48 protein-coding genes and 8 pseudogenes (2 of these 56 running past the window's edge) are annotated in these 57,671 nt (G+C 32.3%); 36 read left to right on the plus strand and 20 right to left on the minus strand.

Going from position 1 to position 57,671, the window contains the following annotated elements; genetic code table 11:
• Positions 1–2,980: the 5' portion of a hypothetical protein gene (locus tag P5P87_RS19185; protein ID WP_278020289.1), read on the minus strand. 455 nt of this gene lie to the left of the window's left edge; the window shows 2,980 of its 3,435 coding nt (coding positions 1–2,980); it begins with the start codon at positions 2,978–2,980; the stop codon falls past the left edge of the window.
• Positions 2,981–3,078: 98 nt separating this feature from the next.
• Positions 3,079–3,306, minus strand: coding sequence for a hypothetical protein (locus tag P5P87_RS19190; protein WP_198855454.1), 228 nt, complete (start codon positions 3,304–3,306; stop codon positions 3,079–3,081).
• Between the two features lie 92 nt (positions 3,307–3,398).
• On the opposite strand from P5P87_RS19190, the gene P5P87_RS19195 reads away from it, so the two are divergent.
• The gene (locus P5P87_RS19195; RefSeq protein ID WP_278020290.1) at positions 3,399–4,457 is read left to right on the plus strand and encodes a helix-turn-helix domain-containing protein; all 1,059 of its coding nucleotides are present in this window, start codon (positions 3,399–3,401) and stop codon (positions 4,455–4,457) included.
• Between the two features lie 116 nt (positions 4,458–4,573).
• Positions 4,574–6,850: a TonB-dependent receptor domain-containing protein gene (locus tag P5P87_RS19200; RefSeq protein WP_278020291.1), complete on the plus strand. Its 2,277-nt coding sequence runs from the start codon at positions 4,574–4,576 to the stop codon at positions 6,848–6,850.
• A gap of 296 nt (positions 6,851–7,146) precedes the next feature.
• On the opposite strand, the gene P5P87_RS19205 is transcribed toward P5P87_RS19200, so the two are convergent.
• The 5 genes from P5P87_RS19205 to P5P87_RS19225 form a co-directional block, all read right to left on the minus strand.
• Positions 7,147–9,309, minus strand: coding sequence for a peptidase domain-containing ABC transporter (locus P5P87_RS19205; RefSeq protein ID WP_278020292.1), 2,163 nt, complete (start codon positions 9,307–9,309; stop codon positions 7,147–7,149).
• Positions 9,310–9,831 carry a TlpA family protein disulfide reductase gene (locus P5P87_RS19210; protein ID WP_278020293.1) on the minus strand — a complete coding sequence of 174 codons (522 nt, stop codon included), beginning with the start codon at positions 9,829–9,831 and terminating at the stop codon, positions 9,310–9,312.
• A 1-nt stretch (position 9,832) separates the two neighbouring features.
• On the minus strand, positions 9,833–10,462 hold the full coding sequence (locus P5P87_RS19215; RefSeq protein WP_278020294.1) for a hypothetical protein: 630 nt from the start codon (positions 10,460–10,462) through the stop codon (positions 9,833–9,835).
• Between the two features lie 86 nt (positions 10,463–10,548).
• A complete protein-coding gene (locus tag P5P87_RS19220) occupies positions 10,549–10,881 on the minus strand; it encodes a hypothetical protein (protein ID WP_278020295.1) in 333 nt (110 codons plus the stop codon).
• The gene (locus tag P5P87_RS19225; RefSeq protein ID WP_278020296.1) at positions 10,874–11,098 is read right to left on the minus strand and encodes a hypothetical protein; all 225 of its coding nucleotides are present in this window, start codon (positions 11,096–11,098) and stop codon (positions 10,874–10,876) included. Before P5P87_RS19225 ends, P5P87_RS19220 begins: the two co-directional genes overlap by 8 nt.
• 160 nt (positions 11,099–11,258) lie before the next feature.
• Here P5P87_RS19225 and P5P87_RS19230 point away from each other — a divergent pair, with 160 nt between their 5' ends.
• Positions 11,259–11,612, plus strand: coding sequence for a helix-turn-helix transcriptional regulator (locus P5P87_RS19230; protein ID WP_278020297.1), 354 nt, complete (start codon positions 11,259–11,261; stop codon positions 11,610–11,612).
• A 71-nt stretch (positions 11,613–11,683) separates the two neighbouring features.
• Here the strand turns inward: P5P87_RS19230 and P5P87_RS19235 are convergent, their stop codons facing one another.
• Both P5P87_RS19235 and P5P87_RS19240 read right to left on the minus strand, forming a co-directional pair.
• Positions 11,684–12,943, minus strand: a complete 1,260-nt coding sequence (locus P5P87_RS19235; RefSeq protein WP_198855459.1) for an aspartate kinase — start codon at positions 12,941–12,943, stop codon at positions 11,684–11,686.
• A gap of 141 nt (positions 12,944–13,084) precedes the next feature.
• A complete protein-coding gene (locus tag P5P87_RS19240) occupies positions 13,085–13,573 on the minus strand; it encodes a GNAT family N-acetyltransferase (RefSeq protein WP_278020298.1) in 489 nt (162 codons plus the stop codon).
• A gap of 208 nt (positions 13,574–13,781) precedes the next feature.
• Between P5P87_RS19240 and fbp the strand changes: the two genes are divergently transcribed.
• From fbp to P5P87_RS19260, 4 genes are all read left to right on the plus strand, one after another.
• Entirely contained in the window at positions 13,782–14,753 is a 972-nt protein-coding gene (gene fbp / locus P5P87_RS19245) for a class 1 fructose-bisphosphatase (RefSeq protein ID WP_278020299.1), read from the plus strand.
• Between the two features lie 31 nt (positions 14,754–14,784).
• The gene (locus P5P87_RS19250) at positions 14,785–15,051 is read left to right on the plus strand and encodes a hypothetical protein (RefSeq protein WP_278020300.1); all 267 of its coding nucleotides are present in this window, start codon (positions 14,785–14,787) and stop codon (positions 15,049–15,051) included.
• Entirely contained in the window at positions 15,011–15,289 is a 279-nt protein-coding gene (locus P5P87_RS19255; RefSeq protein WP_278020301.1) for a hypothetical protein, read from the plus strand. Before P5P87_RS19250 ends, P5P87_RS19255 begins: the two co-directional genes overlap by 41 nt.
• 259 nt (positions 15,290–15,548) lie before the next feature.
• A complete protein-coding gene (locus P5P87_RS19260) occupies positions 15,549–15,965 on the plus strand; it encodes a hypothetical protein (protein WP_278020302.1) in 417 nt (138 codons plus the stop codon).
• Positions 15,966–16,039: 74 nt separating this feature from the next.
• On the opposite strand, the gene P5P87_RS19265 is transcribed toward P5P87_RS19260, so the two are convergent.
• Positions 16,040–16,471, minus strand: coding sequence for a TerB family tellurite resistance protein (locus P5P87_RS19265; RefSeq protein ID WP_278020303.1), 432 nt, complete (start codon positions 16,469–16,471; stop codon positions 16,040–16,042).
• Between the two features lie 168 nt (positions 16,472–16,639).
• On the opposite strand from P5P87_RS19265, the pseudogene P5P87_RS19270 reads away from it, so the two are divergent.
• From P5P87_RS19270 to P5P87_RS19295, 6 genes and pseudogenes are all read left to right on the plus strand, one after another.
• Positions 16,640–17,234 (plus strand): annotated as a pseudogene (locus P5P87_RS19270) (HupE/UreJ family protein).
• Positions 17,235–17,239: 5 nt separating this feature from the next.
• Positions 17,240–17,673, plus strand: a pseudogene (locus P5P87_RS19275) (deoxycytidylate deaminase).
• The gene (locus P5P87_RS19280; RefSeq protein WP_198855466.1) at positions 17,673–19,250 is read left to right on the plus strand and encodes a S41 family peptidase; all 1,578 of its coding nucleotides are present in this window, start codon (positions 17,673–17,675) and stop codon (positions 19,248–19,250) included. Before P5P87_RS19275 ends, P5P87_RS19280 begins: the two are co-directional and overlap by 1 nt.
• A gap of 17 nt (positions 19,251–19,267) precedes the next feature.
• Entirely contained in the window at positions 19,268–19,633 is a 366-nt protein-coding gene (locus P5P87_RS19285) for a nuclear transport factor 2 family protein (protein WP_198855467.1), read from the plus strand.
• 130 nt (positions 19,634–19,763) lie between these two features.
• Entirely contained in the window at positions 19,764–20,081 is a 318-nt protein-coding gene (locus P5P87_RS19290; protein ID WP_278020304.1) for a hypothetical protein, read from the plus strand.
• Between the two features lie 414 nt (positions 20,082–20,495).
• Positions 20,496–20,732: a hypothetical protein gene (locus tag P5P87_RS19295; protein ID WP_278020305.1), complete on the plus strand. Its 237-nt coding sequence runs from the start codon at positions 20,496–20,498 to the stop codon at positions 20,730–20,732.
• A gap of 5 nt (positions 20,733–20,737) precedes the next feature.
• Here P5P87_RS19295 and P5P87_RS19300 read toward each other — a convergent pair whose 3' ends face one another.
• From P5P87_RS19300 to P5P87_RS19310, 3 genes and pseudogenes are all read right to left on the minus strand, one after another.
• Positions 20,738–21,343 (minus strand): FAD-dependent oxidoreductase, encoded by a 606-nt coding sequence (locus P5P87_RS19300; RefSeq protein ID WP_278022816.1) that lies wholly within the window; start codon positions 21,341–21,343, stop codon positions 20,738–20,740.
• Position 21,344: 1 nt separating this feature from the next.
• On the minus strand, positions 21,345–21,548 hold the full coding sequence (locus P5P87_RS19305; protein WP_095928256.1) for a hypothetical protein: 204 nt from the start codon (positions 21,546–21,548) through the stop codon (positions 21,345–21,347).
• Positions 21,549–21,654: 106 nt separating this feature from the next.
• Positions 21,655–22,234 (minus strand): annotated as a pseudogene (locus tag P5P87_RS19310) (MarC family protein).
• Between the two features lie 321 nt (positions 22,235–22,555).
• Here P5P87_RS19310 and P5P87_RS19315 point away from each other — a divergent pair.
• The 22 genes and pseudogenes from P5P87_RS19315 to P5P87_RS19420 all read left to right on the plus strand — a co-directional run bounded on the left by P5P87_RS19315 (position 22,556) and on the right by P5P87_RS19420 (position 46,982).
• Positions 22,556–23,125 (plus strand): DUF3109 family protein, encoded by a 570-nt coding sequence (locus P5P87_RS19315; protein WP_278020306.1) that lies wholly within the window; start codon positions 22,556–22,558, stop codon positions 23,123–23,125.
• Positions 23,126–23,463: 338 nt separating this feature from the next.
• Positions 23,464–24,441, plus strand: coding sequence for a ribonucleotide-diphosphate reductase subunit beta (locus P5P87_RS19320; RefSeq protein ID WP_198855471.1), 978 nt, complete (start codon positions 23,464–23,466; stop codon positions 24,439–24,441).
• 262 nt (positions 24,442–24,703) lie between these two features.
• Positions 24,704–27,098 (plus strand): annotated as a pseudogene (locus tag P5P87_RS19325) (ribonucleoside-diphosphate reductase subunit alpha).
• 508 nt (positions 27,099–27,606) lie between these two features.
• The gene (locus P5P87_RS19330) at positions 27,607–28,446 is read left to right on the plus strand and encodes a prephenate dehydratase (RefSeq protein ID WP_278020307.1); all 840 of its coding nucleotides are present in this window, start codon (positions 27,607–27,609) and stop codon (positions 28,444–28,446) included.
• A gap of 83 nt (positions 28,447–28,529) precedes the next feature.
• Positions 28,530–29,675 (plus strand): pyridoxal phosphate-dependent aminotransferase, encoded by a 1,146-nt coding sequence (locus tag P5P87_RS19335; protein ID WP_111376515.1) that lies wholly within the window; start codon positions 28,530–28,532, stop codon positions 29,673–29,675.
• A 43-nt stretch (positions 29,676–29,718) separates the two neighbouring features.
• Positions 29,719–30,579, plus strand: coding sequence for a prephenate dehydrogenase (locus P5P87_RS19340; RefSeq protein ID WP_198855474.1), 861 nt, complete (start codon positions 29,719–29,721; stop codon positions 30,577–30,579).
• A gap of 12 nt (positions 30,580–30,591) precedes the next feature.
• On the plus strand, positions 30,592–31,674 hold the full coding sequence (locus P5P87_RS19345) for a bifunctional 3-deoxy-7-phosphoheptulonate synthase/chorismate mutase type II (RefSeq protein WP_091494827.1): 1,083 nt from the start codon (positions 30,592–30,594) through the stop codon (positions 31,672–31,674).
• 254 nt (positions 31,675–31,928) lie between these two features.
• Positions 31,929–32,907: pseudogene (gene rsgA, locus P5P87_RS19350) on the plus strand (ribosome small subunit-dependent GTPase A).
• 122 nt (positions 32,908–33,029) lie between these two features.
• On the plus strand, positions 33,030–33,482 hold the full coding sequence (gene dtd / locus P5P87_RS19355; protein WP_278020308.1) for a D-aminoacyl-tRNA deacylase: 453 nt from the start codon (positions 33,030–33,032) through the stop codon (positions 33,480–33,482).
• 55 nt (positions 33,483–33,537) lie between these two features.
• Positions 33,538–35,454: a DUF3857 domain-containing protein gene (locus tag P5P87_RS19360; protein WP_422854101.1), complete on the plus strand. Its 1,917-nt coding sequence runs from the start codon at positions 33,538–33,540 to the stop codon at positions 35,452–35,454.
• 33 nt (positions 35,455–35,487) lie between these two features.
• On the plus strand, positions 35,488–37,500 hold the full coding sequence (locus P5P87_RS19365; protein ID WP_278020310.1) for a DUF3857 domain-containing protein: 2,013 nt from the start codon (positions 35,488–35,490) through the stop codon (positions 37,498–37,500).
• 49 nt (positions 37,501–37,549) lie between these two features.
• Positions 37,550–38,089 (plus strand): DUF3857 domain-containing protein, encoded by a 540-nt coding sequence (locus P5P87_RS19370; RefSeq protein WP_278020311.1) that lies wholly within the window; start codon positions 37,550–37,552, stop codon positions 38,087–38,089.
• A gap of 71 nt (positions 38,090–38,160) precedes the next feature.
• Positions 38,161–38,550: a hypothetical protein gene (locus tag P5P87_RS19375; protein ID WP_278020312.1), complete on the plus strand. Its 390-nt coding sequence runs from the start codon at positions 38,161–38,163 to the stop codon at positions 38,548–38,550.
• Between the two features lie 79 nt (positions 38,551–38,629).
• A complete protein-coding gene (locus P5P87_RS19380; RefSeq protein WP_278020313.1) occupies positions 38,630–39,139 on the plus strand; it encodes a hypothetical protein in 510 nt (169 codons plus the stop codon).
• A 95-nt stretch (positions 39,140–39,234) separates the two neighbouring features.
• Positions 39,235–39,417, plus strand: a complete 183-nt coding sequence (locus P5P87_RS19385; RefSeq protein ID WP_278020314.1) for a hypothetical protein — start codon at positions 39,235–39,237, stop codon at positions 39,415–39,417.
• A gap of 2 nt (positions 39,418–39,419) precedes the next feature.
• Positions 39,420–41,408 (plus strand): DUF3857 domain-containing protein, encoded by a 1,989-nt coding sequence (locus tag P5P87_RS19390; protein ID WP_278020315.1) that lies wholly within the window; start codon positions 39,420–39,422, stop codon positions 41,406–41,408.
• Positions 41,409–41,411: 3 nt separating this feature from the next.
• Positions 41,412–41,738, plus strand: a complete 327-nt coding sequence (locus P5P87_RS19395) for a nucleotide pyrophosphohydrolase (protein WP_012022600.1) — start codon at positions 41,412–41,414, stop codon at positions 41,736–41,738.
• Between the two features lie 134 nt (positions 41,739–41,872).
• Positions 41,873–43,103: pseudogene (locus P5P87_RS19400) on the plus strand (3-phosphoshikimate 1-carboxyvinyltransferase).
• Between the two features lie 399 nt (positions 43,104–43,502).
• Positions 43,503–44,552 carry a tRNA preQ1(34) S-adenosylmethionine ribosyltransferase-isomerase QueA gene (gene queA, locus P5P87_RS19405; RefSeq protein ID WP_198855482.1) on the plus strand — a complete coding sequence of 350 codons (1,050 nt, stop codon included), beginning with the start codon at positions 43,503–43,505 and terminating at the stop codon, positions 44,550–44,552.
• 310 nt (positions 44,553–44,862) lie between these two features.
• Positions 44,863–46,137 (plus strand): kynureninase, encoded by a 1,275-nt coding sequence (kynU, locus tag P5P87_RS19410; RefSeq protein WP_278020316.1) that lies wholly within the window; start codon positions 44,863–44,865, stop codon positions 46,135–46,137.
• A 409-nt stretch (positions 46,138–46,546) separates the two neighbouring features.
• Positions 46,547–46,801, plus strand: coding sequence for a hypothetical protein (locus P5P87_RS19415; RefSeq protein WP_278020317.1), 255 nt, complete (start codon positions 46,547–46,549; stop codon positions 46,799–46,801).
• Positions 46,773–46,982, plus strand: a complete 210-nt coding sequence (locus P5P87_RS19420) for a YMGG-like glycine zipper-containing protein (protein WP_278020318.1) — start codon at positions 46,773–46,775, stop codon at positions 46,980–46,982. The genes P5P87_RS19415 and P5P87_RS19420 overlap by 29 nt, the downstream gene beginning before the upstream one ends.
• 57 nt (positions 46,983–47,039) lie before the next feature.
• Here P5P87_RS19420 and P5P87_RS19425 read toward each other — a convergent pair.
• From P5P87_RS19425 to P5P87_RS19435, 3 genes and pseudogenes are all read right to left on the minus strand, one after another.
• Positions 47,040–48,837 (minus strand): annotated as a pseudogene (locus P5P87_RS19425) (hypothetical protein).
• A gap of 412 nt (positions 48,838–49,249) precedes the next feature.
• Positions 49,250–49,981: a hypothetical protein gene (locus tag P5P87_RS19430; protein ID WP_278020319.1), complete on the minus strand. Its 732-nt coding sequence runs from the start codon at positions 49,979–49,981 to the stop codon at positions 49,250–49,252.
• Between the two features lie 86 nt (positions 49,982–50,067).
• Positions 50,068–50,592, minus strand: a complete 525-nt coding sequence (locus P5P87_RS19435) for a hypothetical protein (RefSeq protein ID WP_278020320.1) — start codon at positions 50,590–50,592, stop codon at positions 50,068–50,070.
• 109 nt (positions 50,593–50,701) lie between these two features.
• Between P5P87_RS19435 and P5P87_RS19440 the strand changes: the two genes are divergently transcribed.
• The gene (locus tag P5P87_RS19440) at positions 50,702–53,092 is read left to right on the plus strand and encodes a penicillin acylase family protein (protein WP_278020321.1); all 2,391 of its coding nucleotides are present in this window, start codon (positions 50,702–50,704) and stop codon (positions 53,090–53,092) included.
• Positions 53,093–53,217: 125 nt separating this feature from the next.
• Here the strand turns inward: P5P87_RS19440 and P5P87_RS19445 are convergent, their stop codons facing one another.
• From P5P87_RS19445 to P5P87_RS19465, 4 genes and pseudogenes are all read right to left on the minus strand, one after another.
• The gene (locus tag P5P87_RS19445; protein WP_278020322.1) at positions 53,218–53,544 is read right to left on the minus strand and encodes a hypothetical protein; all 327 of its coding nucleotides are present in this window, start codon (positions 53,542–53,544) and stop codon (positions 53,218–53,220) included.
• A gap of 233 nt (positions 53,545–53,777) precedes the next feature.
• Positions 53,778–55,272: pseudogene (locus tag P5P87_RS26300) on the minus strand (serine hydrolase).
• Positions 55,273–55,858: 586 nt separating this feature from the next.
• The gene (locus P5P87_RS19460) at positions 55,859–57,151 is read right to left on the minus strand and encodes a serine hydrolase domain-containing protein (protein ID WP_340696582.1); all 1,293 of its coding nucleotides are present in this window, start codon (positions 57,149–57,151) and stop codon (positions 55,859–55,861) included.
• Between the two features lie 76 nt (positions 57,152–57,227).
• Positions 57,228–57,671: the 3' portion of a helix-turn-helix domain-containing protein gene (locus P5P87_RS19465; RefSeq protein WP_278020325.1), read on the minus strand. Its footprint extends 351 nt past the window's final position; the window shows 444 of its 795 coding nt (coding positions 352–795); the start codon falls outside the window, past its right edge; it ends in the stop codon at positions 57,228–57,230.

Below are 57,671 nucleotides of genomic sequence, written 5' to 3' on the forward strand. Positions count from 1 at the left end.
TGGTAAAGAAATTAAACAGCCAGCTTTTTTGATATAAATGTGTGTATTGAATTTGATGCGAATAATTCTGGACGTTTTGTGAGCCGATAGAAAGCAAACTTTTGCCTTTGTTTACCAAATAAGAATACGTAACAGAATGTTTTTGCTTGCCTCGATTGTAAAATAAACTGTTTCTAAAACTCGAATTCAGTCCTAAAATATTTTCCTCTGAGGAATTAAACGGATTAAGTTCTAGTTTTTCGCCTTCGCTTTTTACCTTTCGATCCATTATAAAAGAAGTCTGATTATAGAAATAAGACAACAGTTTTTTGAAACCTTTTTCATTTTGCCACTGTAGCGGATTCAAGGTTAATGATTGCGAAAACTTGTTTTGATTGGTTTTAATATAAATCTGATTCGGCAAAAAGACTCTCACATATCTCGCTTGGTCTTGGTAAACGGCAATTTCAAACTCTTCCAATTCCTGAATTCCGTTTCCGTTATAATCGTTCCAAGTGTAAACTCCTTGTCCAGTTGGAACTTCTACGTATGTAAATTCTTGTTGTGCAATAGTTCCAGAACTGGTTTCGTAAGTCGTTCCAATTTGCATGAGCTGATTAAAAAAACGATCATTGTATAAAATCCTTGAATTTAATGACGGTTCATTCTGCCTAGATTGATCTGTAAAATCTAAATTTCGATAACTGGCATAAACTGCTAAATCGGTCTTTTTGGTCTGAATTAATTTCGATCTTAAATAATAAGTTTGCGAATTGTTTACATGCTGTAATAATCCATTTTGCAAACTATCGTTGCGTCTTTGGAGAAAACCAACTTCCACGAAAACTTTAGTGCTGTCGCCACGTCCTGTAAAAAATCCATATTCTGAAAATCTTTGGCTTAACGCCGAAAACTGATTGGTGATTTTATCTTTTTGTTGATTGTCTTCTAGTTGCATACTTCCTCCAACCCAATTTTTGCCAAAATGATATTTGGTTCTAGTTTGGTTTCTAATGAATTTTGAAGTCGAAGATGTAGCATCAGTATTAAGGAAACTTCCGCTGTTCTCAACTGTCCAATTTTTCAATTTGAATAAAGCATTTGTCGTATGTCTAACGCCAGAATAGCTTTCGCTAAAATCCAATTTTTCGAATTGATATGTCAATAAACCAATATTTGAAGTTTTATTTTTAGAAAATAAATCAAAATTTAAACCTGTAACCAAAAGACTTTGATTGCCCAAAAGTGTTCCCGTTAAATTCCAATCGCGATTAAACTCAATATTATACAAACGCTCAACCGATTTAAAATTTTGTCGCACGTATTGATAATTCGCGAAAGCATCTAAACTCCAACTTTTAGAGAAAAGACGTTTTTTAAGATTGGTTTTAAAAGCAATTCCTTCGTTGTTAGAATCATCAATATCAGAAAATAAATTTTGGTCATTGTTGCTTACAGCCAATTCAAAGTCAACCAATGTTTTCTCATTAGGATTGTATTTTCCTAAAAATGTTGCCACTTGAAGTTTTATTGGCGCAACAAGCTGTACGATTGGTTCGTAATTTCCTTGAAGAACACCGTTTATTGGTTCGACATATTGATAAATACGCTCAACAGAATTATTGTTCTGAATAATATAATTTCCTGTATTTGCACCAACTTGACTAAACCTAACGTTATACAAAACATCCGCCGGATTGTTAGAATATTCATAAACTTCGACCGAATTGACGAGTATTTTTTTGTATAAAATTTTATTGTCGGCATAAGTGTCTTCGTAAGCAGAAGGTGCTTTCATCAAATTGACATCATCGCCCGCCTGACTCAAAATCTGAACTTGTTCTGGAGATAGATTTTGCTGTAAAGGCTGATTTTTCATATCATTTTCTGAATACAAATAACCGCCAAAACTCCAATTTTTATTTTCGTGAGTTGCACCAGCGTAAGTGACTAATCGGTTGTAATTTCGTTCAGAATATTGGTATTCGACATTGATACGCATTTCTGAAGTAATGGTAAAAAGTGAAGTGAAGACAATTTCTCCAGCATTATAATCAATCACATAATCATTGTTTTCTCCTCTTTTTAATAAAACGCCATTTACATAAACTCGCTCCGAACCAGAAATTACCAAAACATACAATTCGCCATTCTGACCTTTTAATTTATACGGGCCTTGATTTCCTTCCTGACCTGTAAAAGTACTTTTGGCATATTGGCCTTTTACAAAAGCGACCGAAGCAAAAACATTAGTTTTGCTTGTTTCGGTATCAAAATCAAAGTTTGCCGAAAGTCCTTGAACTTTTTTATTGAAACTTAAAAATTGTGTTTTTCTATTTTCTAAAAAAACATCGCCGGCGCGAATGTTCCAATCATTGCTGAATAGTTCAATGAAAATATTATCAAACTGATCGAGTTTTTGCGAATAACCGCCATCTTGCAACGGAATATTATTGTCTTGGAGCGAAGCTCTTAAGCTTACTTTATCTGAAAGTTTTCCTGTAATTTGTAAATCTAAATTGGAGTTTAAAACCGTACTCTGATTATTGCCAATTGTAACACCGCGGGTAATACTTCCAGAAGTTTCTAGACCGTCAAAAGGTGTTACTTTTTTGCCATTTGAGTTATTATCTATTCGGTAAAGTTTTTCTGTTCCGACATCGCCACTTACAATCTGATCCGATTTATAAAGACTGTATTCTTTGGTTAAGAAATCGGGATAATTAAGATAGTTGACAATTAAAGTATCTGAAACCGATGGATATTTTTCATTTAAAAGCAAATATCCTTTTTGAAAATCGACTTTATAAAAAGTTGAATCGATAGGTTCGTTTTTAGTATTTAGAATTTGAAAAAATCCAGAGTTGATGGCTACTTTTTCAAGCCGAATAGTATCTTTTGAAACAATTACTTTTTTTGTTTTGTACAGTGATTCGGTTTCTTGAGCCTGAAGCGCAGAAAACCAGAAGAAAACCGTCAAAAACAGTAATTTTTTCAACATAAATACTTTAACTCTAAAAAGTCAAAAGTAGTATTTATAATTGGGAATTGTTGTGTCGGAAAATGTAGTTTTAGAGATGAGAAAAGAAGTGCCAATTCTTATTTTGCATATTTAATGAAAAGTAGAATTATTAAGGCTAAAAACGCGATAATTACAATAAAAATAGGATTTGCGTAATTGGCATGCCATCCAAATTCCTTTATTCGTTTTGGAAAATAAGATCTTTTATCTTTCGGATTATAATAAAACATTCCCCAAATCCAATTATTGGGATCATTTTCCCATCGGTTTTTAGTTTCTTCGCTTGGGTCGTTAATGTTTTTCATAATTTTTCGAATTATTGGGCTATTATAAAGTTAATTAATTTCCATTTAAAAATAATATTTTAGCTTTGTTTAGGATATAATCAATTTAAATTATGGATACTAGCAAAGAACTTTTATTCTTTTTTAGTGCTTTGGGAGCTTTCAATGGAATTATTCTCGGGATTTATTTTTTCTTTTTTACCAAGAAAAAATACCTGACGAATTATTTTTTGGGTGCGCTTTTATTTGCGCTAAGTATTCGTATTGCAAAATCTGTATTTGTTTATTTTCATCCAGAATTGCCAAAAATGTATCTCCAATTCGGACTTACAGCTTGTTTTTTTATCGGGCCATGTTTGTATTATTTCATCAAAGCGGCAATAGATGAAGTGCAGATTATGCCCAAATCATGGAAATTTATATTGGCATTTTGGGGAACTTTAATCATTGCTGTTGGTATTTTGTATCCATATGAAGTATATCCGAAATTTTGGAATGGCTATTTTATAAGAATCATTTATTTTCAGTGGTTTGTTTACATTGCATTTGCTGGCTACGAACTTCGCGGTGTGCTGAAAAAAATCTTGAGCAGAAAAGAAAAAAATACTCCAGCCGAAATATGGTTTTCAATGCTTTATTTTGGAAACTTTCTCTTATTTCTATTTTATTTCTTGGCTATTATGGGAGCTTCTGCAGCAACTTACATAAGCGGTGCAGTGGTTTTTTCATTTATTTTATATTTAGGAATTTCGATTCTTTTATACAGAAAAAAAACAGACGATTTATTTTTATTAAATGGAAAGATTTCCAATAAAAAAATAGAGGCAACAGAAGCAACAATATGGTCAGAAAAACTAGAAAATGCGATGTTTGAAAAAAGTTTGTATAAAAATCCAAACTTAACGCTTCAAGATTTGTCTAAAGAAATTAATATTTCAAGTCATCAGCTATCGCAGTTTTTGAATAACAATTTAGGAAAGAATTTTACCAGTTTTGTAAACGAATTTAGAATCAATGAAGCTTGTAGAATAATTACTTCTACAGATAAATTAACACTAGAATCTGTTGGTTACGATGTTGGTTTTAATTCTAAATCGACCTTTTTTGCCGCTTTCAAAAAACATACTGGTACAACGCCTCTTAATTACCAAATTCAGGCTTTGCAGTCATGAAATAGAGTGTGAATTTATAAATTCGTACTCCCGATTTCGCTTTTTACAATCTCATTTATTGATTTTCGGATGACTTTTGTTTCAAATAAAAGTCAAACCGTTAATTATTAAAGTTTATGAGATTTCTAAAATTGGTTATCCTTTATGTTTTTTTTCTAATTTTTTCATCAATAGAAATAAAAGCGCAACGCATAAAAAACGTTAAAGATAAAAGCTATTATAGTGATGATGTAATCCTTGGAAAAAAACTATTAAAGTCTGCTCAAGATACTATAATTGTTAAAGAAAAGGAGAAAGAGAAAGAGAAAGAGAAAGAGAAAGAAAAAGAGCAAAATGAGTTAAATGAAGTAGTTATAAAAAATCAGACTTCATTGCTAAAATACAGATCAAACGGAAATATTGATGTCAACGTAAACGGAACTGTTCTGGCTACAAGCAGTTCGGTAATCGAATTGCTTGGAAGAGTGTCCAATGTTGTGGTTGCCGACGGAGAAATCAGCGTTGTTGGAAAAGGTGAAGCCATTATTTATCTCAACGGAGTTTTGATAAATTATGAGCGCTTTGCGGCAATTCCGGTTTCGCAGATTCAAAAGATTGAAGTCATTTCCAATCCTTCCGCTAGATACGATGCAGAAGGAAAAGCAGTTATCAATATTATTACCAAACAAAACATTGAAAGTGGCATGATGGGCGCTGTCAATCAGCACGTCACAGTTTCTAAATTTGGAGGGACGCTTTATAATACGCTTTTAGATTTTAATTATTCTAAAGGAAAATTCTCTTTTGTAACCAATTACGGTTTGCAGTTAGGAAGAAATCGCGAATTGCTGTACACAACGAGAACGCGTCCAGATCCTGATGATTTTATGAAATCTGAATTGACAACCGACTGGAAAAGAAGATTTAATAATTTTTCGAATTTCGGATTCGGACTTCAGTATACTTTTTCTCCAAACAACTATATTTCATTGGCTTATAGTGGCAATGTGAATGATTTGGGCGGAATTACAGAAAGTAGAAATTCTATAACCAACAATTCAGGAAAAAGTTTTTATGCCACAGATGTTGACCGAAATGATGTTTTATTAAATCAGTTCATCAATTTGAACTATAATTTGACAACCAGGAAAGGCTCAACACTATTTATTGGATCGCAATTTTCAAATTACAATCAAACCATAAGAGATTTTATTGATGAAAATAGTGAGATTGAGGAAACAGATGCCGAAAGATATTTAAAGAATAATGTGGGAAGCCGAATTAATATAATTGCAGTTCAAGCCGATTATTCGAAGAAAATAAACGAAAAAACAAAACTAGAAATAGGAGCAAAGTTTAGTCACGCGACGATAAACTCGGGAACAGATTTTTTGATTTCTGATGATGAAATAAATTTTGAGCTCGACGATGAGCTTTCGAGTGATTTTGAATACAATGAAAAAATTACTGGTGCATATTTAAATTATACCGGGACATTGAATGAAAAGGTTAATTTTTCGCTTGGTGTAAGAGGAGAAAAAACAAGTTATGATTTGTTTACAGATGCCAACGGAACTCAGAAATTTGATAAATCGTACGGCAATTTTTTTCCAAACGCACTTTTAAATTTTAATCTTTCAGAAGATTGGAAAGGACATTTTTCTTATGTTTCCAGAATTACAAGACCTAGATATCAGGCTTTAAATCCGTATGTAATTTATCAAGATCCTTTTACAACGATTGAAGGAAACCCGAATTTGCTTCCAGAAAAAACACATGCTTTTGAAATAGGTACGATGTACAAAAAGTTCGATTTTAAAGTTGGGTACACTTATAAAATTGATCCCATTTCGGCAGCCGCTTTGCGCGGAGACACACCAAATAGCTATATTTTAAGGGCATTGAATCTCGAAAAAGGACATACTTTTTTCGCCTCACTTTCTAGAGCTTTCGATATTAAATGGTGGAATTCTGTTAATACAGCTAGCATTACATGGCAGAAATCGGTAGATAATTTTTATGCATTTGCTTTTAGTCCTGTAGAGCCTCAAATTTATTTATATACTAATAATACATTTACGATTCTTAAACTTTTTAAACTCCAACTTTTGGCTTGGTATTTAAGTGATAGAAGCTATGGGTTAGGAAACGAAAATGGCCGTTCAACTATAACTTTAGGAATAGAGAGAAACTTTTTTAAAGATGCATTAAAACTCAATTTTACAGCAAACGACATCTTTCATAAGTTTATGGTTTCTGGCGATTATAATGTCGGACAAACGCAAATTTATTATCATCGAACGTATAGTACAGATTATTTTAAACTAATTGCAACATACAATTTCGGAGATTCAAAAAAGACAACGTATAAAAAAACAGAAGTTGAACAGTCAGAAAATAGTAGGGCGAGGTAACTAATTAATTTTTTCTTCTTTTCAATTGTGTATATGTAATGAGAATTGCAATTGTAGAAAGAAACGGGCCAATTACTAATTTAAAATCGGAGTAAGAAATATCTTTAGCATCTTTGTGAGTAGCAGACTTAAAGAAATAGCAATGTATAATAAACCAAGAGCAATGAAAACAAGTAAGAAGTTCTTTTTTGTCATTTTTAGTTCTTTAGAAAGAAAAGTAAATATAATCAAAAACAGATTAATAGAAGAAAATTCTTTCGACACAAAAAGGTTATTTAATTGTAATAATGGGTTACTTAGTATTCTTTCCAATACTCACTATAAAAATTGTTAGATTTCACTAATTCTTCATGATTGCCAAATTTAGATATTGTTTTATTTTCTAATATGTAAATAGTATCAGCTATATTTTTAAGTTTGTTTAGGCGATGAGAAATGAATAATACAGCACAATCTGATTTTACTTTTTGAAGTAATTGCATGGTAAAATTTTCAGTATTTCTATCCATGGCAGAAGTGGCTTCATCCATAATTAAAAATTGAGGTTTTTTGTATAATGCTCTGGCTAATGCAATAATTTGTTTTTGCCCGCCACTTAGATTAATTCCCTCTTCGCCTACAATGGTCATTAAACCTTGAGGCAATTGATTAATGTAAAATTCAAATCCATATTCGTGGATAAAATTTAAAATATTTTCGGGAGTATTTTCAGTTCCTAGAAGAATGTTATCAATGACAGTTCCGTTAAATATTGTAATTTCTTGAGGGATTACGCCTAATAGATTTCTATAACTTTCAAGTTTTATTTCTCTTAAATTGTATTGATTATTTACAATAATGTTTCCATTTTCATAATCATAAAAACGTTGCAATATTTGTCCGAGAGTGCTTTTTCCATTCCCACTTTCGCCAACGATAGCAGTTAATTTTCTTTTTGAAATTTCAATATCAATACTGTGGAAAAGTTCGCTTCTTCCTGCAAATCTAAAAGAGAGATTTTGAATTGAAATAGATTCAATTTCAAAAATTTCTAAGCCGTCTTCGTTTTCTTTTTCAATAGATGAAAATTCGTACATTCTGTTAAAGGCAACTTTTGCTTCATTTATTGGAATGGATATTAAAGCTAAATTGGCAATTGAAGGAAGCAAAGAGCCAGAGATGCCTAAAATTGCCATTAATTCTCCTATTTTAATTTCATTATTAAAAACTTGTATAGAAGTATAAATTAAAATTCCGATTATGAATATAACATTTGCTAAGCCAGATTGCCAAGAGAGGGAAATGTTAATTTTTCCAAGGTTAAATATTTGGTCTTGATAGTGAGTAAAAATTTGCCTATTTAGTTGATTAAAAATAGATTGTTTGTTGTCTGTTTTTACAGTTGAGATTCCTTGTATTGTATTTATAAAATTGCTCTCACTAGTTGCAGAACTTTGCATCACTTTTTTTTGAGACCCTAGAATTTTTTTATTGTTGCGATAAATTATGAAAAAGTAAACAGGAATACTTAAAATGCAGATTAATCCTAGTTTCCAAGAATAGAGAAATAAAAATACAGTTGAAATCACCGATACCAATATATCTATTATTAATGTGCTTGTTAGAAGCTTAATTACATTTTGTATACGTTGCGTATCATTTAATCTCGAAACTAGTTCACCTGTTTTTCTATTGTCAAAAAAAGACTTAGGGAGTTGTAATAGCTCTTTAAAAAAAGAATTATTTATTCTATTATTAAAATCTTTTGATTGTTTAAGAAGAAAGTATTGTCTTAAAGTAGATATTCCAACTCGGGCAGATAGCAGGATGGCCAGAAGAATAATTCCTGAAATTAATTTTTTGATATTATTAGATGGAAGAATATCATCTACAAGTTTTTGAGAAAACAAAGCCATTGCCAATCCAAGACCTGCAACAAAAACACCAAGTAAAACTGAAATCCAAATTAATTTATAATCTTCTTTTAAGAGATTTAAAAACCATTTTTTCTGATCGCTCTGCTGTTTTTTTTGCGTGATAAAAGTATCATTTGGTTCAAGAGTTAAACATGTTTTAGAAATCCAAAAATTCTCTAATTGTTCTATAGATAGATTGTAAATTCCCACTGCTGAATCCCCAATTAAAAAGCCGTCTTTTTTAGAGTACCAGTAGCAAACTACATAATGTTCTAATTGATTTTCTATTAATAGATGTAGAATGACAGGTTTGTTATGTTCAATTAGGGAGTTTATATCAGCTTCACATCCTTCAGCATTAAAACCTAATTTATTAGCGACTTGAAATAAACCTAGCATAGTCGTACCTTGCTTTGTTGTACCGCTTAATTCTCTAATTTTTTCTAGAGAGCTATTTCCATTATATAATTTTATTATAGATAATAAACAAGATGGACCGCAATCAGATTGATCTAACTGTAAGATATGCGTTTTTGTAATTTGTTTTAAATCTAATGTAGGCATTTATTCTATTTTTAATTTTTTAATCAAGATTTCAGGTTTTGTTTGTCCTTTAATTTTTTCTATGAGTTCTTGATTTTGATCATATAGTAGAATGCAAGGCAGGGAGTTTACATCAAATGTAGAAGCAAAAGTAGCTTTTGTATCATGCAGAAAATGAACATTATCATAATGATTTAGTTTATAATGTTTCGCGAATTTTTTTATCTGATTGATATTTTCAAATGATATAAATATGATCTGAATGTTTTTGAATCGTTCGATATTCTCCTGTATCATTTTGGTTTCTTCATTACAATATTCACAATCTGTGTTGAAGTAAATAAATATTATAGGAGCTGTTTTTTTTAAATTTTTGTTTTCAAACAACTTTCCATTTAAATCTAAAAAAGAAAAATTAGGAATCATTTTTGTGTTTTTCTCAATCTCTTTTTTATGATTGATTTTCAAAATTATTTGAAAACCTAAACAAACAGAAGCACTAATTATTAATAAGATTAGAATCTTTCGGAATGCTTTTTTCATGTTAGCTGTAATTAAGTGTGAAAAACATAATCGTTGCAACCCATATAAATAAACTTGGTAAATAGCTAATACTAATAACTTTTAAACCATAATCTGTATTAGTATCCGTTAGTTTTCCAATTTCGTAACCTAAATAAATCACATAGAAGAGTTCAAACAAATTAAGCACTTGAAAAGGATAAATAAACCAATTTTCTAATCCTTTATAACCAACTATATTTAACGCTGAGAATGGATAGAAGTATTGAATGTCTTCTAGGGTATAAGTGGTTTGAAAAAAGTAAAACCAAATAATTTTACAGATGGGTACCAATAAAAAAATAAATTCTGCTTTGAGAACAAAATTTAATATGGTATTGAATTTTAAATCTTTGTTGCAGAAGAATAGACCAATATATAAAATAATAGAGACTACAAATATTTTTAATAATAAAAGAAAAGGAATAAACAGATTAGAAAACCATTGCCATTTTCTTTGAAAGGTAATAAAATTTTCAACTTGCTTAACATTAAGTTGCACTGAAAGAAAATTGTAAAGTAAATCTTCAAATTTTATTGAATTTTTGAAAATTTCTGTAATCAGAATAGTAGCTATGGAAAGCAAGAACCATTTTATAAATGGAAATTTCATATTGAAGAATTATGAAGAAAAAGCGACAACAATTTTAGTTACTGCTTTTTTTAGTTATAGATAAATCTCATTTAAGATGTTCGTTTTTAACTATTCCAACATCTTCCGATTTGACCATTCAATCCACTTGCGCTAGCAATAAGACCTCCTCCTGGATATGCATATGTAGCGACGGCTAAAATTCCGACCCAGCCACAAGCAACAACTCCACCATTAATTTTTTCAAGATTACTTTTTTTAATTTTTTCATGATTTGAATTTTTGTTATTTAAAATAATTCCAATAATATTAGCGCCTAACGCAATTATGAGTGAAAAAGCTAAACATTCAAAGATTTTGTTTGTTAGAAAGTGTTTGTTAGCGTCTAAGAACATAATGCCAACAATAGACCAAATAAAAGCTTTTACAGATTTATACATTACAGAGCCATCTCATAAGGTGCTTCTTTTGATTCAACAGGAACAGCATAAAAACAATCTTGAGCTGCAGACTGCAGACAAAAATACTTATTCCTGCAATCAAACCTCCACCAGGTATAGCACACGCAATCACGGATGCTGCCCCCATTAGCATACAACCTCTACCACTTGTTCCTCCTTTTACATTCTCCATTTTATTTAATTGTAATTTCTTCATAAATGATTTGAATTAATTGGTTAATATTTAGATTTAATGTGCTTACAAATGTATAAGTGATTTAAAAAACATCTTAGTCGAAAATCGGTTATTAAAAACCTAAACCTGAATAATTGTAAAATAATTCTTATGTTTATATTTGTTTTTTAAATTGTTAATTATGAATAAAATTGTAGGAAATAATCTGAAAGGTTTGAGAAAATCAAAGAATATGTCACAAGAAGAGGCGGCAGATCATTTGCAAATTTCCCAATCGGCTTATGCGAGAATGGAACGAGGGGAGAGTACATCTTGGGCTATTCATTTTAATAAAATTTGCCAAATGTTCGAAATTACCCCAGAAGAATTAGTGAAGAAAGGATTAGGTGATTCTGTTTATGAAAGTCTGATGAATAAGGATAGACAAACAGAAATTGCAATGCTTAGCGTTTACAGGAAAATCATAAAACAATATGAGTTGCAAATTGAAGATTTAAAGACTATTATTAAGCACTTAAATAAAGGCAAAAACTAAAAAAGGCTCCACATAAGTGAAGCCTTATCAATAATCTTTGAATTGAAATAATTACCTTTTATAAAGCAATATTAGTTTAATTCTTTAGTCACAATTTGCATTGTTTCGCGGCTAACTTGTTTCAATAAAACCTCTTTGTTAGCTTCAACAGTTTGCGCAGCCTCTTCTGTAAAGTGACGGATTGTATATAAAGTTACATTTTCGCTGTATTCTACTTTGAATTTTTTAGAAAGAATAGCATTCAGTTCTGGGAAATTTCCAAATTTATCTTCCACGCAAACAGAGAAACTAATTGCAGAGTTCTGGATTAAGTTTACTTTGATTTTAAATTCGTGGAATAGACCAAAAATCTCACTGATGTTTTCTTCCATAATGAAAGAGAAATCAATTGATGAAAGAGAAATTAAAAGCTGTTCTCTTTTTACGATAAAACATGGATATTGCGGTTCCAAATCAACTCCTTTAGAAACACAAGTTCCTTTTAATAACGGGTTGATAAAAGATTTTACGTATAACGGAATTTCTTTTTTCTGTAAGGGCTGTAATGTTTTTGGGTGAATAACCGTTGCTCCGTAAAAAGCTAATTCGATTGCTTCGCGGTATGAAATCTGGTTTAACAAACTTGCATTTTCAAAATAACGCGGATCGGCATTCATAACTCCAGGAACGTCTTTCCAGATTGTTACACTTTCTGCATTTAAGCAGTAAGCAAAAATTCCAGCAGTATAATCAGAACCTTCACGGCCAAGAGTCGTTGTGAAATTATTTTCATCAGCACCTAAGAAACCTTGTGTAATATTTAATTGTTTTCTAGGTACATTTTTACTGATGTTTTGTTGCGTAGTTTCCCAATCAACCTCTGCATCTCTGTAGTTGGCATTGGTTTTAATGAAATTACGAACATCAAGCCATTGCGTCTGAATTCCTCTGAAATTCATATAATGGCTTAAGATATTAGTCGAAATCAATTCACCAAAACTTACCACTTGATCGTAAACAAAGTTGTAATTTGGAGATTTATTATGAGCTAAAAAGTATTCCAACTCAGCAAACTGTGCATTTACAGCATTGAAAACGGAATGATTTTCATCTTCAAACAAATCTAATAAGATTTGATTGTGGTATTTTTTTATTTCTTGTACAGAAGCATTTAATTCTGTCGATTTTTCAAAGTAATTCTTGATTACAACTTCAAGAGCATTTGTTGTTTTTCCCATAGCTGAAACTACAAGAATCACATCTTCATAACCTACTTTCTGTAAAACGTCATATACGTTTTTAATTCCATCTGCATCTTTTACCGATGCACCACCAAATTTAAATACTCTCATTTTTTAATTAATAGATTTTTAGATTTTAGATTTCAGATTCAAACCGAAACCTACGTATTTGTTTTTTTGCCACAGATTAAAATGATTTACACAGATTTTAAAATCATTTTAATCCTTATAATCTGTGGCTAAATATTTTTTTTATAATTTTTCTAAGAACAAATTAACTCCTGCTTCATCCATTTGTACAACTTGCCAGTCTTCTAGAATTCTTGCGCCAGAATTCTTGTAAAAATTAACTGCTGGTGTATTCCATGCCAAAACATTCCATTCCACTCTTCTTACATTATCTCTTCTTCCTTGTTTCATGATTTCAGCATAAAGAGCAGAACCTAAACCAGTGCCTCGCATATTTTCTTTTACAATCAAATCTTCAAGATGAATTGTCTTTCCTTTCCAAGTCGAATAGCGATAATAATATAAAGCAATTCCAACAATTTCCTTTTGTTTTTCTTCGTTTTCGATCTCTGCTACAAAAACATGAAATAATGGTTTTTCTCCAAAGCCGTCGCGCACTAAATCCTCTTCTGTAATGACAACCGCATCGGGTTCTTTTTCGAATATTGCCAGCTCCTGAATAAGCCCTAACACCGATTTCATATCTTCAGGATTTCCTTTTCTAATATTCATATATTCCTATTTTTAACTATTTAATATCTAAAAAAGCCTCATTTTAAGTAGTGCTTTTTGCAGATTATTAGCAAATATACAATAGTAGCAAACTAACAAAATAATTTTTAAATCATTCTCACAAAATAAGCGATATTTGTGACTTAAAAATAAAACTATAACGATTTAGAAATGGAAGAACGCAATAAAACACTGGGAGAGTTTATTATTGAGAACCAAAAAGCATTTCAGTATTCGTCGGGAGAACTCTCGCGAATTATCAACTCTATTCGATTGGCAAGCAAAAGTTGTCAACCATAAAGTAAACCAAGCGGGTTTAGTAGATATTGTGGGAGCCGCAGGCGAACAGAATATTCAAGGAGAAGACCAGCAAAAATTAGATGTCTATGCAAACGAAGTATTTATCCAGACGTTAATAAACCGTGAGATTGTCTGTGGTATTGCTTCTGAAGAAAACGACGATTTTATTACTGTTCAGGGGAGCGACAACAGTCATAATAATAAGTACGTGATCTTAATGGATCCGCTTGACGGATCTTCAAACATTGATGTAAATGTTTCTGTAGGAACTATCTTTTCTGTTTTCAGAAGAGTAACTCCAATAGGAACTCCGGTAACTAGCGAGGATTTTTTACAACCGGGAATCAATCAAGTTGCAGCAGGCTATGTAATTTATGGAACTTCAACGATGTTGGTTTATACTACTGGACATGGCGTGAATGGTTTTACGTTAAATCCAGCGATAGGTACATTTTATCTTTCGCACCCAAACATGAAATTTCCAGAAAACGGAAATATCTATTCGGTAAACGAAGGAAATTATGTTCATTTTCCGCAGGGAGTAAAAAATTATATTAAATACTGCCAGCGCGAAGAAGGAGATAGACCTTATACTTCAAGGTATATAGGAAGTTTGGTAGCCGATTTTCATCGAAATATGATAAAAGGCGGAGTTTATATTTATCCGACAAGTTCAAAAGCGCCAAAAGGAAAATTACGTTTGTTGTACGAATGTAATCCGATGGCATTTTTAGCAGAACAGGCGGGAGGAAAAGCAACAGATGGTTTTGGAAGAATTTTAGAAATTCAACCAACCGAATTGCATCAAAGAGTTCCTTTCTTCTGCGGAAGCTATAATATGGTAGAAAAAGCCGAGGAATTTATGGCTGAAGCGAATTAAGTATAATTGAAAAACGAAAAATAAATACTTTATGAAAAAAACATTATTATTTAGCTTCTTGGTGCTTTTTATATCCTGTAATGATTTGCCAAAAGATGCGACAATTCAGAATATAATTAAAACTAAAATAGCTCAAGAATCTTTTGATAATGTAGAATTGGTAGATTTTAATATAGTTCGTGGTGTAGAAAACACATCTTTTGGACATACTTATGATGTTGAATTTACGGGTAAAGTAAAATATTTAAGTCCAGGTTATGTTAGAAACGCAGACCTTACAGGGAACAAATGCAAATGAAATGAATTTTTTAATTGTTGTTGAAAAAGTCAGTGAATCCAATAATATGCTTTATGATTATTTAAAAGTAAAAACGGGTATGATTAAAGAGATTACTGGTTCAATACAATTTATTAAAGGTGCAGATTTATTTGATAAAAGTACTTACTCGAAACCTGATGTTTGGGATCTAAATGTGGATCAAAATTATGGAATGAGCTTAAGAGAAATTAAAAACATAAATGGTTATAAACGTTAAAACGAAGAAAACACGAGACTAACTAAGTATTTTGTTTTTAATCACATTTTACATGCAAACCTGACAGATTTTTAAAACTTGTCGGGTTTTGTTTTGAGTTAAATTTTAAAACTTTAAGTATAAGATGGTTAATTGTTGCTAAGTACTGAAAACTAAAAAAATAACACGCAACCATTTTTTATTTAATACATCTTATAAGTGAATTATTTTTTCTGAGAAAAATTTGATTAAATTTAACCGACAAACTAAAACCAGTACTATGAAATTAAAATTAATTTTTGGACTCTTATTAAGTATAATGTTTTTGCCACTTGCTTCTTGTGATAGTGATAAAAATGGACCTAATATTGAAGGAAAATGGGATGACAATATCAAGCTTTCGCAAAAAACAGCCAATTTTAGTTCTGAAAGTAATTCTGTAACTATTACTTCAGAATATGATGGCTGGTGGTTGAATGGTATTGCACTAAATAAAGTGGGGGTTGACTTGAGTAATATTAATAAGATTTCAAAAGACTTTGTTGTTACAAATTCTGAATTTCAAGTAGAGAGAAAGGATGGAAAAACGATTATTATTACAATGAATAAAAATGCAACAAATGCAGAAAGAGTTCTTTCTATTAGCCTCCAAAATGGAGATTTTTTTAATAGCATAAATGTCGTTCAAGCTAAATAAACGATCTAAAAAAAGAAACCCGATAAAATCAATTATCGGGTTTCTTTTTTTAAATTAATTCTTAAAGAAGAATATTATTTATGCATATGTTGCATTTCATAGATAAAAGTATCTGCATCCACTTTTTTGTCAACCAATGACAATGCTTTTGCAATAATGTAATCTACGTTGCTTGGTGTAAATCCAAGGGCAACACTTATCTTTTTTAGAAGCACTTCTTGTTTATCTTCAAGATGGTGATCAACATGAACCATTCTTGTTAAATCATATAAACGCTCTAAACGTTGAACGTAAGAATACGGTGGATTGATCGGATATTTCAAAGGATCGCTAAGAATTTCTTCGTATTCCGATTCTGTAATTTCTAAACGAGCGACAAGTTTGTCTAAAAAGGCTTTTTCTTCTGGATATACAACTCCATCTGCTAGTGCTACACGTACGATAGCAGAAAAGTGTCCTTTATTTCTTTGCTTGAATTCGCTATCAAATAATTCTGAAAATGACATAATTAAAAGTATTTTTGTTAAACAAAGATAAATTTTATTTTAATTTAACAATTTTAAAATTCTCATAAATTTAACTTTTCTTTATTGAAGGATTTGGCTTCTCGAATATTTAAGTTTGAAAATTAATCGTAAGTTTACAGCCCCTAATTATTTAATTGCAATACACCTATGTCACAATTTTGGATTTATTTTCAAATAGGATTAAAACACGTTTTAGATATCAATGCTTACGATCACGTTCTTTTTTTAATCGCCTTAACCGTTCCGTATTTATTTAAAGACTGGAAAAGGATTTTTTTATTGGTTTCTCTTTTTACAATTGGTCATACCTTGGCTTTAATTCTTTCTGTTTACGGAATAATTGCCATAAAAGTAAATATTGTAGAATTCTTGATTCCGATTACAATTCTCGTAACAGCTCTTTATCATTTATTTACAGCAGGAAAGACCTCAAAAAATGATGGCGTAAATCTGGTATTTTTCATAACTTTATTCTTTGGAATTATTCACGGACTAGGTTTTTCTAATTATTTCAAAACAATTTTAGGAGGTTCTGCAACCTCAAAATTGTTACCTTTGGGAGAGTTTGCCTTAGGAATAGAAGTCTGCTCAACTAGTAGTAGTTTTTGTTGTTCTGGTAATTTCATATATAGTGCAGACTGTTTTTCGTTTTTCAAAACGCGACTGGGCACTTGTAATGTCGGCTTTTATTATTGGAGTTGTAATTCCGATGATTATTGAAAGCCCAATTTGGAACAGATAAATTAAATGGAAGTAAAAAAACGGAATAAATACGATAAAGCATATCTGAGAATTGCAAAAGAGTGGAGTTTGCTTTCTTATTGTAAACGTAAACAAGTTGGTGCTATTATCGTAAAAGATAGAATGATCATTTCTGATGGTTACAATGGTACGCCATCTGGATTTGAAAAATTCTTTGCGAAGACGAAGACGGATTAACCCGATGGGATGTTTTACACGCCGAAGCAAATGCCATTCTAAAAGTAGCAAGATCGACTCAGTCTTGTGAAGGCGCAACACTGTATATTACGCTTTCGCCTTGCAAAGAATGCAGTAAATTAATACATCAGTCAGGAATAAAAAGAGTGGTGTACAAAGATGGATATCGTGACGATTCTGGAATTCAATTTTTAATAAAAGCAGGTGTAGAAGTAGAACATATTCCTGTTTTGGAAGAGTAATGAAATTTAATTCGAAATATTTGCCGATCGTAATAGGAGCAACTTTTGCCCTTGGAACAATTGCCGGAAGCCTTATGAATGCTCCTGCAAGCGACCAGCTTTTGGCTAAAAATTACTCTAAAACCAAGCTTAATAAACTTATTGATTTTATCAACACCGAATATGTTGATAGCGTCAATACCGATTCGATTGTAAACCTTACAGTCGATAATATTCTTTCTAAATTAGATCCGCATTCAGTTTATATTCCGCCAAGTGAACAGGCTGAGGTTGCCGAAAGTATGAAAGGAGATTTCGTCGGAATCGGAATCAATTTTTATATGTATAAAGATTCGGTAGCGATTATAAAGCCAGTCGAAAACGGTCCTTCAGCTAAAGCGGGAATAAAATCTGGCGATCGTATTTTATTTGCAGGAAAAACCAAATTATATGGCAGAAAACTGCCTTCTGATAGTTTGTTTTCTAAATTAAAAGGTCTTCAAGGTTCAGAAATTGAATTGACTGTTTTTAGAAAATCAGAACAAAAGAAATTAAAGTTTAAAGTAAAACGAGATATCATTCCGATTAAGAGTGTTGATGCTTCTTTGTTAGTTGGGGATAATGTAGGTTACATCAAAATAAACCGTTTTGCAGAAACTACTTTCAACGAGTTCAAAACAGGTTTAACGAGATTAAAACAAAAAGGAATTCAGTCCCTTGTAATTGACCTTCGCGACAATGGAGGCGGTTATATGGAAGAAGCAATTGCAATTGCAGATGAATTTTTGAAAGACAAACAATTAATCGTTTTTACAAAAAGCAAAAACGGTTCTACCGAAAAAACATACGCCACAAAAGCAGGAAGTTTTGAAACTGGAAAAGTGTATGTTTTAATTAATGAAAATAGTGCTTCTGCAAGCGAAATCTTAGCTGGAGCCATTCAAGATAATGACCGCGGAACAATTGTCGGAAGACGCTCTTTTGGAAAAGGTCTAGTTCAAAGAGAAATGGATTTCAATGACGGATCTGCAGTGCGATTAACTGTAGCGCGTTATTATACTCCGACAGGAAGATCCATTCAGAAGCCATATAAAAAAGGAAACGAAGAATATTTTAAAGAATCTGAATCTAGAATTGCAACTGGCGAATTGTATGCAAAAGATAGCATAAAAGTGGCCGATTCTTTAAAATTTAAAACTCCGAAAGGTAAAATTGTTTACGGTGGTGGCGGAATTGTTCCTGATGTTTTTGTTCCAATCGAAGCAGAGCACGGAAATGAAAATGTTGCTTATTTATTGCAAACAGGAATTGTTGGCCATTTTGTTTTTGAAGAATTAGACAAAAACAGAAATGCTTTTGCAGGAGATAGTTTTGCTGGGTTTTTAGCTAAAATGAAAACTTCAGATGTGTATTTCAAAAAATTCAAGAATTATATCCTGATGACAGGTTTAGATTTGAAATTGGATAAAACGAAAGCGCTTGTGAACCGTTATATTACCGCTGAATTCGCCCGACAGCTGTATGGAGAATTGTATTATTATGATGTAATCTTAAAAGAAGATGCCATGATGAAAACAATTCTAGCTCCAAAGAAATAACTTCAATCTTTAATATCATGAAAATAGAAACCGTTGTTAATGCAGAAATCGAACTTCTAACTGCCATTAAAAAATCGGATGTTTTGGCTTTGGATACAATTCTTCATGATGATTTATTGTTCAATATGCCAGACGGACAAACCATCACTAAAGATTTCGATTTACAGACCTACCGTTCTGGAAAGATTAAAATTGATTCTTTGGAAGGTTCTGATCAAATCGTTAATATAATTGGAGATTCGGCAGTCGTTACTGTTACAGTCGCATTAAATGGGTCTTATGATGGTAATCCGATTAACGGAGTTTTCAAATACATAAGGGTTTGGAAAAAAACAGGAAAAAATCTAAAGGTTATTGCGGGAAGCTGCGTCCAGCTGGCATAATTTTGGGATAATATGAAGCCACAGATTAAAAAGATTAACACAGATTATAAAATCCTTTTAATCTTTTTAATCTGTGGCTAAAGAAAAAAATAGTAATCTTGGAGATTATTACACATTTAAATATTTAAAAATGAAAAATCTAAAAAGAATAAGTTTTCTAGCGCTTTTAATGACTTTTGTAATCTCTTGCACAACTATGAAAAACGATACAAATGCTGTAGTTTCAGGAAAAGTGGATGGTATAGAAGCTGGTAAAGACGGCTACACAGCCAAAATTACAACAGATGCTAAAGAAGTTTATTTTGCCACAATTAGCATTGTAAACGTTGGCGGACCTCAAAACTACAAACAATTAAAAATTGGCGATGTAGTATCTGTAAAAGGAGAAAAATGGAAAAGTGAGGACGAAAGTCACATTAAAGTAACAGAAATCGTTTCGGTTAAATAAAGATTTAATTTCATTAAAAGAAACTAGTTTAATATATGAAAAAACTTCTGATAGGTTTGATCTTTTTTTGTTTTGGATGCTCTTCAAGCCAAAAAGATATTAGAAGTATTGAGGTTATATGTTATAATTGGGATTTAAAGTACCCTACAGAATCTTTCAAAGGAAAATTTTACATTCAGCCAAAATTATATTCTATTCTAAATTTAAATGGAGAGAATCTAAGCTATGTGTGCGAATTCTCTCCAAATAAAACTGAAGTTTATTTTCATTCAAAGATTGATGTGAAACTAATAACTGATTTGGTAAAGTCTTTGCCTGAAATTGATAAAAGTAAAGTTCTTGTAAGCTCTTATAAGCAAGATGGTTGTATGGAAAGCTCTTCGATGTTTCGATTAAAAGTTGTTTATTCTAACAATGAAGAAAAGTATTATCAATATTATTTTCAAAACAGCAAGCAATATAGATTCAGCTATAAAAAAAATATACGTTGCTTTAAAAGTAAATCAGATTGACGGAAAATATGAGAAAATGAAAGACACTCTTTCTTTTGCTGAAAAAAAGAAAGCGATTATATCTTTTTCAATGCATAACGATACATTGGCAATGCCTTTACCAGGATTGCCAGTTTATAATAAAGTAAAATTCAAATAGTAATTTTATCGAATACTATCGTGAGCGTGAGTCTGCACGCCGTTATTCCATAAAGTAAGAATATCTGTTGCTACAGCAGCGCCACTTCCGGCAGCAATTGCCAATTGACTTCTCCATCCAGCTAAAGTTCCGATTACATAAATGCCGTCAGCAACTTTATGATCTTCGTTTTTTAGTTGAATTCGTTGTTTTTCTGGAAGTGCTTTTTTGTGAGGTTCAACAAATTGCATTAAACCTTCAATGTCGAAAGTATTGGCTGAACCAATTCCGACCACGATATTTTTTGTTTTGTATGAATTCTTGTTGGTCACTACTGTAAATTCAGGATAACTGCCCTCAATTTTCATTACTTTCTCATTTGGAATCTGAGTAATATGTGGGTAAGTTGTTGCTAAATCCTGTGTACTTTCAGTTAGAAGCTCAGAACCTAATTTTCCTGGAGTAATTCCGTAAGCGTTGTAAAATATTGCCTCTTGTAAAGAAGAATTTTTCTGATGAGCAAAAATTCCTATTTTTTTGTCAGTAACAAAAGTTTTATTTTTTGCGGATCCTAAGACTAGAGCACAAGACATTCCAGATACTCCTCCGCCAATAATTAAAACATCAAACATATTATCTGTTGTCATTCATTTTTTCTTCAATTCTTTTCGAAATTCTAAAAATCAAAAGAATCAAAACAGCGCAAAACGAAGCGGCGATTCCAATAAAAGCTACCATACTATCTCCTTGAAAAGGGTTTTGAAAGTCTAATAGCGTAATATTAAAAACAATTAAAGCTAATGCCAAAAGCACTAAGATTGAAGTGAAAATTTTCATAAGGTTGTTTTGTTTTTGCCTAAAATAATAAAGTAAAACTTTATGGAGAAATTGCCTTAAAGTTGTATTTTAGAAATTTTACGGGGTAAATGTATAAAAATAAATTTTAGACAAACAAACCTTTAACATTAGCGAGCGAATAATTTAACAGCAATTGCTAAAAGTATCACTCCAAATGTCTTGCGAACCACTCCCAGTCCGTTCTCTCCCAATAGATTTTCTATTTTTTTAGAAGACTTTAAAACGATGTATACTAAGATGATATTCAATACAATTGCAATGATAATATTAATAGTATGAAACTGAGATCGAAGCGATAATAAAGTTGTCATAGTTCCTGCTCCGGCAATTAAAGGAAAAGCCAAAGGCACAATAGAAGCAGAACCTGGTTCTTCATCACGATAAATTCTGATTCCTAAAATCATTTCTAAAGCAAGAAAGAATAATACGAAAGATCCTGCGACAGCAAACGAATGAACATCGATACCAATTAAATTTAGTAAACCTTCCCCAACAAAAAGAAAAACAATCATAATAGCTCCTGCTACAATAGAAGCTTTTTCAGATTCGATGTGTCCGACTTTAGCTCTTAAATTCACAATAATTGGAATTGAACCAACAATATCAATTACGGCAAAAAGCACCATACTAACGGTAATGATTTCTTTAAAATCGATTTCTAACATATCGCTTTGATTTTTAGGGTTTAAAAAACTGTCGCAAAAGTAGTTAATAAAGTTAGGTGTTTTTTCGATACAATGTATTTTTGTTATAAAAACATGTTTTATTGGTTAAAAAAGTGATATTTGTAACAATTGGTAATTTAACCGCAAAGATTCGCAAAGAAATTACGCAAAGTTCGCAAGGCTAAAAATTAATAATATTTTGCTCCCGATAGCTATCGGGATTGCGTAATTCTCCTACGCACTTTGCGGTTAAACATTTACAGTGTTTTATCTGTTTTCTTTGACTATCTTTGCGCTTTATAAATTACAGTATTTAATATCATGTTTCAGTTAGGTAAAACTATTATTTCAGAGGATATTCTGGAAAAAGAATTTGTGTGCAACTTGTCTGCTTGTAAAGGAGCTTGTTGTGTTGATGGAGATGCGGGGGCGCCTTTGAATGAGGCTGAAACCAAAATATTAGAAGAAATCTATCCAAAAGTGAAACCTTTTTTACGAAAAGAAGGAATTGAAGCAATCGAAGCTCAAGGAACTTGGGTAAAAGGAACTGATGGAGATCTTGAAACTCCGCTTATTGATAATAAGGATTGTGCGTATGTAATTTTTGACGGAAAAACTGCGTTATGCGGAATCGAGCAAGCATATAATCAAGGAGTAGTTGACTGGAAAAAACCTGTTTCTTGTCATTTATACCCAATTCGAGTAAAAGACTTCACAGAATTTGCGACGGTAAATTACGATAAATGGGATATTTGCGATGACGCTTGTTCGTTAGGAAAAGAATTAGAAGTTCCGGTATACAAATTTGTGAAAGAGGCGCTTATTAGACGCTTTGGCGAAGATTGGTATTTGGAACTCGAAAAAGTAGCCGAAGAGCATAAAAATTCATAAAAAAAAACAGCCTATTTGATAGGCTTTTTTTATGCGCTTTTTTGACTCGAAAAAATAAAATTTTGACTCAAAAAAAACTTTTTAAAACTATTCAAAATTTCTTGTTTTTTATATTTAAAAGTCTATATTTTACGGGCTATGAGCTTTAATTATTTTGTATAAATAATTCATTTACAGTATTTTGATTATTGTATGAAAAATGTTTCAAAAAATTAACGTTGTTAAAAACTACGGCAAATTGTGAATAAGTTTGACTTTCATTTTTGGCGTTAATTGACAATCTTTGTAGTCTATTGAATTAGTAAAAAATTCGGTATAAAAATTAAATAAAAATTGTCATGTCTCAAGTAGAACCAATCTTACAAGAAAATAAAAATCGTTTCGTTATTTTTCCTATCAAACATCATGATATTTGGGAATGGTATAAAAAAATGGAAGCTAGTTTCTGGACTGCTGAAGAAATCGATTTGCACCAAGACTTGACAGATTGGAATAATAAACTTAATGACGACGAAAGATATTTCATTAAGCATATTTTGGCATTCTTTGCGGCTTCTGACGGAATCGTAAACGAAAATCTTGCTGAGAACTTTGTAAACGAAGTTCAATATGCTGAAGCTAAATTTTTCTATGGTTTCCAGATTATGATGGAAAACATTCATAGTGAAACATATTCTTTGTTAATTGACACATACGTTAAAGACGAAGCAGAAAAAACAGAATTGTTTAATGCTTTGGAAGTATTCCCAGCTATTGCAAAAAAAGGAGAATGGGCTTTAAAATGGATCGAGTCAGATTCATTTGCTGAAAGGCTTATTGCTTTTGCTGCAGTTGAAGGAATCTTTTTCTCAGGTGCTTTCTGTTCAATTTATTGGTTGAAAAAACGTGGTTTAATGCCAGGTTTAACTTTCTCTAATGAATTGATTTCTCGTGACGAAGGTGTACACTGTGATTTTGCAGTTCACTTGCATAATCACCATTTAGTAAACAAAGTCCCAAAAGAAAGAATTAAAGAAATTATCGTTGATGCTTTAGATATCGAAAGACAATTTGTTACAGAATCTCTTCCGGTAAGTTTAATTGGTATGAACGCTACTTTAATGACGCAATATTTAGAATTTGTTGCTGATAGATTATTAGTAGAATTAGGCTGCGAGCGTGTTTATGGATCAGCGAATCCGTTTGATTTCATGGACATGATTTCTCTTCAAGGAAAAACTAATTTCTTTGAAAAACGTGTTGCAGAGTATCAAAAGTCAGGTGTGATGAACAATGACAGCGATGCTCAAAAAATTTCATTCGATGCAGATTTTTAGACAACAAAAAATACTTTTAGCGTCTATCTTCTAGAGACGCTAAAAAAGATTACAGGAATATTTTAAGGTTGAATCTCTTTCCCCAAGTCGCAGGTTCAATAGCAATTTTTGACGCATTTAAATTCGATTTTCGAATTTGAAACGAGTAACTATTGAGAATTTGGTAATTCTCTAAAATTAATTTAAAAACACGCAATGTTTAAGTACTAGAGTTCGTTCTCTAGTTACTTTCATTTTTTCAATAACTATAAAAGGTAAGCTTATGTATGTAGTAAAAAGAGATGGCCACAGAGAGCCCGTAATGTTTGATAAGATTACAGAAAGAATCAAAAAATTGTGTTACGGCTTGAATGAGCTCGTAGATCCAGTAAAGGTAGCCATGAGAGTTATCGAAGGATTGTATGATGGGGTTTCGACTTCTGAATTGGATAATCTTGCGAGCAGAAACAGCGGCTTCTATGACAATTGCGCATCCTGATTATGCTCAATTAGCAGCTCGTATAGCTATTTCTAATCTACATTCAAATACTAAAAAATCTTTCTCTGAAACGATGAAAGATATGTACGCATACGTTAACCCAAGAAATGGACAAGATGCACCATTAATTGCTGATGATGTTTACAAAGTAATTCAGGAAAATGTCGCTTTTTTAGATTCTCATATTATTTATACAAGAGATTTTAATTACGATTACTTTGGTTTCAAAACCTTAGAACGTTCTTATCTTCTTAAAATAAACGGAAAAATTGTTGAGCGTCCACAGCACATGTTAATGCGTGTTTCTGTCGGTATTCACTTAGACGATTTAAAATCGGTTATTGAAACTTACGATTTAATGTCTAAAAAGTTCTTTACGCACGCAACACCAACGTTGTTCAATGCAGGAACTCCAAAACCGCAAATGTCTTCTTGTTTCCTTTTGGCAATGCAAGATGATAGTATTGATGGTATTTACGATACATTAAAACAAACAGCAAAAATCTCGCAATCTGCGGGAGGAATTGGACTATCTATTCATAACGTTCGTGCAACTGGATCTTACATTCGCGGTACAAACGGAACTTCAAACGGAATTGTTCCAATGTTGAGAGTATTCAACGATACAGCGCGTTACGTAGATCAAGGTGGAGGAAAACGTAAAGGAAGTTTTGCGATTTACATCGAAACTTGGCATGCTGATATCTTTGATTTCTTGGATTTAAAGAAAAATACAGGAAAAGAAGAAATGCGTGCGAGAGATTTATTCTTCGCAATGTGGACTTCAGATTTGTTCATGAAACGTGTTCAGGAAGATTCAACATGGACTTTAATGTGTCCTAACGAATGTCCAGGATTATATGATGTTTATGGAGATGAATTCGAAGCATTGTATACGGATTACGAATTTAGAGGAAAAGGAAGAAAAACAATCCGTGCTCGTGAATTATGGGAGAAAATCCTGGAATCACAAATTGAGACTGGAACACCATATATGTTGTACAAAGATGCGACAAACCGTAAATCGAATCACAAGAATTTAGGAACAATTCGTTCTTCAAACTTGTGTACAGAGATTATGGAGTTTACTTCTAAAGATGAAATCGCAGTTTGTAACTTGGCATCAATCTCATTGCCAATGTTTATTGATAACGGAGAATTTGATCACCAAGCACTTTACAATGTTACAAAACGTGTAACTCGTAACTTGAATAAAGTAATCGACAGAAACTACTATCCAGTAAAAGAAGCTGAAAATTCTAACATGCGTCACCGTCCAGTTGGTTTAGGTGTGCAAGGTTTGGCTGATGCTTTTATTATGTTGCGTATGCCGTTTACAAGTGATGAAGCTAAAAAACTGAACCAAGAGATTTTCGAAACTTTATACTTTGCTGCTGTAACCGCTTCTATGGAAATGGCAAAAGAAGAAGGTCCATATTCAACTTTCGAAGGTTCGCCAATGTCACAAGGAGAATTCCAACACAATATGTGGGGAATGAAAGATGAAGAATTGTCAGGCCGTTGGGACTGGGCTTCATTAAGAAAAGAAGTTGTAGAGCACGGAGTTCGTAACTCATTGTTAGTTGCGCCAATGCCAACTGCATCGACTTCTCAAATCTTAGGAAACAACGAAGCTTTCGAACCATATACGTCAAACATTTACACACGTCGTGTATTGTCTGGAGAGTTCATCGTAGTGAACAAACATTTACTAGAAGATTTAGTAAAACTAGGTTTATGGAACGAAGATTTGAAACAAGAAATTATGCGTCATAACGGATCTGTTCAAAACATTGATAAGATTCCACAAGACTTAAAAGATCTTTACAAAACAGTTTGGGAAATGTCGATGAAAGATATTATCGACATGTCTCGTCAAAGAGGATATTTCATTGACCAGTCTCAATCGTTGAACTTGTTCATGCAAGATGCTAACTATTCTAAACTGACGTCAATGCACTTCTACGCTTGGCAATCTGGTTTAAAAACAGGAATGTATTACTTAAGAACAAAAGCGGCTGTAGATGCGATTAAATTCACATTAAACAACGATAAAAAAGAAGAGACAGCACCATCTTTAGTTCAGGAAACTGAGGCAATCAGCGTTGAGGATTACAAAGCGATGCTTTTAAAAGCACAAGCCGCAGATCCTGAAGATTGTGAAATGTGTGGGTCTTAATTTTAGATTTTTAATTTTTAATTTGATATACGAAAAGCAGTTATTGTAATGATAGTCGCTTTTTTTATAGCCACGAATTCACGAATTTTATTTGGAAAATCTGTGAAATTATATTTTATAATCATAATGATTTGAGTCAATTTGTGAATTCGTAGCAAAAAAAACTTAGACTCTCAGCATCTTAGAACCTCAGAACCTCATTTTAATATTCTCATTTTAAGCCGATTTTTTTATATTATCATACAAAACCTGCTAAATTTGTTAAGAAATCCCTTTTTGTTTCATAAAATGCAATCTTTTTTTGGTGCACTAAAAATAATTTATACATTCGCAGAGAATTTAAAACAAAACACAAACAAAATGGCAAGTAACCGTTTTTATTTTAGCAACTCTTTTTATTTCTTCTTTAGTAGAAGTGAGGATTGTGCTATGGTTATTTGAGAAAAATTTTAAGACAAATAAAACTAATATACAATCCTGATGCAAATCAGGATTTTTTTTTGACTATATGACAACGAAAATTGCAATACAAGGTATTAAAGGATCATTTCATCATCAGGTTGTAAAAGAGTATTTCTCTGAAAATGTGGATATTGATGAATGTTTGTCTTTTGAAGAATTGATCGACAGCCTTATTGCCGGAAAATCGGATCAAGCTGTAATGGCGATCGAAAATTCAATTGCAGGGCCGATTATCCCAAATTATGCATTGATTGACAAGAATAATTTACACATAATTGGAGAGCATTATTTAAACATTCAGCAGAATTTAATGGCTTTAAAAGGTCAGAAAATTGAAGACATAAGAGAAGTTCATTCGCACCCAATGGCACTTTTGCAGTGTATGGATTTCTTGAAACAATATCCAAATATCAAATTGGTTGAGGATAAAGATACAGCTGAAACAGCAAGAAGAATTCAAGAAAAACAATTGACTGGAATTGCGGCAATTGCAAGTGTAACCGCTTCTGAAATGTACGATCTGGATATTATTGCATCATCAATTCAAACGATCAAAAATAATATGACTCGTTTCGTAATTATTAAAAAGCAAAATTCATTTTTGCCAGAAAGCGAAATCAATAGAGCATCTGTAAAATTTGAATTAGATCATAAAAGAGGAAGTTTAGTCGCGGTTTTGAATGTAATGAGTGACTGCAAACTGAATTTGACAAAAATCCAGTCGCTTCCAAAAATAGAAACACCTTGGAAATATTCATTCTTCGTAGACGTAACATTCGAGAAATACGAAGATTTCGCAAAAGCCAAAGCGTTATTAAACATAATGGCAGAATATTTCAAAGTGTTGGGAGAATATAAAAACACAAAACCTTTGACTGAGTCATAAAGTTGAAAAGTCGAAAGTCATAAAGTCAAAAATAGAAAAGCATATAGCGTAAAGCTTAAAGCATATAGCAAAATTTAAAAACAATGATTACAACAGCAAAACGATTAGACACAGTTGAAGAATACTACTTCTCATCAAAACTAAGAGAAGTTCGTCAGTTGATGTCTGAAGGAAAATCGATCATCAATATGGGAATTGGAAGCCCTGATTTGAGTCCGTCAAAAGCAGTAATTGAAGCAGTCGCTGCAGCAATTCAAGACGAAAACGGGCATGGATATCAAAGCTATCAGGGATTACCAGAAATGAGGCAGGCGATGGCAGATTTTTATCGTGATCAGTTTGGTGTTGAAGTGAATCCGAATAATGAGATTTTACCTCTTATGGGTTCGAAAGAAGGAATTATGCACATTTCGTTAGCATTTTTAAATGAAGGCGATCACGTTTTAATTCCGAATCCAGGTTACCCGACTTATACTTCGGTAACCAATTTGGTTCAGGCAGTTCCGGTTTATTATGATTTGAAAGAAGAAAACGGATGGGAACCGGATTTTGAAGCTCTTGAGAAGTTAGATCTTTCGAAAGTAAAAATTATGTGGCTGGGTTATCCACACATGCCGACAGGAGCGAGAGGAAGTTTGGCGTTATTTGAAAAATTGGTTGCCTTTGCTAAAAAACACAATATATTATTGATCAACGACAATCCGTATAGTTTTGTTTTGAATGATAATCCGATGAGTTTGTTGCAAGTTGAAGGAGCGAAAGATGTGGCTTTAGAATTGAATTCGCTAAGTAAAACATTCAACATGGCTGGCTGGAGAGTCGGAATGGTTTTAGGAAATCCTGAAATTATCGATGCAGTCCTAAAAGTAAAAAGCAACATGGACAGCGGAATGTACTACGGAATTCAAAAAGGCGCAATCGCAGCGTTAAAATGTGATAAGTCTTGGTTTGAAGACCAAAATAAAATTTACAGACGCCGAAGAGAATTGACGGAAAAACTTGCAGAAAAATTAAACTGCAAAGTATATAAAGAAGGAGTTGGTCTTTTTGTTTGGGCAAAATTGCCAGAAGGAATTGAATCAGCAGAAAAGTTCATTGACGAAATATTATATGAGAAGCATATTTTCATTACACCAGGAACCATTTTTGGAAGTAACGGTGAAGGATATATTAGATTCTCATTATGTGTAAAAGAAGAAAAAGTACAAGAAGCGATTGATAGATTTTAGAAGCAAGAGTAAAGACTTTTTTAAACTTGGAATTTAAAAAGATATGAAAGTATACGTAATAGGAATAGGGTTAATAGGCGGTTCGATGGTGTTAGACATCAAAGGGCGTTATCCTGATGCGACTATTTTAGGAATCGATAATAACGAAAAACATTTGCAGGAAGCAATTGATCTTGGAGTTATTGACGAAGCAGGAAACTTTGAAGATTTACAAAAAGCAGATTTTGTAATTGTTTCGGTTCCTGTAGATGTAGCGCTAACGGTTTTACCTAAAGTTTTGGATGCTGTAGGAGAAAAAACGATTGTTTTTGAAGTAGGATCTACTAAAAAACCAATTTGTGAAGCAGTGGCCAATCACCCGAAAAGAAGAAATTTTATTGCAACGCACCCAATTGCCGGAACAGAGTTTTCGGGACCATCGGCAGCAATAAGAGGTTTGTTTCAAGGAAAGACAAATATTATCTGTGAAGTCGAAAAGACAGCTTTTAAATTACAGGAAAAAGCATTAAATCTTTTTACTTCAATTGGAATGAGAATTCGATATATGGATCCCGTTTCGCACGATAAACACATTGCTTATGTTTCGCATTTATCGCACATTAGTTCGTTTATGCTTGGAAAAACAGTAATGAACAAAGAAAAAGACGAACAGGATATTTTTGATATGGCGGGAAGTGGATTTGAAAGTACGGTTCGTTTAGCAAAAAGTTCGCCGGCAATGTGGACACCGATTTTTAAGCAAAACAAAGAACACGTTCTGGAAACTTTAGAAGCTTACATTGCAAATCTCAGTCGGTTTAGAGATTTGTTGAAAGATGAAAATTACAATGCCATTTTTGAAGAAATGGAAAGCACAAATAAAATAAAAGAAATACTAAACGGATTAACAACAACTAAAAAGTAAATTAGAATTAAGATGGAAAATAAAAAAGAAATGAGAAAGTGGTTAGAAGATTTCAATTTAAATCACCCACTTGTGATAGCTGGACCTTGTAGTGCAGAAACTGAAGATCAAGTTTTGAAAATCGCTCACGAATTGAAAGATTCAAAAGTAAGCGTATTCAGAGCTGGAATCTGGAAACCAAGAACTCGTCCAGGAGGATTTGAGGGTATTGGAGAAATTGGATTAAAATGGTTGCAAAAAGCAAAAGCTGAAACTGGTTTATTAATGGGAACTGAAGTAGCAACTGCAGCTCACTGTAAATTAGCTTTAGAATACGATATCGACGTTTTATGGGTTGGAGCACGTACAACTGCAAACCCTTTCGCAGTTCAAGAAATTGCTGATACACTAAAAGGAACAGATAAAATTGTTTTGGTTAAAAATCCTGTAAACCCAGATTTAGCTTTATGGTTAGGTGGTGTTGAGCGTTTACACATGGCAGGTATCGAGAAATTAGGTGTTATTCACAGAGGTTTCTCTACTTACGAAAAAACAAAATACAGAAACATTCCAGAGTGGCAAATTGCTATCGAATTGCAAAATAAATTCCCTGATTTACCATTAATCATCGATCCATCTCACATTACTGGAGATCGTAAAATGATTTTCGAAGTAACTCAAGAAGCTTTAGACTTGAACTACGATGGTATGATTATCGAAACACACATCGATCCAGATAATGCTTGGTCTGATGCAGCTCAGCAAGTTACTCCAGATGCTTTGAAACAAATCATTAAAGATTTGACTATCAGAAAAACGGATGATACTACAGACGAGTACAGCCAAAAAATGAAAAAATTAAGAGCAAACATCGACGTTTTAGATGCTAACTTATTAGAATTGTTAGGAAAACGTATGAAAGTGGCTGACGAAATTGGTCAAGTGAAAAAAGATGCAAACGTTGCGATCCTTCAAAATAACCGTTGGAACGAAATCTTAGGAAAAATGATTCTAGAAGGTGAGAAAAAAGGTCTTACTGAGGAATTCGTTTTAAGAATGTTTAAAGCAATTCACCAAGAAAGTATTGGTCACCAAGAGAAAATTTTCAACGCATAATTTTTTCTAAAACACATAAGTGGTATAAGATAATTTAAGATTGAAAAATTTTTGTTATTGAGTTTAATTATATCACATATTTAAAATTAGATTGTTTTTTAAAATCCCTATTGCTTTGAAAAAAGTGATGGGGATTTTTGTTATAAAAAAGCTTGTGTTTATATTCACTTATATAACTTATATGGTTTAAATTATTCATTTATCTTTGCAAAGAATTTAGTTTTAATCTAAAGTCCGCAATCTAAAATTAAAGAATGACAGGAACCGTTTATAAATCTACAGGAAGTTGGTATACCGTAAAATCTAAAAATGGAGATTTTGTCGAATGCCGCATGAAAGGGAAATTCAGAATAAAAGGTATTAAAAGTACCAATCCTATTGCTGTAGGTGATATAGTCGATTATGAATTAGAGGAAACATCTGATGCCGTAACCGGAATGATTCATAATATTCACGAAAGAAAAAATTATATCGTTCGTAAATCGGTTAACTTATCTAAGCAGATTCATATTATTGCTTCAAACATCGATCAGGTTTTTTTATTGATTACAATCGATAATCCGCCAACAACTACAAGTTTTATTGATCGTTTTTTAGTTACAGCTGAAGCATATGGAATTGAAGCTATACTTGTTTTTAATAAAATTGATACTTTAACAGAACAGACTTTAGACGATCAGCTTTATTTGCGAGCATATTTATTCTGAAATTGGATATAAATGTCTTCGTATTTCTTCGACAGAAAATAAAGGCGTTGATAAGCTAAAAGAAATGATGATCGGTAAAGTTAGCATGTTTTCTGGACACTCAGGCGTTGGAAAGTCAACTTTAGTAAATGCACTTGAACCAAGTCTTCATTTAAAAACTTCGGTCATTTCAGAACAAAGCAAACAAGGACAGCATACAACTACTTTTGCCGAAATGTATGATTTATCTTTTGATGCCCGAATTATCGATACTCCAGGAATTAAAGGTTTCGGAATCGTCGATATGGAACCATCAGAAATTAGCGGTTATTTTCCAGAATTTTTCAGACTTAAGGATCAGTGTAAGTTTAACAACTGTTTGCATAAAGAAGAACCACATTGTGCCATAAAAGCGACTTTAGAAAAAGACGAAATTGCGTGGTCTCGCTACAATAGTTATTTGAAAATTCTTGAAGGCGACGAAGAGCACTATCGAACTGATACTTATGGGGAAGATCGTGCTGCGAGTGATGAAACAAGAAAGTAAATAAATTCCAAAACAGAATACGGAAATGATTTTATTGTAGAGATGCACTGCAGTGCATCTAATACGTTGATATTAAAATCTTTTTAATCCGTGTAATCTGTGGCTAAAAATAATAGTAAAGAATGAGAGTAGTTGTTCAAAGAGTTTCTCAGGCATCTGTAACAGTTGATAGTCAAAAAACAGCAGATATTAAAAAGGGTTTATTGGTTTTAGTCGGAATAGAAGATGCCGACACGCAAGAAGACATTGATTGGCTTGCGGGTAAAATCATTAAAATGAGAATTTTTGGAGACGAAAACGATGTTATGAACTGCTCAGTTCAGGATATTGACGGCGATATTATTGTTGTTAGCCAGTTTACGCTTCACGCATCAACAAAAAAAGGAAACCGTCCATCGTATATAAAAGCTTCAAAACCAGATTTTGCAATTCCTACCTACGAGAAGTTTGTTCAAACAATAGAAAAAGAGTTTGGCAAGAAAGTGCAAACAGGGATTTTTGGTGCAGATATGAAAGTAAATCTTCTAAACGACGGACCTGTTACCATTGTAATGGATAGCAAAAACAGGGAGTAAAAATATTATTAAACATTTGTTAAGGATTTCTGAAAATAATATATATTTGACGAAAATCCTTACTAATGAAAATCCTTTTTCCGCATTATTTTTACTCTTAATAAACCTTACTTCATTCGCTCAAAAGAGCACTTATCCTATTCTTTCTATTCCAGATAGTTTAAAACAGAATGCAAATGCAGTTCTTCGTTTAGACCAAATGGATATTGTTATTGCTTCACAAAGAAGTATGAATATCAAGATCCAAAGAGTTGTTTCTGTTTTAAATGAAAAAGGATTAAGAGACATCAATGCCTACAATCATTATGATAAAACAACTTCGGTAAAAAATATTGAAGCTGTCGTTTATGATGCATTAGGGAATGAGATAAAAAAAATCAAAAGAAAAGACTTTAAAGATCAAAGCGCGGTAGGAGGAAGTACTCTTTTTTCAGATAGCAGAGTGCTTTATTTAGATTATACTCCTATTTCGTATCCTTTTACGGTTGCTTTTACGTGCGAAGTCGAAACTTCAAATACTGCATTTATACCAAAATGGTATTTTGTTGGTGGTTATAATGTAAGTATAGAAAAATGCTTGCTGAATGTTACTTTTCCAAAAGGATTGGGCTTTAAGAAAAAGGAGTTCCGATTTGATGACTTCAATATAAAAAAGACAGCAGACACAGAAACCAATTTAAGTTACTTAGCGACAAATATTGTAGCTCAAAAACAAGAAGATCTTAGTCCTTCCCCTTCAGATCTTTTTCCTAAAGTTATGATGGGGTTAGAAAATTTCCACTTAGAGGGAGTTGACGGAAATGCAACTACTTGGGAAGCATTTGGTAAATGGTATGGCGACAAAATCTTAAGCGGTACAACTGTTTTAACAGAAGAGACAAAAACAAAAATCAAAGCTTTGGTTGGCGATGAAAAAGACCCAGTTAAGAAGGCCAAAATAATTTACGATTACATGCAGAAAAAATCACGATATGTAAATATTGCGATTGGAATTGGCGGCTGGAAACCGATGTTGGCCAACGACGTTGATCGCTTAGGATATGGAGATTGTAAAGCATTATCAAATTATACAAAGGCACTTTTGCAGGTTGTAGACGTTCCATCGTACAACACGATTTTATATGGTGACCGTTACAAAGAAGATATTCAAACTGATTTTGTGTCGATGCAAGGAAATCATATGATTCTGGCAATTCCTAATAAAGATAGTTACATCTGGTTAGAATGTACTAGTCAAGATGATCCTTTTGGATATCAAGGAACTTTTACAGATGATCGTAATGTTTTGGTTGTAAAACCAGAAGGCGGTGAGATTGTAAGAACTAAAATCTATGATGATAAAGGAAATATACAAGATGGAAAAGGGGTTTACACAATCGATCAGACGGGTAATTTTTCTGGTGTTTTAAAAATTGCATCGCAAGGAAGTGTATATGCTTCTAAATCTCGAGTAGAAACGATGCCACCAAATGAAAAAGAAGAACACTATAAAGATTACTGGGATAATATTAACAATTTGAAATTAGGTAAAATCACTTTTACAAATGATAAAGAAAATATTCGTTTTACTGAAGATGTTCAATTAAGCGCAGCAAATTATGGTACGCTTTCGGGCAATAAAATGATGTTTGTAGTTGATGCTTTTAATCAATATACAGGAAGTGTAAAACGAATTAGAAACCGTAAAAATCCATTTCAAATTCAGCGTGGTTATTTAGATACAGATGAAATTGAAATCAATCTTCCAGAAGGTTTTAGCATCGAATTTCTACCTTCAAATTATGAGTTAAAAGGAAAATTTGGAGAATATAAAACCGAAATCATTAAGAAAGACAATAGCAAGCTAACCTACAAAAGATCTATGTTGTTAAACAAAGGAAAATATTCTAACAAAGAATATGATGAGTACCGCTTGTTTATGGAACAAATTTCTAGAAACGATAATGCCAAAATAATATTGACCAAAAACTAACAATTATAACCCAAAACCAACCAAAAATTACCAATGAAAATCATTAAACTATTTACGTTATCTGCGATTTTATTATTTTCTCCCAAAATAATTTCGCAGGAATTCAAGCTAGGAAAAGTAACTGTTGCCGAACTTGAACAAAAGGTGCATCCGAAAGATTCTTCGGCAGTTGCGGCCATACTTTTTGAGAAAGGACAAAATGTTTTCGACTACGATCAAGACAATGGTTTTACAATGCAGTTGGAGGTAACAGCTAAAATTAAAATCTATAAAAAAGAAGGCTACGATTGGGCCACAAAAAAAATAAGATATTATATAGCAGGAAACGGATCTAAAGAGAAAGTTCTTATTTCTGACGCGACAACATATAATTTAGTTAACGGAAAAATTGAGAAAACTAAATTAAAAGGTGAAGCGGAATTTGATGAAGCAATCAATAAATATTGGGCTCAGAAGGTTTTTACTATGCCAAATGTTAAAGAAGGTTCTATTGTTGAATTTAAATATATAATAAAAAATAACAGTATTGGAAGTCCAAGAGATTGGAATTTTCAGAGCACAATTCCTGTAAATTATTCGGAGTTTAAAATGTATGTTCCAGAATATTTTGTTTATAATAGAAATTTTAAAGGATATGTAAGTCCGAAAATTATTGAAGAAAAAAACAATAGATCAATCCAATATACATACAGAGAAGGCCGAAATGGAGTTGTGAGCGGAAGTGCTTCACAAGAAAAATTGGATTTTATAGAAACAAGAACTGCTTATATTGCAGAAAACTTGCCAGCGTTAAAAGATGAAAATTATGTCAATAATATTGATAATTATACTGTAAGTCTAAGTCAAGAATTATCAATGACAAAATATCCTAATTCACCATTTAAGACCTTTTCTACAGATTGGAATTCGGTGGTAAAAACAATCTATGATTATGACGATTTTGGACCTGAATTAAATAAAACAGGATATTTTGAAGAAGATTTGAAAAAACTGCTCGTAGACTCGAAAACGCAAGAAGAGAAAATATGGACTATTTTTAATCATGTAAAATCGAACGTTAAATGGAATAACTATTTTGGTTATGGATGTGACAACGGAGTTAAAAAAGCGTACAAAGAAAAAACAGGAAATATTGCTGATATCAATTTGATGCTGACAGCAATGTTACGCTACTCGGGTTTAACTGCAAATCCGGTTTTAGTTAGTACGCGTTCAAACGGAATTGCTTTGTTTCCAAACAGAACGGCATTCAATTACGTAATTGCGGCAGTAGAAACTCCTAATGGATATATTTTATTAGATGCATCAGAAAAATTTTCTACACCAAATATTTTGCCTCTTAGAGTTCTAAACTGGTCAGGAAGATTAATACGAAAAGATGGAACATCTGAAGAGATTAATTTAATGCCGGAAAAAACATCTTCTGATAATGTTTTTATGACTTACAATATTGAAGCCGATGGGAAAGTAACAGGAAAAACCAGAAGACAGTCTGTAGATTATAATGCCATGATTACAAGAAGCAAAATAAGCAATCTTAAAGAAGAAGAATATTTAGAAAAACTTGAAAATGGAAATAATAAAATAGAAATAAGTGAATATTCTAAAACTAATGAGAATGATATATTGCTTCCTATGGTTGAAACTTATTCATTTACTGGAAATAATTTATGTGAGCTTATTGGAGAGAAAATTTATGTAAGTCCGATGTTGTTTTTTACCAACGATAAAAATCCTTTTAAGCAGGAGTTAAGAGAGTATCCGGTAGATTTTAGCTATCCTTTTGCAGATAAATATAATATTACAATTAAAATTCCAGATGGTTTTGCGGTTGAAACATTGCCAGCCCCAGCCGCTGTATCGATGGAGAACAATCTGGGAGCTTTTAAATTTAATATATTGGCTAATGGAAATACCTTACAGCTGTCTATTTTACATCAGATAAATGAAGCAATTGTATCTGCTGAAAAATACGAAATGTTGAAGGAATATTATAAAACAATGATTGCAAAAGAAACAGAAAAAATCGTTTTAAAACGTATTTAAAATGAGAACTTTCTTAATTTCTATTCTTCTATTTTGCGCATTTCTGAAAATGAATGCGCAAAACGCTTCTTTAGGAAATGTTACAATAGCGCAGTTAGAAGAAAAAAGGCATCCTAAAGATTCTGCCGCTGTTCTTGCTATTTTGTATAGTAATATTGCTATTGATCTTAATGCAAATGGAAACTCCCAAAAGACCACCACAAAGAAAGTTAAGATCTATAAAAGTGAAGGATATAATTTGTCAAACGTCCTGATTTATTTTGCGACCGGAAAACTTAGTTACGTAAATATAGTAAGCGCTTATACCTACAATTTGGTAGACGGAAAAATTGTAAAGACAAAACTGAAACCTGAAAACGAGTTTATCGAAAAAACGAACAGCAGTTATTGGATCAAAAAAATAGCTTTTCCAGAAGTTAAAGAAGGTTCTATTATAGAGTATCAATTTACAGAAGAAGGAGGATTTTCAAGTCTTTATCATTGGAATATTCAGGAAAATATTCCAGTTAATTATTCTGAATTAAAAACAACTCTTCCAGATGCTTTTGAGTTTAAAAGAAATCTGAAAGGTTTTTTCCTCCTAAAATAACTTCAAAAATAGCGAACACTTACCATTATATTGCAACAGAAACCACTTATGTTTTTCAGAATCTTCCAGCAATGCGCGAGGAAGCTTTTGTAAATAATATGGACAATTATAGAACTGGAATTTCTTTAGAGTTAGAAAGAATTGCTGTTCCTGGACAGTTTTATAAAACATTTTCATCAGACTGGACAAGTGTTGCCAAAACAATTTATGATTTTGATTCTTTTGGAGTAGAACTGAACAAATCTGGCTATTTTGAAGATGACCTGAAAGTTGTATTAGAGGGAAAAGTTAAACCTGATGCAAAAATTACATCAATTTTAGAATATGTAAAATCAAATGTAAAATGGAATCAGCATAATGGATATTCTTGCGAAAAAGGAGTTCGAAAAGCCTACAAAGAAAAAACAGGAAATAGTGCAGATATTAATTTGATGCTTACAGCAATGCTTCGAGTCTGCTAAACTTACTGCGAATCCTGTTTTAATTAGTACACGCTCTAATGGGATTGCTTATTTTCCAAATTTAAATGCTTTCAATTATGTGATTGCCGCAGTTGAAACTGGAGACGAAATGATACTACTCGATGCAACCGATCCATATTCAACTCCAAACGTTCTTCCTTTAAGAGATTTAAATTGGATAGGAAGATTGATTCGTAAAGACGGAACGTCAGAAAGTATTGATTTAGCACCTAAAAAATTTGTCGCAGATAATATTGCAGTCGATTATACAATTGAAGCGGGAGGAAGAATAAACGGAAAAGTAAGATGTCAGTACACAGAGCACAAAGCAATGAACTGCAGAAATAGTTTTGAAAATCTTAAAGAAGACGCTTATCTAGACAATCTTGAAAATAAATATGATAAAATTGAAATAAGCGATTACAGCCGTACAAATGAAAAAGATGTTTTGCTGCCTGCTGTAGAAAGCTTTTCGTTTACAAGCACCAATTTGTGCGAGGTAATTGGAGATAAAATATACGTTAAGCCAATGCTTTTTTTGCTAGTACAAAAAATCCGTTTAAGCAAGAAACAAGAGAATATCCCGTAGATTTTGGATTTCCTTTTTTAGAAAAGTACAATATTAGTATTCGAATCCCAGAAGGATATACCCTAGAAACAGTTCCTCTTGCAGGCGTATTGGTTATGGAGGAAGATCTTGGAGTTTTTAGATACAATATTGCAGTCAACGATAATGTACTGCAATTATTAGTGTCACATCAAATTAACTCCTCTATAATATCTAGAGAACAATACGGAATTCTGAAAGATTACTACAAAGAAATGATCACAAAACAGACTGAAAAAATAGTTTTAAAACGTATTTAATTATGTTGCGATTTCTCCTAGTTTGTATTCCCTTTTTTTGGAGTACAATGACAATTCAAGCTCAAAATTATGAATTAGGCAAAGTAACAATTGCAGAATTAAAAGAGAAAGTTCATCCTAAAGATAGCAGCGCACCCGCTGCTATCTTGTTTAAAAAAGGAAGGACTTATTTTGGTTATAACAAAGATGTTGGGTTTTATGCCAATCATGTCTGTGAGGTAAAAATCAAAATTTATAAAAAAGAAGGTTTAAGCTGGGCCGACCAGAAAGTGCGTTTTTATATTGGTTATGAAAAATTAAATGAGGACCGTTTAGAATTTTCTGAAGCGGTTACGTATAATTTGGAAAACGGAAACATTGTAAAAACTAAATTAGACAATCAAGGAACATTCAAAAATAAAATTAATCAATACTGGAAAGAAAAGACTATTACATTGCCAAATGTAAAAGTAGGTTCTGTTATTGAATACAAGTATGTTTTAAGATCTGAGAATCTTGGGAAATTTCCAGATTTTGATATTCAGTTTAATATTCCGGTAGACTATTTTTATTATAAAACTCAAATTCCAGAATTTTATATTTATAAACCAATTTTAATTGGAGGAATTCCACTCGAAACAGAATCTAAATTCACAAATGGCAGTCAGAGTTTTGATAACGCTTATAGTCAGACAAGCTCATTTAGCTATAAACAAATTGAAACCTTTTATACAGGAAAAGATGTTCCTGCTTTAAAAGAGGAACCATACATTAATAATCTCGAAAATTATCGCGGAAGCATTCAGCAAGAACTAGAGAGAGTTCGACTTCCAGATCAGCCTATAAAAGATTACAGTTTAACATGGGAAGGGGTAGCAAAAACTATTTTTAAAGATGATAGTTTTGGTAAACAGCTTAATCAAGCCTCTTTATTTACAGATGACTTAAATAAATTGCTGCCAAATGTAGAGGATAAAAATGAAAGATTAAATCTGATTTTTACTTATGTCAAAAACCGAATGAATTGGAATGAGATTAATAGTTGCTACACAGAAAAAGGAGTCGAAAAAGCGTATAAAGATCAGACAGGAAATGTTGCTGAAATTAATTTTATTTTGATAAATATGCTTCGTGCGGCTGGTATAGAAGCCAATCCTGTTTTGGTAAGCACAATTCAAAACGGACTTCCGGTTTATCCAACAAGAACAGGATTTAATTATGTTATAGCAGCAGCCGAAATTGATGGTAAAAGAATTCTTCTAGATGCATCTCATAAACTCACAGCTCCCAATATTTTACCATTAAATGTATTAAATTGGAAAGGAAGGCTGATCAAAAAAGATGGAGCTTCTGAGGAAATCGAATTAGATCCAATAATACTATCTAAAGAAATTTATAGTCTTATAGTTAAAATACATCCCGATGGTAAAATGAATGGCCAAGGCAGGATTCAACACACAGATTACGATGCTTACAGTTTTAGAGTAGAAAACAATGCAAAATCAGAAGACGCTTATCTTGAAAAATTTGAAAATAGATTGGGAGGTTTGTCTGTCTCAAATTATAAAATAGAGAATCAGAAGTCAAATTTAGATCAATCGGTTATAGAGACTTTTTCTTTTGATTCAAGCAGCCGTTCAGATATTATTGAAGGGAAGATTTTCGTAAATCCTCTATTGTTTTTTACTCAAAGTAAAAATCCGTTCAATCAGGAAAAAAGACAAATGCCTGTCTATTTTGGATATAAAAACTTAGAAAAGTTCAATTTTAATATTGAAATACCGCAAGGATATACTGTAGAATCACTTCCAAAACCAGTCAGAATAGCATCAGAGGACAAGAAGATGTCCTTTATCTTAAATTTTTCGGCTACAGAAAACAAAATTCAAATTGTGAGCCAAAAAGAAATCAACAGTAGTATTTTTGCGACTGAGGATTACAGAATGATAAAAGAGTTTTTTCAGAAGATGATCGTAAGCCAAAATGAAAAAATAATTCTTAAAAAGATATAAAAGATGGATTTGAAAAATGCACAGTTAGATGTTGATACTTGGATAAAAGAACACGGAGTTCGTTACTTTAACGAATTGACTAATATGGCGCAGCTAACCGAAGAAGTTGGTGAAGTTGCCAGAATTATTGCTCGTCGTTATGGAGAACAATCTGAAAAAGAAAGCGATAAAAACAAAGATTTAGGAGAAGAACTTGCAGATGTTGTTTTTGTTGTGCTATGTTTGGCAAATCAGACAGGAATTGATTTACAGGCTGCTTTTGACAAAAAAATGGATCTAAAATCGGTTAGAGATAAAGATCGTCATAAAAACAATGATAAATTGAAATAATTGTGAAATATCGCTCATAAGTTTTGAATTATGAGTTTTGAATTTTGAATTATGAATGTGGAGTGGTAAATTGCGGGGCTGAATTATGTTTCTAATTATTCATAATTCATAAGTCACAACTTACAATAAAAAAAATGAATTTAAAACTAAGCACGAATTCAATATTTACTATTGATGATTCGCAACTAAATATTACAGGTTCAAAAAGTGAAACGAACCGTTTATTGTTATTAAAAGCATTATTTCCAAATATCACTTTAGCCAATACTTCAAACTCTGATGACAGCGAAGTGATGCAAAAAGCTTTAGCAGGAAATGACGAAATTGTAGATATTCATCACGCTGGAACTGCAATGCGTTTCTTAACTGCTTATTTTTCGGTTAACGAAGGAAGAGAAGTAGTCTTGACAGGTTCTAGCAGAATGCAGGAGCGTCCAATTAAAATTTTGGTTGATACTTTAAGACAATTGGGTGTTGAGATTTCTTATGAAAAAGAAGAAGGATATCCGCCAATTCGAATTAAAGGAAAAAAAGTTACGGCTTCAAAAGTAAACTTGGCGACAAATGTGAGCGACCAATATATTTCGGCTCTTTTATTAGTGGCTTCAAAATTAGATAATGGTTTAGAATTGACTCTAGAAGGAGAAATTACTTCGATTCCGTATATCAAAATGACTTTGGCATTGCTTAATGATTTAGATATTAAAACAAGTTTTGAAGGAAACGTAATCAAAGTTTATCCAAAAGAAACTGTTGAATCAAAAGAAATGGTTGTAGAATCTGACTGGAGTTCGGCTTCTTATTTCTTTAGTCTTGTGGCTTTGGCAGATGCTTGCAAAAATAACTTTAAGCAGTTATAAAGAAAACAGTCTTCAAGGAGATTCTGAATTAGTTTCTCTTTATGAAAAAATGGGAGTGAAAACTACTTTCCAAAACAACAAAATGACTTTGGAGAAAGTTTCTGGATTCAATTACGAAGACATAAATTTTGAATTGAACAATACACCAGATATCGCTCAAACAATCGTAGTAACTTGTTTAGGTTTAGGAATTGGATGCCATTTGACAGGTCTTCATACTTTAAAAATTAAAGAAACAGACCGACTAGAAGCTTTAAAAGTTGAGCTTACAAAATTAGGAGCTAATATTTCTGTGACTAATGATAGTTTGACTTTAGAACGTTCTGAAAAAATAAATCACGATGTTCATATTGCAACTTACAACGATCACCGTATGGCAATGGCTTTTGCACCTTTAGCAATAAAAGTTCCAATTATTATTGATGATGCCGAAGTAGTTTCTAAATCATACCCAGATTTTTGGAATGATTTAAAAGCCTTGAATTTTCAAATCTCAGAATTGTAATTTTTGAACCATATAAGTTCATTTAAATTAAAGTTCGATAAAACATAGCCTCTGGTTTTAACCAGAGGCTTTTTTATTTGTGAATTTGATTGTACTCATAAAGTTTGTCATTTCGGCGAAGGAGAAATCTCCACAAGAAGCTCTACAAAGATTAGCTTATTGGAATGGAGTTACTTACTAAGATTTCTCCTTCGTCGAAATGACAATAATATGTTGAAAATCTTTTTTATAGAAAAAAAGCACTTTTAACGCATCTCGAAACCTCACAAAATCAAGGACTTTTGAAAATAAACGTCAAAACACTTGACAACGCCTATCTCACAATCGTATATTTGCAACCGATTTAAAATTTTAGATAAACAAATCTAAAAACGACACTCTAAAATCAACAATTCAAATATGAAATTATCACACTTCAATTTCAATTTACCGAAAGAACTTTTGGCTGAATTCCCAGCAGAAAATAGAGATGAATCTCGTTTAATGGTAATTGACCGTAAAAAAAACACTATCGAACATAAAATGTTTAAAGACGTTATCAACTATTTTGATGACGGAGACGTTTTAATTCTAAATAATACAAAAGTTTTTCCTGCACGTTTGTACGGAAACAAAGAAAAAACTGGAGCTAGAATTGAAGTTTTCTTATTAAGAGAATTAAATTCAGAGCAACGCCTTTGGGACGTTTTAGTAGATCCAGCTAGAAAAATCCGTATTGGTAACAAACTTTATTTTGGTGATGATGATTCATTAGTTGCTGAGGTAATCGACAATACAACTTCTCGTGGTAGAACATTACGTTTCTTATACGATGGTTCTTATGAAGAATTCAGAAACAAATTGACAGAACTTGGAGAAACTCCAATTCCTAAATACATCAATAGAGACGTTACTCCAGAAGATGCAGAAAGATACCAAACAATCTATGCAAAAGAAGAAGGAGCTGTAGCGGCGCCAACTGCTGGTTTACACTTTTCTAAGCACCTTTTGAAAAAATTAGAAATCAAAGGAGTGAACTTTGCTGAAGTAACTTTACACGTAGGTTTAGGAACTTTTAACCCAGTTGAGGTTGAAGATTTATCTAAACACAAAATGGATTCTGAGGAATTGATTATTACTCAAGAAGCTTGTGATATTGTAAACGAAGGAAAAGCAAAGAAAAAACGTATTTGTGCTGTAGGAACAACTTCTATGCGCGCAATTGAAAGTTCTGTTTCTTCTGCAAATACTTTGAATCCATACGAAGGGTGGACGAATAAATTTATTTTCCCTCCTCACGATTTCAGTATTGCAAACTGTATGATTACAAACTTCCACACACCAAAATCAACATTATTGATGATGATTTCTGCTTTCTGTGGACATGATTTAATGAAAAAAGCATACGACGAAGCAATCAAAGAAGGATACAAATTCTATTCTTACGGAGACGCGATGTTAATTCTTTAATTAGAACTTATAGTATAATAAGACCCGACTAGTTTTTATAACCTGTCGGGTTTTTTATTTGTTTCAAGTTTCAGGTTTCAAGTTTGGCATTCGTTGAGAAATTTTAAACGCAAAGAGCGTAAAGTTTTTTTGCTCAGTATGTGTTTACCAGAAACAAAAGAACGCAAAGCTTTGCGAACTTAGCGTTTATAAACGTTAGCCTTGATAAAAAAAGACTTTGCGCTCTTTGCGTTAAAAAACACACAAAGCATATCAATCTGAAACAAAACAAACAATTTTTGTTATTTTAGCAGACAAAACAAAAAAGACAATGACTTTTCAAAATACACGCGAATTTGCACGAGAGCTAGATTCGAAAGACGCATTAAACGATTATCAAGAACAATTTATTTTTCCTAAAGTAAATGATAAACGAGTAATCTATTTTACTGGAAACTCTTTAGGATTACAACCAAAACGTACCAAAGCTTATATAGATGAAGTAATGAACGATTGGGCAGAGCTAGCTGTCGAAGGTCATTTTTATGCTGAAAAACCTTGGTGGGATTATCAAGAAAGATTTGCTGAACCATTGAGTAAAATTGTGGGTGCACTTCCATCAGAAGTTACGGTGATGAATACTTTGACTGTAAATCTTCATTTATTAATGGTTTCTTTTTATCAGCCAAAAGGGAAACGTTATAAAATTATCTGTGAAGAAAAAGCTTTTCCATCAGATCAATATATGTTTCAAAGTCAGGTGAATTTTCACGGATACAAACCAGAAGATGCAATTGTAGAAATTAAACGTAGAGAAGGAGAACATAATATTCGTCTGGAAGATGTTTTAGCCAAAATTGAAGAAGTTGGGGATGAATTGGCTTTGGTTTTAATTGGTGGAGTGAACTATTATACAGGGCAAGTTTTTGATATTAAAACCATAACTGCTGCAGGACAAAAAGTTGGAGCAAAAGTAGGTTGGGATTTGGCTCACGCTGCTGGAAATATCAAATTAGAACTTCACGATTGGAATGTAGATTTTGTCGCTTGGTGCAGTTATAAATATATGAATTCGGGTCCAGGAAATGCTTCGGGTTGTTTTGTTCATGAAAAACATCATAACTCAGATTTGCCAAGATTTGCAGGTTGGTGGGGACACAATAAAGAACGCCGTTTTAAAATGGAACCAACTTTTGATCCAGTTCACGGAGCAGATGGATGGCAGATTAGTAATCTTCCAGTTCTGTCTTTAGCGCCATATTTAGCTTCAGTAGAAATGTTTGCTGAGGTTGGAATGGATGCATTAATCAAAAAACGTGATCATATTACTTCTTATCTAGAGTTTATTCTTCATGAAATTGATAAAGAAGTAGAAAGTACTTTTGAAATTATCACGCCTTCAAATCCAGAAGAAAGAGCTTCTCAATTATCGGTATTTTTGCACGGAGAAGGAAGAGCTTTATTTGATTATTTAATGAAAAACGGAGTTATTACAGATTGGCGTGAACCAAACGTAATTCGTCTGGCGCCTGTTCCTTTGTATTGTTCTTATGAAGACATGTATGATTTTGGGCAAATTCTAAAAAAAGGGATTTTAGGGAAATAAAAAATAATTTGGCAATCCCGATAGCTATCGGGGGCGAAGGCGCAAAGTTTTTTGAAGCCACAGATTAAAAGGATTAAAAAAGATTTTTTTCTCAATAGCCTTCAGCTTTAGCTGGGGGTATTAAAGATGAAGTTAAAGGGGCTTTAGCCAAACTAGTGCAGTTTGACTAAAGTCTTTTTCTTTTGATTACTTTTTCATCCAGCTAAAGCTGGACGCTATTAAATTTAAAAGATATAAAACTTTGCGTCTTCGCGCCTTTGTGAGATTAATTTCATTCAGCTTGAAAACTAAAACGCAGTGAGAAACCTCAAAAACTTCAAATCTTATAAACTTTCCAAAAAATTCTGTAATAATCATTATAGCAGATATTAAGAACTTTGTAATGTATAATTTTTTAAAACTTATGATCATGAAAGGCTTATATATTTTATTAACCGTGATATTTTTAACTTCTTGCCAAAATCAGAGCAAAGAAGATGTAAATAAAGCCAAGCAAGCCAGCATTGATTCAATGAAAGTTGAAATTAACAAACAGCGTGTTATCGATTCGATGAAGACTGAAATGGCGAAATTAAATGAGGAGAAAATCGAAGCTCAAAAAGAAAAAGTTATAGTAGTACATCAACAAGCAAATAGTGCAAGCAGCGCCGGCGGCGACACCTAAAAAGAAAGGCTGGAGTGCAACGGCTAAAGGTGCTGTAATTGGTGCAGGAGTTGGTGCAACAACTGGAGCAATTGTCAGTAAGAAAAAAGGCGAAGGCGCCATTATTGGTGGTTTAGCTGGAGCTGCAGTCGGAACTGGAACTGGAGCTGTTATTGATAGCAAAAACAAGAAGAAAGAATAATTGTATTTTAGAAATAAAAACAAACCCCAAATTAGAAATAATTTGGGGTTTTCAATTTTAAACCAACTCTGAAACGGGAATTTTAATACCAACTAATTCTGATTTACAAAAATCGAGTTGCTCTATATGACCTTTAAAGACTGTTGTCGATTCAAATAAATTTTTATAATATTCAATTCCATCTAACAGATTAGATTTAAAAGAATTCCATTTTTTAAGTTGAGCTGTTGTAAGTTCTCCAGAAACAGATTGAATTTCGTTTCTAAAATAAGTGACATACATTTTAAGCTCTTTTATAAACAAGTTTGGGCGCTCGGTTCTAATGATCGATTTTCCTTGATAAATATGATGAATCATATCTTTTAAAGAAACTTCTTGATCAAAATAAGCTAAGTTTGGGCCTGGACAAATTACAACGCCTTGCGCTTGACCTTTTATTTTTATATCATTTTCTAGATAAGAAGCATTGGCGAGACCAACACATAAACATGATTTTTCGGTGATTTTGATTTTGCTCTTCTCAAATTCATCATTAGATATTGAATCCTTTTTTGCTTCTAATTCTTCCAGTTTAATATCCTGATATTTTTTTGATGCCGTGCAAATTCCATGTGGGTCGTATTCTTTGCTCAATGCTAAAAATTTCTTCGGACAAGAACTTCCAGCTTTATTCTCATGAATTCGTTTTTGTTTTAAGAATTCGTTTGTAGTTCCTTTCAAAGTGTTGAATGGAACTCCCAAAGGTGAAATATTACTTAAGTAAAAATCATCTTCTTTGGCTTTCATCAATAAATTACGAGTTTCTTGATCTACTGATGTTGCTTCGGGAACTAATAAAAATGGCGAACCCCAACCTACAGAATCAACTTTATATTCGTCCAATAAAAACTCATGTTCTGCAGCAGTTCCAACACCGCCTTGAACGGTAATTTTTAATTCTAAAGGATTTTCAGGGAAATGCTGATTTTTGGCCTGTAAAGCTTTAATCATTAATTCGTGGGCAGATTGTATCAATTGATCTTTTTTCTGCTTGAATTCCTCTAAAATGGTGCCTAATAAAAGCCCGTCAGTTGCAAAGGCATGTCCGCCACAATTTAATCCCGATTCAATTCGATATTCAGAAACCCAAAGTCCTTTTTTTGCTAAGAAATTTCCCTGAATCATAGCCGATCTAAAATCGCTTACTTTTAAGATGATTTTCTTCTTTAGCTCATTATTTTCATTTGGAAAAAAATCTTTGAAGTTTTCAAAATAACCAAACAATCTCGGATTCATTCCTGCAGAAAGTACAACAGAAGATTCCAAATTACTATTTGCAAAACCTCTTAAAGCGGCATGAGCATCATTAAATTCAATTGGAAGCTGTTCGTTTTTGATGAAATTATCCTTGTCCAATTTTGTCATGATATTCACATCGATTTCACCAGGAAAAAGATGTGTTTCAATGTAATTTTGAATGTTTTCTTTAAAAGCAATTCCATCATCTAATAAATTCTGAAATCCTTTTTTAATATCAGAAGTATTTGGCGAGCATCGATACGAAATTTTCTAAAGCCGTTTTGCTTTCTGCCAATTCTGTTTTGAAGTTTTCGAATTTCTCTTTTACAATTTTATCGACTAAATTTAAATAAGAGGTAATTCTCTCAGCACGGTAATCATGAAATTTTTGAGTGATTTCTTCGTAAGGAATGTTGAATTTTGTGCTGTAAAAATTACGCATCTTTTCAATTAAATCATCGTCTGCGAGAGCCACAACCGATGAAATTCCATACTGCGCGACTCTAATCGGACTGTCTATCGTATAAGCCAATCCCATTACCGGAATATGAAAAGTATGCAGATTTTTTTTTGTCATTTGTATTCGGATTAAAATAGAAGCAAATGAAAAAAAATATTTCCTCCTAAAACCTGATAAATGTCAGGTTTGAAAGGGATTGCGGATACTGCAAAAAGATTGTCGCGAATTGCACAAATTTTCTCGATTTTTTCTTTTTTTCACAATACGGATAAAAAATTAGTGTCAATTTGTGCAATTCGTGGATAAAGAATAATATTCTAAATCAAAATCTTCTTCAAAGATTCTGCAATACTTCTCCACAAAAGGTTGTAGAACGATCTGTCTTGAAGTCTTTCTACTTCGATTTCTGCAGTTTTGGTCGCGTCTTTCGAATCGTTTTTTACCAGTAAATTGGCAACAGCCGTTTTAAGTTTTGCCTCTTTTTCAGGATTTTTCTTTTTGTATAATTTGACTTTCAGATCTTCATAATCTAAAGAGGCATTTCCTTTCGATCCGTTGTCGTTTCCATAAAAATTAAAACGGTATTTATTGAAAGTTCGGTAAAAGTACTGTTGATATAGGGTTTAGTGAATCTTGTCATAGCTCCAACATCAAAATTTGAAATCACACCTTGAATATGAAATCCGTCACTTTTGTCTAAAACATTAAAACTCCAATCGACATCAAGAGGAGAATTTTTCATGAAAATACATTTGACTTTGATTTTCACATCATCTGTTTTCTTCAAACCAAAACCACTTCTCAAATTAGTTGCTTGCAGATTAAATTTATCGAAAGTTAAAACTCCCGGACCTTTAGCAAAATCAAGTTCTTCTTCGTAAACCAATTTCGATTTCAAAACTTGTAAAGTGTCAACTTGAAGCGGAAATTTCAGATTTCGCAATAAATGATTGTAAAGGTATTTTTTGCTTGGATCGTCTTTCAACATTTTTCCGCGGTAAATATTAGCATCAAAATGGTGAATGACCAGTGAATTCGCTTTGAAATAAAACTGGTTATTTTTGAAACCCCAGTCCATTTTTGCGACTTGAGCCGAATCGAATTTTAAATTGTAAATATCTTTTTCTTTTTCAAGACGTTTTAGAAATTCTCTACGTTCAAATTGAGGAAGATTAGAGAAATTATTAATCTTTAAGAAATTCTTTTCGGTGCTTATTTTTCCAATATTGATGTAATAAAAACCATTTGGTCTGTAAAACAAACTGTCGCAAACGAGTGCATATTTTTTATATTGAATCGGAATTTTTTCTTTTAAAGTAGCATCCGTAATTAAAATGCCTTCCAGTTTTAAAAGTATTTTTTTATACTAAAAATCGGTTTATCTGTATCTAAAGAAACAACATCAACCGATCCTTCGTTGAGGTAAATATTAGAAACTGCAATAATTTTTCGAAACGGATCAATAATTTCTTTTTCAATGCTTTTGCTGTTATTGATTAATTTTTCGCCTTTTTTGTATAAAATGATTCGCGGTTTATTGATAATTATACTTTCTGCCTGAATGATATCGCGAAAAGCCAAATCCCAAATATTGAAATGTTTTATAGTGATAGATTCAATTTTAGAAAAAAGTCCATTTTTGCTGTCTTTCGGTTCATTTTTCGGACTAACCAATAAAGTCTGTGCGTTAATATTTCTAGAAAAAAGAGAGACTTCAATTTTTTCGTAATTGATATTATAAGCCGTTTTGTTTTTTTCGTGAATAATAATCGGAAGTTGTTTTTTGATCCAATAATTCAAGCCAACATTCGCAAGAATTACAATTGCAAACAGAGAAATTACAACAATCGCTATTTTTTTATAGATTGACATTTATAGTATTAATTTTAAATACATAAATTTAGACTTTAAAAGAGCTTTGTTTCTTATAAAATTTTACAGAAAAGTTATATCATTTTGAATTTTTATCCTTTTTTAGAATATGAGAATAATTAAAAAAATCTTGTTGACCGTATTGGTTCTTGTGGTGATTCTTGCGATTGGTTTGTGCGCTTATATTTTTCATTTAAAACCGAAATATGAAGGTTCTGTACAATTGAATAATCTCGAGAAAGAAACCACAGTCTATTTTGACGATTTTGGAGTGCCTCATATTTATGCAGATTCTGAAAAAGATGCTATGACCGCCTTAGGTTATGTACATGCACAGGAAAGATTATGGCAAATGGAATTGTTACGCCGAATTGCTCCAGGACGTTTATCCGAACTTTTTGGAGGTGTCGCGCTTAAAAACGATAAGTTTTTTGCGGGAATCGGAATCGAAGAAGCTTCGGCAAAAGCCATTGCAAAATTGGATAAAAACAGCGAAAGTTATAAATTGACTCAAGCGTATTTAGATGGAATCAATCAATATCTAGAAGAAGGAGTAACGCCAATCGAGTTTACTTTGGTGGGTGTAAAAAAGCAAAAATTTACTATAAAAGATGTTTATAATATTTTTGGATATATGTCTTTCAGTTTTGCCATGGCACAGAAAACAGATCCGCTATTGACCGATATAAAAAATAAATATGGAGCCGCTTATTTGAAAGATTTAGGAATTGAAGGAGAATTTAATAATACAAGAATTAGAATCTCAAAAGAGAAAACGGAAGAGTATACTGAGATTTCAAAGTCTATAACTGCCATGTTGGATCAATCTCCAATTCCTCCATTTGTTGGAAGTAATAGCTGGGTTGTTGGGCCACATAAATCAAAAACGGGAAAAGTTATTTTTGCTAATGATCCGCATATTGGATTTTCGCAACCTGCAACTTGGTACGAAGCTCATTTAGTTACCCCAAAGCATGAATTGTACGGCTGTTATTTGGCTGGAACTCCGTTTCCGCTTTTGGCACATAATAGGGATTATGCTTATGGTTTGACCATGTTTGAAAATGATGACATCGATTTTTATCAAGAAAAAAATAAACCAAGCGATGTTTCGCAATATCAAACGCCAACTGGTTTCGATAAATATGAAATCAGAAAAAAAACGATAAAAGTAAAAGATTCTTCGGATGTTGTCTTGACGGTTAAAATTACTCGCCACGGACCAATTATGAATGATTTTATAGATCGTTTAGATAAGAAAAATCCAATTGCAATGTCGTGGACTTATACTAGAGAACCAATCTTGATTCTAGACGCTGCTTATGGACTTTCGCATGCCAAAAATACAACCGACTTTAAAAAGGCGGTGTCTTTAATTGCAGCGCCAGGATTAAACGTAATGTATGGTGATGCAAAAGGTAATGTAGCTTGGTGGGCAAGTGGAAAATTATATAGACACAATGAAGGCGTTAATACGCATTTGATTCTAGACGGTTCAAGCGGAAAAGACGATATTACGAAGTTTTTAGATTTCGAAAAAAATCCATCAGCAGAAAATCCAGCATGGGGATATGTTTATTCAGCCAATAATCAGCCAGAAGCTATTGACAATGGTTATTTGTATCCAGGATATTATTTGCCAGAAGATCGAGCTAAAAGAATTTCAGGAATTTTAGATGCCAAGTCAGATTGGGATAAGGAAGCCATCAGTAAAATGATTTATGATAATACGTCTGATGTTGCTGTTGAAACGACTAAAAACTTAATTGCAAGTTTAGATAATAAAGCACTTTCTAATAAAGAAAAAGAAGTTATAAATGTTTTAAGATCTTGGAAAGGAACAACCAATTTAGAAGATGTTGCGCCGACGATTTACAACAAATGGATTTATTTGTATTTGAAAAATACGTTTGAAGACGAAATGGGAAAAGACAATTTCAATTTGTTTTTGGGAATTTCTCTTGGAAAACAAGTAATTGCCAATCAGATAAAAAATGAACATTCGGTTTGGTGGGATAATATCAAAACGAAAAATGTAAAAGAAACTAGAACCGAGATTGTTTCGAAATCATTTCATGATGCTGTTATTTCTTTACAAAATCAGTTAGGACAAAATATTTCAGAATGGAATTGGGGAAAAGTGCATACAGTAGAACATGAACATCCATTAGGAAAAGTCAAAGCACTTCGCGGATTATTTAATGTTGGGCCTTTTAATTCTCCTGGTTCAAATGAAGTGATTAATAATTTATTTTTCGGATTTAATGACGAAGGGAAATATTACACCAAAGGCGGACCTTCAACAAGAAGAATTGTTGATTTTGCCGATGTAGAAAACAGTTGGAGTATTTTGCCGACAGGACAATCTGGAAATCCTTTCAGTAAACATTATAGCGATCAAGCCGAAATGTACAACGCAGGAAAGTTCAGAAAAATGAAATTGAACAAAGAAGAGATTATAAAAACTTCTACTAAATTGGTTTTAAAACCGAAGAATTAAGTTTTATTTCAAGTTTCAGATTTCAAATCATAGGTTCGATAATCTTTGTCAAAGTTTGAAACTTTGACAAAGATCTGTTTGCAAATAAAAAACTTTGAACCTTTGTCTCTTTGTCTCTCTAAACCTTACTTCAAAAGATATTTTCCCTTAACAATATCATTGGCAAAAATGTTCAGATTATTAAAAAGAACTTTACTTGCCGTCATGAAATTTTGAGATTGATAAGCCGTGTCTTTTTCGTAAGCTTTTAAAATAGTTTCCAATTCGACTTCATTGTGTCTAGCGAAAACATTATAAATCGCATCTCTGAAATTTTTATAGTTTATGCTTTCAGTAATTTCCATTGCTTTTTGATCGTTCCAGCCTTCTTTTGCAGAAGCTTCATTTATTTTCACTAAACAAAAATCAATTACATAATTTTTATAATGAGCTGACTTCGATAATTCTATCAATTATAATTTTATTTTGCTGGGTTGGCATCAATGGCTGATTGTTTTGCGAGAAAGATTTAGAAGAAATAAAAAGGCATAGCAATACAGAAAGAAAACTGCAGTTTTTTAGATTTTTCATAGGTTATTCAGTTGTTTTGGGTAGGGCTAAAATAGTATTTTAAAAAATAAATTGCCAAATTTGAGTGTTCCAAGTTGTAACAAAAAACTCCGATAAAGTAGATTTTGATTCTACTTTATCGGAGTCGTTTGAGTATTTTTTTAGATAAAAGTGTTCTCAGTTTATTTTTAGAAAGTTCTTCTAAAACTTTTTTACCGCTTTCGTTGGTTGGGTCCAATTCAACAGATTTCTTATAATTAGCAATTGCCATTTTTTTGTCTCCGTCGGCTAAATAAGCTTCGCCTAAACTATCGTAAACATTTCCAGATTTAGGAAAAGCTTCTACGTTGATTTTGAAAACCTCAATAGCTTCTTTCTTTTTTCCAGTTTGCAATAATTGATATCCAACTCGGTTCATATCACCTTCTTTAATTGCATAAGTAGGATCATTTTTTAGCTTTTTAAAAGCATCAGTTCCTGCAAGTGCACCTTTTTCTGTGTAAACATCTAATAAATCAAGAGCCAATGATTTTTTCGGCTGATTAAAAGGCTGATTGTACAAAATAGAACGAATTGCCGTATTCATTTCGCCTAAAAGAGTTCCACCAGTATTATTCAATAAAACAATAAGAATTTTATTTGCCGGAATGCGCGAGATGATCGTGTTAAATCCGTTGATGCCACCTCCGTGTTCAATAACGGTTAATTTATCATTTCCGTTCAGAATTTCATAAGTTGACCATCCATATCCGTAAAAACCATTCCAAGCTTTTATGTATGGTTTGTATAACAATTCCATACTTTTTGCAGAAAGTAATTTATTGGTATAAAGTGCTTGATCCCACAAATACAAATCTTCTACAGTAGAATACAAAGATCCAGCAGCGTACGGAATACTCATGTCGATATAAGCGAGCATTCACAATTTTATTTCCTTCCTTCTCATATCCAGCAGCTCTGTTTTTTATAATTAAATCGCTGTGATCGTAACCAGAATTAACCATTTTTAAAGGTGTGAAAATAGTTTCCTGTAAGTTCTGCTCATATGTCTTACCTGTGATTTTTTCGATAATATAACCTAACAAGAAATAACCCGAATTGCTGTAATTGAATTTTTCGCCAGGTGTAAACTCAAGAGGTAAATCCCAGAATGTCTTTACGAAAGCTTCTGGAGTATAAGGATTTTTTGCTTTGTCTTTAAAAAAGTTTGGTGCATTAGTATAATTTGGAATTCCAGAAGTATGAGTCAGCAAATTATGGATCGTGATTTTACTGCCATTTTCTTTTGGATAATCTGGAAGATAAGTTGTAATAGGAACATCCAATTTTATTTTTCCTTCCTCGGCCAATTTTACAATTAAAAGTGCCGTAAATTGTTTGCTGATAGAACCTAATCTGAATTTTGTGTCTGGTTGATTCGGAATATTCCATTCCATATTTGCAGAACCAAAACCTTTTTTGAAAATTATTTTTCCGTTTTCAGCTACCAAAGCCGAACCGTTAAATTGTCCGTATTCGTTGTATTTGTTTAAAAGCTGTTCAATTTGCTGTGCTTTATCTTGAGCAAAGGTGCTAAAGGATGAAAACTGAAAAGCGACAAAAAGTGCAACAAGTTTGATTGATTTTTTCATAATGGATTGATTATGGTTTAAGATTAATGAATGATTCGTTTTTTGATTGATGATTGAAACTTATCAACTAAAAGATATTCAGAAAGTTATCTCGAAATTACGATTTTTTTCATGAAATAAATTTAGGCTCTAAAATGTTAGACGAATGATTTGCGATTTGGTTTCAGGATTTAGCTAAATTTTTTATTTTTTTTCAGAATAAAAAAAGTAGAGCACAGACCAAGTACTATAAAAGTAGGCCTATGCTCATAACTAACAAATATTTTCAAGCAATATTAAGATGTCAAAACTTTACTTATAAACATTAGCAGAAGGATAAATAAATTTAGCATGTTTTCAGATTAAAGTTAATATCTGATTGAAGTGGAAAATTATTTTGTTTCGATATCGACTATTTTTCTGCCATTTTCTCCAAGATAATGAACAACAATATTTTCGTAAACTTTGTAACCATCATCAACATTGGTAAAAATGATTAAACCTTGTTTCGTCTTTGGCAGTAAAATAACAATAGTCTGAACACCTTGATCTGCGCCACCATGCGAAAGAGCGTAGTTTTCATTTCCTAAATCATAAATTTCAAAGCCTAAACCAAAGTATTTGTTTTTTTGGTCTGAACTTGATGCGAAATCATGTCCTTAAAAACTTTTTCACTTAACCCTTCACCGTTCATTACGCTCGATAAAAATCTACCATAATCTTCAATCGTGGTCAATAAATCGTCTGCTGCGTTTGCAGATTTATTTTTTGTCGGTTCATAAGCATTGCCGTTTTTGTCAAAATTGACTGCATATCTCGAAAGATCTATTTTATCATTCCAAATTAATTGAGAATCGGTCATATTTAAAGGTTCAAAGACTAATTCTGAAGCCAATTGATCTAATGTTTTGTGGAATTTTTTCTCTACCGCTTTTCGCAGATATTCAAATCCTTCTCCAGAATACTGGTATTGAGTTCCGGGTTTAAATTTGAAATCTAATTTTTTAGACTCATTAAAAGACCTCCAGTTAGGAAAACCCGTTTGATGGCTCAAAACAATTCTCGTGGTTAGTAATTTTAAATTAGGATCTTTCGCAATATCAGGATCGATCCAATATTTATAAAGCGGTTCATCCAAATCCCATTTACCGGCGCTTACTAATTTTAAAACAGTTATGGCAGTTACAGGTTTGGTTAACGAAGCCACATTCCAAATTGTATTATATGGTGCTGAAACGCCTTTTTTGAGTTCGCCAAAAACTTTTACCTGTTTTAGTTTTCCGTCTGCAATAATTCCAATTCCCAAAGCTGGAACATTATTTTCTTTCAGCCATTTTTCGGTTTCCAGATCATTGTCAAAAAGATTTGATATGCCAGCAGTAGAACTTGTCATTTGATGATTGTAACTAAGTGATCTTGCTAATTTCCATTCTTTATTTTTTAAAAGCCATAGATGAGTAAATTTGGCAAAACTTCCTGCTTGTTCTGCATTTCCAGCAGCGCTTTCATAAAAACGATGCGTTCCCATTTGAATCGCACCGTATAAAATGCCGTTTTTGTATAAAGGATAAATCTCAGTACTTCCGTCTATTAATTCTCTTCGATAATTATATTTTCTTGTTGGAGAACAGATTCCGCTTTGAAATGTTTTTAAAAATCGTGCTTTGTCGGAAATGCTGTCTTTGTCGTGATAAAATTCAAAATCTTCTGTGTAAAGATTTTCAAATTGTTTTATATCGCAGGTATTAAAGCCAATATTGAAAAGAAGACTGTCTTTTGACATAATGGTTTTGTATAAAGCAGAATTTTTAGCTTCTTGAGAAAATCCAAATTGAATTTGGATAAATAAAATTCCAACTAAGAGATATTTTAACTGAAAAAAAGATTGATTGATTTTCATTTGTAATTGATATTGATTGATGATACAGCAAAAGTAAAGCAATCAAAACTCGTAAAATTGTACAAATGCGAAAAACTTATCTTTTATGAGAAAGAAAATAAGAATCGGGATCGAAAGTTTTTGGAGTAGTTTTAGTTACGTCTTTAAACTTTTTGATAAAATGCGACTGATCAAAATATTTATTGTAAAGCGCAATATCAGTCAGTTTTAGTTTTTCTAAATCAGAATTTACCATTTGATCCACTGATTTTCTAAATTTCAAAATCTGAATGTATTTTTTAATCGTTAATCCAGTTGCAGTTTTAAACTTAATCTGAAGCAATCGTTGTGAAGATTTTAATGCTGTACTGATTTCAGAAACTGAAATTTCATCTTCACGAAGTCGTATTATCTCGCAAATTTTTTCAATGGTATTTTTTTCTGAATTTAAATCAGACAAAGTTTCAAAGTAGGTATTTATTATATTTAATACAATTTCGATATTAGAATTGGTCTGAATTTTAAAAGGAAGTTCTGTAGC

Source organism: Flavobacterium ginsengisoli, assembly GCF_029625315.1.
Classification (GTDB): Bacteria; Bacteroidota; Bacteroidia; order Flavobacteriales; family Flavobacteriaceae; genus Flavobacterium; species Flavobacterium ginsengisoli.

What these genes read in the sequence shown, in the direction of transcription:
- P5P87_RS19190 (WP_198855454.1), bottom strand. Translation starts at nt 3,306, where the DNA reads ATGAAAAACATTAACGACCCAAGCGAAGAAACTAAAAACCGATGGGAA.
- P5P87_RS19195 (WP_278020290.1), top strand. Translation starts at nt 3,399, where the DNA reads ATGGATACTAGCAAAGAACTTTTATTCTTTTTTAGTGCTTTGGGAGCT.
- P5P87_RS19200 (WP_278020291.1), top strand. Translation starts at nt 4,574, where the DNA reads ATGAGATTTCTAAAATTGGTTATCCTTTATGTTTTTTTTCTAATTTTT.
- P5P87_RS19205 (WP_278020292.1), bottom strand. Translation starts at nt 9,309, where the DNA reads ATGCCTACATTAGATTTAAAACAAATTACAAAAACGCATATCTTACAG.
- P5P87_RS19210 (WP_278020293.1), bottom strand. Translation starts at nt 9,831, where the DNA reads ATGAAAAAAGCATTCCGAAAGATTCTAATCTTATTAATAATTAGTGCT.
- P5P87_RS19215 (WP_278020294.1), bottom strand. Translation starts at nt 10,462, where the DNA reads ATGAAATTTCCATTTATAAAATGGTTCTTGCTTTCCATAGCTACTATT.
- P5P87_RS19220 (WP_278020295.1), bottom strand. Translation starts at nt 10,881, where the DNA reads ATGTATAAATCTGTAAAAGCTTTTATTTGGTCTATTGTTGGCATTATG.
- P5P87_RS19225 (WP_278020296.1), bottom strand. Translation starts at nt 11,098, where the DNA reads ATGAAGAAATTACAATTAAATAAAATGGAGAATGTAAAAGGAGGAACA.
- P5P87_RS19230 (WP_278020297.1), top strand. Translation starts at nt 11,259, where the DNA reads ATGAATAAAATTGTAGGAAATAATCTGAAAGGTTTGAGAAAATCAAAG.
- P5P87_RS19235 (WP_198855459.1), bottom strand. Translation starts at nt 12,943, where the DNA reads ATGAGAGTATTTAAATTTGGTGGTGCATCGGTAAAAGATGCAGATGGA.
- P5P87_RS19240 (WP_278020298.1), bottom strand. Translation starts at nt 13,573, where the DNA reads ATGAATATTAGAAAAGGAAATCCTGAAGATATGAAATCGGTGTTAGGG.
- P5P87_RS19250 (WP_278020300.1), top strand. Translation starts at nt 14,785, where the DNA reads ATGAAAAAAACATTATTATTTAGCTTCTTGGTGCTTTTTATATCCTGT.
- P5P87_RS19255 (WP_278020301.1), top strand. Translation starts at nt 15,011, where the DNA reads ATGTTAGAAACGCAGACCTTACAGGGAACAAATGCAAATGAAATGAAT.
- P5P87_RS19260 (WP_278020302.1), top strand. Translation starts at nt 15,549, where the DNA reads ATGAAATTAAAATTAATTTTTGGACTCTTATTAAGTATAATGTTTTTG.
- P5P87_RS19265 (WP_278020303.1), bottom strand. Translation starts at nt 16,471, where the DNA reads ATGTCATTTTCAGAATTATTTGATAGCGAATTCAAGCAAAGAAATAAA.
- P5P87_RS19280 (WP_198855466.1), top strand. Translation starts at nt 17,673, where the DNA reads ATGAAATTTAATTCGAAATATTTGCCGATCGTAATAGGAGCAACTTTT.
- P5P87_RS19285 (WP_198855467.1), top strand. Translation starts at nt 19,268, where the DNA reads ATGAAAATAGAAACCGTTGTTAATGCAGAAATCGAACTTCTAACTGCC.
- P5P87_RS19290 (WP_278020304.1), top strand. Translation starts at nt 19,764, where the DNA reads ATGAAAAATCTAAAAAGAATAAGTTTTCTAGCGCTTTTAATGACTTTT.
- P5P87_RS19295 (WP_278020305.1), top strand. Translation starts at nt 20,496, where the DNA reads ATGAAGAAAAGTATTATCAATATTATTTTCAAAACAGCAAGCAATATA.
- P5P87_RS19300 (WP_278022816.1), bottom strand. Translation starts at nt 21,343, where the DNA reads ATGTTTGATGTTTTAATTATTGGCGGAGGAGTATCTGGAATGTCTTGT.
- P5P87_RS19305 (WP_095928256.1), bottom strand. Translation starts at nt 21,548, where the DNA reads ATGAAAATTTTCACTTCAATCTTAGTGCTTTTGGCATTAGCTTTAATT.
- P5P87_RS19315 (WP_278020306.1), top strand. Translation starts at nt 22,556, where the DNA reads ATGTTTCAGTTAGGTAAAACTATTATTTCAGAGGATATTCTGGAAAAA.
- P5P87_RS19320 (WP_198855471.1), top strand. Translation starts at nt 23,464, where the DNA reads ATGTCTCAAGTAGAACCAATCTTACAAGAAAATAAAAATCGTTTCGTT.
- P5P87_RS19330 (WP_278020307.1), top strand. Translation starts at nt 27,607, where the DNA reads ATGACAACGAAAATTGCAATACAAGGTATTAAAGGATCATTTCATCAT.
- P5P87_RS19335 (WP_111376515.1), top strand. Translation starts at nt 28,530, where the DNA reads ATGATTACAACAGCAAAACGATTAGACACAGTTGAAGAATACTACTTC.
- P5P87_RS19340 (WP_198855474.1), top strand. Translation starts at nt 29,719, where the DNA reads ATGAAAGTATACGTAATAGGAATAGGGTTAATAGGCGGTTCGATGGTG.
- P5P87_RS19345 (WP_091494827.1), top strand. Translation starts at nt 30,592, where the DNA reads ATGGAAAATAAAAAAGAAATGAGAAAGTGGTTAGAAGATTTCAATTTA.
- dtd (WP_278020308.1), top strand. Translation starts at nt 33,030, where the DNA reads ATGAGAGTAGTTGTTCAAAGAGTTTCTCAGGCATCTGTAACAGTTGAT.
- P5P87_RS19365 (WP_278020310.1), top strand. Translation starts at nt 35,488, where the DNA reads ATGAAAATCATTAAACTATTTACGTTATCTGCGATTTTATTATTTTCT.
- P5P87_RS19370 (WP_278020311.1), top strand. Translation starts at nt 37,550, where the DNA reads ATGAATGCGCAAAACGCTTCTTTAGGAAATGTTACAATAGCGCAGTTA.
- P5P87_RS19375 (WP_278020312.1), top strand. Translation starts at nt 38,161, where the DNA reads ATGCGCGAGGAAGCTTTTGTAAATAATATGGACAATTATAGAACTGGA.
- P5P87_RS19385 (WP_278020314.1), top strand. Translation starts at nt 39,235, where the DNA reads ATGGAGGAAGATCTTGGAGTTTTTAGATACAATATTGCAGTCAACGAT.
- P5P87_RS19390 (WP_278020315.1), top strand. Translation starts at nt 39,420, where the DNA reads ATGTTGCGATTTCTCCTAGTTTGTATTCCCTTTTTTTGGAGTACAATG.
- P5P87_RS19395 (WP_012022600.1), top strand. Translation starts at nt 41,412, where the DNA reads ATGGATTTGAAAAATGCACAGTTAGATGTTGATACTTGGATAAAAGAA.
- queA (WP_198855482.1), top strand. Translation starts at nt 43,503, where the DNA reads ATGAAATTATCACACTTCAATTTCAATTTACCGAAAGAACTTTTGGCT.
- kynU (WP_278020316.1), top strand. Translation starts at nt 44,863, where the DNA reads ATGACTTTTCAAAATACACGCGAATTTGCACGAGAGCTAGATTCGAAA.
- P5P87_RS19415 (WP_278020317.1), top strand. Translation starts at nt 46,547, where the DNA reads ATGAAAGGCTTATATATTTTATTAACCGTGATATTTTTAACTTCTTGC.
- P5P87_RS19435 (WP_278020320.1), bottom strand. Translation starts at nt 50,592, where the DNA reads ATGTCAATCTATAAAAAAATAGCGATTGTTGTAATTTCTCTGTTTGCA.
- P5P87_RS19440 (WP_278020321.1), top strand. Translation starts at nt 50,702, where the DNA reads ATGAGAATAATTAAAAAAATCTTGTTGACCGTATTGGTTCTTGTGGTG.
- P5P87_RS19460 (WP_340696582.1), bottom strand. Translation starts at nt 57,151, where the DNA reads ATGAAAATCAATCAATCTTTTTTTCAGTTAAAATATCTCTTAGTTGGA.